The following is a 57,671-nucleotide window of genomic DNA, read 5'->3' as shown; positions in this document are numbered from 1 at the left end:
CAGGGGTTATTCCGCCCAATCCTGCAGATTTGCTTTTGAGTCCTAAAGTGGATGAAATGTTCGAGACTTTGAAGCAACAATATGATTACATAGTGGTTGATACCGCTCCGGTAAGTTTGGTTACCGATACCTTGTTGGTTGCGAAACACGCAGATGCTTTTGTCTACATTGTCAGAGCAAATTATCTTGACAAACGATTGTTAAAAATTGCTGATAGTTTTTATCAGGAAAAGAAATTGCCTAATATGGCTATTCTACTTAACGATACCATTTGGAGAAAAACTTACGGCTATGGTTATGGTTACGGTTATGGCTATGGAACTGAAGAAGAAAGAAAATCTTGGAAAGGTAAGTTATTTAAGAAAAAATAAATTATTATGGATTGCCTTCTCTAATTGGGGAAGGCTTTTTAATTTTACTTTGTTCTGAAAGGCATTTACGTGATTTTGATGGTGAATATCACTTCCGACAAAATCGAAGTAGTCATTGGTTAACAACTTTTCAGTCACCAATCTTACATTTTTGCCGTAATAATCAACAGTTGATAAGAGGTTTAGCTGAAATAAACAACCTGCTTTTTTTAGTTTGCTGTATTCCTTGAAATTTTCATGGTAAAATTGATAACGTTCCGGATGAGCCAAAATAGGTTTGTAACCTGCTAATTGAATTTCAAATATGATATCGTATAACTGGATTGGCGGACTCAAATAGGACATTTCTACTAAGATATAGTTGTCTTTTATTGTCAGTAATTTTTCTGTGCCTAGTCTTTTCACGAAACTATCGTCCATCATGTATTCCACAGCCACATTAAAAGAGGCTATTTCACATTCTTCTTGAACAGCATTTGAGATTTCTTGGTGTTTTTCTGTAATCGAACTTTCGCTGTTGTTCCATACACTTACAATGATATGAGGTGTCGTGATGATGTTTTTGAAGCCTATTTCATTCATTTGATTGATTAAAGAAATACTGTTTTCAAGACTAGTGGCTCCATCATCTATTCCCGGAAGTAAATGCGAATGAATATCAATGTGATTGTTTTGGATTAAATCACATAAAATAGGTTTTTGTTTGAAAAGGTGAATCAAAATGAAGTATTTAACTTCGTAAAATTAATCAAATTATAGTCGGTTTTGTCAATTTTAATGAATTAGAAAATAAAACAACCCAAATCTTTCCATGGGGTTTGCTAATTTATATATTTGCAATTACTAGTTAAAACAGAACATTGTTTAAAAAAAGAATAAATGAAAAACGATAATCAGTCTCAAGATTGGGATTTAGTAATTAAAGGGCATACTTCGCTTTTTGATATTAAATTCAGAGATCTTTGGCATTATAGAGATTTGTTATTGATGTTTGTTAAGCGAGACTTTGTTAGTTTTTACAAGCAAACTATATTAGGCCCGTTGTGGTTTTTTATTCAACCTATTTTTACAACCTTAGTTTTTACCTTTGTTTTTGGGAATCTTGCCGGAATCAGCTCAGACGGTTTGCCACAACAATTGTTTTATTTGGCCGGAATAACCTCATGGAATTATTTTTCTGATTGCTTAACCAAAACCAGTACTGTTTTTAGAGACAATGCCAATATTTTTGGTAAAGTATACTTTCCAAGATTAATCATGCCGTTGAGTATAGTAGTCAGTAACTTGGTGCGTTTTGGCGTTCAATTACTATTGTTGTTTGTGCTGATGGGTTATTTTTATCTCAATCCGGAAGAAGGAACTGATTTTCACATTAGTAATGGGATATTGTTGTTCCCCTTTTTAGTCATTTTAATGGCACTTTTGGGATTGGGCTTAGGGCTTATTATTACTGCGGTGACTACAAAGTATAAAGATTTAACGTTCTTAGTTACCTTTGGTGTGCAATTGTTAATGTATTCCACTACCGTGATTTATCCGTTGAGTTATGCCAAAGAAAAAGGATATGGTGATATCGTAGCCTTAAATCCAATGACAGGTATTATTGAAGCCTTTCGCTTTGCTTTTTTAGGAAAAGGAGAATTTACGATTTCCAGTATTGGGTATTCGACTATAGTTACATTGGTCATCCTTTTTCTGGGTATTATTATTTTTAATAAAACCGAAAAGAATTTCGTAGACACTATCTAGTATGAGCCAAACTGTTATACAAGTTAAAGATTTATCCAAAGCCTATCAAATAGGGCAAATTGGAACCGGAACCATTTCAAGGGATATCGAGCGGTTTTGGTTAACCAAAGTGATGGGTAAAGAAGATCCTTTTTTAAAAATTGGGGAAACCAATGACAGAAGTATTAAAGGGATTAGTGATATCGTTTGGTCATTAAGAGATATAAATTTCCAAATTAACCAAGGCGATGCCGTCGGTATAATAGGGAAAAATGGTGCCGGAAAAAGTACTTTACTAAAACTGTTGTCCCGAGTGACCAGTCCGACTACGGGCGAAATCAAAATCAAAGGAAGAATTGCCAGTCTGCTTGAAGTAGGAACCGGTTTTCATCCCGAGTTGTCAGGAAGAGAAAACATTTATTTGAACGGTGCTATTCTCGGAATGCGCAAAAAAGAAATCACTCGCAAACTTGATGAAATTATCGACTTTTCTGGGGTTGAAAGGTATATTGATACTCCGGTGAAAAGGTATTCTTCGGGGATGTATGTGCGTTTGGCATTTGCTGTAGCCGCACATCTTGAAAGTGAAATTCTGATTGTTGATGAAGTACTTGCAGTAGGTGATGCCGAGTTTCAGAAGAAATGTTTGGGTAAAATGGGCGACATCAGTAAAGGACAAGGAAGAACCGTGTTGTTTGTGAGTCATAATATGGCAGCAGTAAAGAGTTTATGTCAAAGAGGCATTGTTTTGGAAAACGGTTTGGTTATAAAAGATGATACGGTAGAAAATGCAGTAGCTACTTATCTTACCGGTAATTTCGGAATACAAAACCATAAAATATTCAGTAGTGAATATGATAGACAAGATTTTACACTGCACGAGTTAGGCGTAAATCCAGTAGGAAAAACACCAAATGCCATATTGGATGAATACCAAAGTATAGAGTTCAATATGTTGTTTACGTTAAAACACAGCGCTAAGAATTTGCATGTGACTTATGTTTTAAATAATGAATACGGAGAAACTTTATTTACTTTTTCACACAGTAACAGCGGATCAAAACTAAAACAAGGGTTAAATAAAATTAATTGTAAATTACCGGAAGGGTTTCTAAATATTGGGTCTTATTATTTGACTTTTTATGTTATAGAGAATTCCAAAACCACTTTATTTGTAGAAAAAGACATTCTAACCTTTACCATTCAAGAAGGAGAAAGACCTATTGGCTCATGGATGGGCAAAGAACCCGGATTTATAAAACCAAAATTTCAATGGACTATTGAATAAATAAAACAGTATGATCAAGAAAATAGTTAGAAAATTAATCTTAAAACGCGGATTTGAGGTCAAGAAAGTCAGTACCCATTCAAAGCTTTCTGATGTCAATAGTAAAGATTTTCTTTTGCATAATTTTTACAATATTTTAAAATCGTTCCATTTTTATCCCAAACATATTGTTGATGTTGGAGCTAATCACGGCGCGTGGACCAGAGAAACTTTGAATTATTTTCCCGATGCTGTCTATACTTTAGTGGAACCGCAATATTGGTTACAAAGTTCGCTTCAAGATATTTTAGACCGCAAAAGTAATGTTAGCTTTTATCCTTTTGGAGCCGGCGAACAATCTGGTTCGTTTGAATTTACTATTTTGGACAGAGATGACAGTTGTTCGTTTCAATATTCAAAAGAGCAAGCAGCAGAAATGGGTTTAAAGCAAATTACATTACCCATTATTACTTTAAACGAATTGCTTTCAGATAACAAGTTACCCATTCCGGATATCATTAAAATAGATGCAGAAGGATTGGATATTGAAGTTTTAAAAGGAGCGAGTAATTATCTTGGAAAAACCGAGATTATCATGGTTGAAGCCAGTGTTGTTAATAAATTATATGACAACAGTTTTCTTAAAATAGTTAACTTTATGGATGAGAAAGGCTACCGTCTTTTTGAAATAACAGATTTAAATCGACCTTTTAATCTTAAAGTTTTGTGGTTGGTTGAAATAGTTTTTGTTTTAAAGAACGGCGTCATCGACAATCAAGTTATACCTAAAGTTTAAAATGATCAACGTTACCAAAACTTTTTTTCCGCCTATTGAAGAATATACCGAACAACTTAAGCGTATATGGGAAAATCAATGGTTAACTAACAGAGGACAATTGGTTTTGGAGTTAGAGGATAAGCTAAAAACGCATCTGAATATTTCCAATATTATTTTGATGAATAATGGTACCATTCCATTACAAATCGCTTTGAAATTATTAGGAAATGGCGGTGAAATCATCACAACACCATTCAGTTACGTGGCTACGACTGCCGCCATCGTTTGGGAAAATTGCACTCCGGTTTTTGTAGACATACATCCGGAATATTTAACTATCGACGAAACCAAAATAGAAGCAGCGATTACCAGCAAAACAACAGCCATATTAGCGACACATGTTTTTGGAAATCCGTGTCATATTGAAGCTATAGAAGCTATTGCCCAAAAGCACCATCTTAAAGTTATTTATGATGCGGCTCATTCTTTTGGGGTAACCTATAAGGACAAGTCTGTTTTTGATTATGGCGATGTAAGTACCTGTAGTTTTCATGCCACCAAACTTTTCCATACCGGTGAAGGCGGTGCCGCATTTTGCAAAGACAAATCATTAGAACATCAGATTTTTTACAGCCATACTTTTGGGCATTTAGGACCAATCGATTATTACGGCGTTGGCATCAACGGTAAGATTTCCGAGTTGCAAGCGGCTATGGGATTGACGGTCTTGCCTTATGTTGCTGCCATAGTGAAAGCCCGAAAAGAAGTGGTTGACTTTTATAATACCCATTTGGATTTTTCAAAACTCCAACCACTAAAAATCAGAGAAAATACGCAGTGGAATTACAGCTATTATCCTGTGATTTTTGAAACTGAAGAGCAATTATTGGCGGTTCAAAAAGCGTTGAATGATAATGATATTTATCCAAGACGTTATTTTTATCCTTCCTTAAATACCATTGAATACACCCAAGGAAATTCAATGCCTATTTCAGAAAGTGTTGCCGAAAGGGTTTTGTGTTTGCCCTTGTATAAGGAATTATCAAGAACAGAAACGGAGAGAATAGTTTCATTAATAAATATCAATTTATAATGAAAGCAGCGATAATGCAGCCTTATTTTTTTCCTTATATTGGCTATTTCCAATTGCTCAATGCGGTGGATACTTTTGTAGTTTATGATGATGTTAATTTTATAAAGAAAGGTTGGGTCAACAGAAACAATATATTGGTTAATGACAAACAATACCTATTCACTATTGCCTTAAAATCCGCGAGTCAGAATAAATTGATTAACCAAATTGAGCTGGATGACAATTCGAATTGGAAAACAGCTTTATTGAAAACGATTCATTTGGCTTATGGAAAGGCTACGTTTTTTGAACAAGTTTTTCCGCTTATCCAAGATATAATTGAACAGCAAGAAACCAATCTTTCAAAATTGATTGTTTATTCTTTGCAGCAAATAAGTAGTTATCTTTCGATTCCAACGACTATTATAATTTCTTCTGATATAGAAAAAGACAATAGTTTAAAAGGACAAGATAAGATTATCGAAATTTGTAAAAAATTAGGTGCAACGAATTACATCAACGCGGTTGGCGGCATGACATTGTATGAGGAAAATGTATTTTTAGAGAACAATATCGTTTTGCAATTTATTAAATCGGATTCGATAGTTTATCCGCAATTTAAGAATGCCTTTATACCTCATTTGTCAATCATTGATGTAATGATGTTTAATGCACCCGAACAGATAAAGTGTTTTCTAGACCAATATGAATTGATATGAAAAAGATATACGGTAAAATCATTGAACACTACGAAAGTTGTCTTGAAAAACATGGCGACAATCACTTAGGTGTTGATTGGCCAAAACTTGAAGACGTAGACAAACGCTACAAAGTAATGTTAGACATTATAAGATTAAATGAAGCCAATGACCACGAAGTGTCTTTATTGGATTTTGGTTGCGGAACAGCCCATCTTTTAGCGTACATTCAGCAGCATAATTTTCAAAACATCGTTTATTCGGGCTTAGATATTTCCCAGAAGTTTGTTGATGTTGCCCAAGAGAAGTATCCGAACAATTCTTTTTATTGTATAGATATTTTAGAAGCGGAAGATAGTCTGGATCATTTTGATTATGTAATTATGAATGGTGTTTTTACTGAAAAAAGAGAATTGTCTTATGCCGAAATGTGGGATTATTTTACCAAGATGATAAGCATCATTCACAACAAATGCAATAAAGGTTTTTCTTTTAATGTGATGTCAAAAAATGTCGATTGGGAAAGAGAAGATTTGTTTCATGTTTCGCATGACGCTTTGAGTCAATTTTTATGTCAAAATCTTACCAGAGATTACGTGATAAGAAATGACTATGGTTTGTATGAGTACACGGTTTATGTTTTAAAAAAATAAGCAATATGGCAAAAGTTATAATTTTCGGAATCCAAGATTTTGCAGAATTGGCACATTATTATCTCGAAAATGATTCGAAACATGAGGTAGTTGCCTTTAGCGTTCACGAAAAATATTTACCCGAAAATCATTTGTTTCATGGCTTACCTATAGTAGCATTTGAAAATATTGAAAAAGAGTATGCTCCGACAGCGTTCAAGTTTTTTGCCCCAATGGCGCCTCAAGACATGAACAAACTCAGAGAAAGTGTTTATAATACTATCAAAGCTAAAGGCTATGAGTTGATTAGTTATGTAAGTAGCAAAGCCACTTTGTTCAATAATCCGATAGGTGATAATTGTTTTATTTTGGAAAACAATACCATTCAACCTTTTACCTCCATTGGGAACAATGTAATTTTATGGAGCGGTAATCATATTGGTCATCATTCTGTGATTAAAGACCATGTAATGTTTACTTCTCAAGTAGTTTTATCAGGGCATTGTGTAGTGGAAAGTTATGCTACTTTGGGCGTGAATGCTACCATTAGAGACGGAATAACTATTGCGGAAGGAACTTTTGTAGCCATGGCTGCCAGTATTATTAAAAATACAGAACCTTGGTCTATGTACAAAGGAAATCCGGCGGTGAAATCCGAAAAATCGACTAAAAGTTTATAACCATGTGGAACAAGAAAGGATTAATTTACAACGTAAAGGCTGAACATGATTGGAACAAAAGTCATGCTCAAGTTCCTGTTGCCGATGTCCTTTTCGACAGAATCAGAATTTATTATGCTACCAGAAATTCGTTGGGAAAAAGTACTATTTCTTTCATCGAAGTAGCTAAAAATAATCCGAGCCAAATTCTATTTGAAAACAACCAACCTTTATTGCCTTTTGGAAATCTCGGCGCCTTTGACGATTCGGGTATCATGCCTTCTTCTATAATTAATGTTGGGAATAAAAAGTATTTGTATTACATCGGTTGGACGACAAGACAAACCGTTCCGTTTCAAAATGCTGTCGGATTAGCGATAAGTGAAGATGGCGGGAAAACCTTCCATAAATTTTCCGAAGGACCAATTATTACCGTTAATCATATTGAACCTTATTTTTCGGGTACTTCGTATGTTATGATTGATAATGGAGTGTTTAAAATGTGGTATTTGTCTTGTGTCAAATGGGAGATTTTTGAAGACAAACCGGAACCTATTTATAATATAAAATATGCTGAATCTCCGGATGGTATTCATTGGAAGCAAACCGGAAAAGTAGCCATTGCCTTAAAGGAAGACGAAGGCGGTTTGGTCAGTGCATCAGTAATCAAGACCGATAATATTTATAAAATGTGGTTTGGCAAGAGAAAGAAAAGCGATTACAGAACCAACTCAAAGAATTCTTATCGTATCGGTTATGCCGAATCAACTGATGGAATGAATTGGGAACGAAAAGATAATTTATCAGGAATTGATGTTTCGGCTGAAGGTTGGGATTCTGAAATGATTTCTTATCCATGTGTTTTTAAAAACGAAAGCGAATTGGGTATGTTTTACAATGGCAATGGGTTTGGAAAAACCGGACTTGGCTATGCCCTTTGGCAAGAATAATTTATGAAGACCCTAAAAAATAGTATTTTGAAGTTTATAAGCCAATGGAAGACCTACAATTGGAAAGCCATTTTAATTTATGTAGCAATTGCAAGTGCCATGCTTCAATTACTCTATATAGTTTGTGATTTTCAGCATCCTGTATTCAGAAGATTTATCAATAAAATTTCTTTGTCTTTTTTCTTTATTTCTACTCTTTTACTCACAGTAATTTTAACCTATAAAAGAATTAGTAGTTGGTTGTCAGTCTCTGTAAACCCACAATTGATGGTCATTACCAGAAAAGGGTATGCTATCCTTTGCCTTTTTTCTGCTGTTCAACATTTCTCTTTAATTAAATACGGCTTAGAACCTTATAATTTACTGCTTTTAGGAAGAGAAGTACCAAGTACAGAATCTTATCTCTTGTCCTTCTTTTACATAATCTCTTTATTGATGTTATTGGTTGGCTACAGAATCAGACTGGCTTGGATATTAATTTTTGTGTTAGGCGGTTTGGTTATTCCTTTTTCCTTAGAGATATTTCTAAAAAACATTTTTAATTTTTATGCTATTTTTATTTCGGTAGACTTATGGAAAGGCAAGAAAACGAATGAAGGCTCATGGGCAATTGTTTTGATGTGTCTTTCCGCTTCGGTATTGATGACCGCTGCCGGATTACACAAACTTTTAGGGCCGGTATGGCAAGAAGGTTTAGGATTTTACTATTCTCTGAATATTTCATTTTTTCCGGACAGGTATCTTTGGGATCTATTGGATTATAAGGGCTTAATGTATTTTTTTAATTGGTCAACCATCATTATCGAGGTAATTGCGCTTCCTTTATTTTTATTTAAAAGAGCTTGGTCTTTGGTTATTTGGTGTTTTCTCGGATTGGCATTATTTCTAACCTTTGCCATGTCAGGAATTGGAATTATGGGCGGGCCAATTGTTTTCTGTATGATATTATTGTTCTTGTCTTTAACCAATATACCGGTTAAGTTAAGCCGATTTTTTTTTAAGAAAAATAATAAAGTTGAAGATTTCACAAAACCCAAAGCCAAATATTCAGTGTTGAGTTCTGTAGGTGTTGGAATGGTTATTTTTTGGTATACTATTTTGTCCTGTTCTCATGATTTGTACAGAGATTACAGATTAAAGAAATTAAACAATCCGGCGCAGTTTGGTAATTTTAAGAATACCCAATTGCCCAAAACCGTTCCTCAAAACGCAATAACCTACAGATTGAGTTACATCGATAGGGTTTTTATAGCACCGATACAACCTTATAAGTTTTGGAAATTTACATGGTCCATATCTTTGTTTAATTATCACCATCTGTTTGATAGACTTTATTTTAAAGTTATCTTTACTGATTATGATAACAAACAAGTAGAAATAATTAATTACTTTGATGAAGACGGTGCCATTAGCGAAAACCATCCGTTAATTGGGAATGAAAGATTTATATTGAGTTGTTTTAGAATGATGGATGCAGTAAGATCTGAACCTTTTTTATCGAGTTCTACATTAAATTTACCCATGGAAAAGGAATTGCAAGGGATTGTGATGTATTCGCTTGACAATCAAAATAGAAATCGATACAAGAGCGCAACGATATATGTAAAACAGATGCACCAGCCTTTTAAGTATGAAGGTAATTCAAAACCTTGGAAGCAAGAACCTTGGATTGAGTTTTACAATTTAAACTTGAAAGATAAAAAAGGTAAAATTGTGAATAAACTAAGCACTTATGAGTATGAAAAATTGGAAATTGAGGCTTTTAAGAAAAAAATTATTGTGCCCAATTTTTAAGTAAGACAAATGATTTTGGAGAAGATGTTTAGGAATAAGTTGAATCAAATTAAAATTGTTTTTTTTGAATTATGAAAGAGGAAATTGAATTTTTTAATAAAAACGGATACCTGATTTTGGAGAATTTTTTTCCTAAACAAGCGATTGAAGCAGTTTTAAAAGACGCGAAAAATGTTTTTTTAAGGCAGTTTATAGAAAAAAAATATGTTGCACAATGTGTTTTAGAAGAGATTAACGAAGCCCAATTCAACAGTTTTTTATATCGTTTGTTTGAAGACGATTTAGAGTGTCTTTCCAATTGCGGTAAACAAGCGCAGCATTTGATTAGCCTACACACTTTGTCTCTTGATACTAAAATTGTGGAACTGCTCAAAAAAATGGGACTGAAAACACCCATTGTCAGCACCAGACCTGTTTTGTATTTTAATCATCCTAAGTTAGCCAAACAAAAAGTATTTCATACCGTCGATGCCCATCAGGATTGGAGAAGTATGCAAGGGTCGTTGAATTCTGTTGTGATTTGGATACCCTTAGTTGATATCAATAAAGAATTGGGCGCCTTAGAAGTATTGCCTAAAAGTCATTTGGACGGATTAAGAACAGATCATATTGAAAATGGTTTCGGTATGGTGGTTTTAAGCGAAGCCGAAAAAGAAAAATTAATTTCTGTAGAACTTAATGCCGGTGACGCCTTACTTTTTTCTTCTTTTTTAATTCACCAAAGCGGCGATAACATCACCAATAATCCCAGATGGAGTTGCCATTTCAGGTACAATGATTTAGAGGATTCGTCTTTTATCCAAAGAAAATTTGCGCATCCTTATATTTATAAACCAATGGAAGAATTGATTACAAAAGACTTCCCGTCAATAGATGACCTATCAAAAATTTACTCATAAATGAACACTGAAGAAAAGAAATACAGCGAAGTAGAAGTTCGTGGAATAGACTTTAAATTAATGACTTATACCCGTTCACTTGAGCTATGCGCCAGAATGAATTATGAAACCGAGAACCTGGATTTTATTGATACCATAAAACCCAATCAAGTGCTGTATGATTTAGGTGCTTGCGAAGGCCGTTTTTCTTTATACGCCGCTTTAAAAGGCGTTAGAGTAGTGTCGTTTGAACCGGAAGCCAAAAATTTCTCTGTTTTTTCACAAAATATAGCAATCAACAATATTGGCGAAGATAGACTTAAAGCCATAAACGCAGGAGTTGGAGCCAATAATGGAAAAGCGATTATCAACATTGGACAACCTTGGGAAGGCGGACATCAGAAAGTGGTTGAGCATGGCGAAATTCGTAATGATTTGAACTTCAATTTTGTTGAAAATCAAGAGATTCAGTTGATTTCTATTGACAGCTTTGTGGAAGAAGGAATTTATCCGGCACCCAATTATCTAAAGATTGATATCGATGGTTCTGAAATGCCTTTTTTAATTGGTGCTGCTAAAACGCTGAAAAGTAAAGAACTAAAAGGAATTATTTTTGAATTGAATGAAATCGATCCTAATTTTAAAAGTATAATTTCGCTTTTGAATGAGAATGGATTTGTAGAAGATAAAAGATTCAATGTTCCCAACGAACCCAATCTTTTCAACATACTATTTGTAAAAAGATAATTTTTAGAGATCACTACAGTAATGAAAAGTCAGGATTTGGATTTGGAAGTTGAAAATAATAGAAACCCTTTTGTAGCAGTATGGATGGTGACTTATAATCATGAATCTTATATTGTACAGGCCATGGAGTCTATTGTAATGCAACAAACCAATTTTGATTTTAAACTGTATATTGGCGATGACTGTTCCACAGATACTACCAGAAAACTGCTTCAGGAATATAAAGCGAAATACCCTGATACAATCGAATTAATATTACACGAAAAAAACTTAGGCGCTAGTCCTAACGGGATTTTTATGTACCAACATTGTATTGAAACCGGAGCAAAATATATTGCCTTGTGTGAAGGAGATGATTATTGGACTGATCCATTAAAGCTACAAAAACAAGTTGATTTTTTGGAAGCCAACCAAGACTGCAATATTTGCTTTACCCGAGCTAATATGTTGAAAGATGCTGAATTGAAATTACATAAAGTGCCCAAGCCATTTAATACTGTTCCTTTTTCTTATGAAGAATTGTTGCGGTATTATAATTTTATTACAACCGCCAGTGTAATGTTCAGGAATCAAGAAAATTTGATTATTCCTGACTGGATTACTACTTTGCCTTTCGGAGATTTAGGAGTATATAAAGTGGTAAGTCAGCAAAAAAAGATTGCCTGTATAGATGAAGTTATGAGCGTGTATCGCATTCATGGTGACGGCATTTGGTCGAAAGTGAAACCCGTAGAAGCAGAAAATAAATACCTGCTTTTTTACAAAAAGATTTATTTTTATCTTACGGAAAAGGAGAAATTAATAGTCTCTCAAAAAATCAAAAAGTCTTTGTCTAATGTGTCGAATTATAAATATCCTTCCCAAAAAATAGCAAGGAAATTGCATTTGTTTTTTAATTTGATAAAATCTTATCGATACCTATGAATCCTGTGCTTAGTATCATTATTCCGTGCTATAATTCTGAAGCCACTTTAGAAGCTACTTTGGAATCCGTCGTTGCGCAAAATTTCCAAAAATGGGAAGCCATAATTGTCAATGATGGTTCAACCGATACCACAGAAGCTATCGCTTTAAGTTGGGTGAAAAAGGACGACAGATTTAAATATTTTACCAAATCCAATGAAGGTTTAGGCAAAACCCGCAATTTTGGAATTGAAAAAGCGCAAGGAACCTACATCTTACCTTTGGATTCAGATAATCTGTTGATGGCAGATTTTGCTAAAGAGGCCATCACTGTTTTTGAAGCAAATAACAATATTGGAGTGGTTTACGGACATGCCGCCTATTTCGGAGAAAAGCAAGGTCTTTGGGAAGTTGAACCTTACGATTTCAAAAAAATATTGGCCGCCAATTATATTGATGCTTGTGCCATTTACAAAAAGCAGTTGTGGGTTGAGGTTGGTGGTTATGATGAAAATATGCCCTATCAAGGCCATGAAGATTGGGATTTTTGGATAGCTTTAGGAGTTTTAAATGTTCAATTCCATCATTTAAACAAAATCACTTTCCGATATTATGTCTCCAAAAAGTCCATGATCAGATCGTTCACAGAAGCGATGCAACAAGCCAACAACGACTATATATTTAAAAAGTACAGTGAACAATGTCAACAATATTATTTGGATCTTTTTTTACTGTATAAAAAAACGGAAACCCATCACGCAGCCCAATTAAAAAGTGAGAAATTTGTAATCGATTTATTTTGTAAAACCTTTTTTGGTTTTTCTATATTTGGATTGTATAAAACTAAAAAACAGTAATGTTAGCCATCGTCATTCCGTATTTCAAACTCGCTTTTTTTGAGGAAACCCTAGCTTCGTTGGCCAGCCAAACGGACCAGCGTTTTACAGTTTATATAGGTGATGATGCGAGTCCGGAAACCCCCAAAGATATGTTGGCTAAATTCAAAGATAAGTTCCAATGGGTTTACCATCGTTTTGATGATAATTTGGGTGGGAAAGCTTTGGTCAAACAATGGGAACGATGCATTTCGCTTACTAAAAACGAGGAATGGCTCATGATTTTAGGCGATGATGATTACTTAACTGATACGGTTGTAGAGCAGTTTTATGCTCAACTTCCTCAATTTCTTTCTAAAACCAATTTGGTTCGATTTGCCTCACAAACTATAGTAGAGGAAACCAAGCACAAAGCCGCAGTATGTAACAATCCGATTTGGGAAAGCGCTACCGATTCTTATTTTAGAAAGCTGATGAAAATTTCCAGAAGTTCACTTTCAGAATATATATTTTTGAAAAGTGCCTTTGAAAAGCACCGATTTTACAATTATCCATTGGCTTGGAATAGTGATGATAGGGCATGGCTCGATTTTGCTGAAGATAAACCAATTTATTCCATCAACGAAAGTGTAGTTTGTGTCCGTTTATCGGGTTTGAATATTACCGGTAAAAAAGATAACTTACCGCTGAAAAGCAATTCTCTTGTTGCCTTTTATACTTTTTTGATTGAAAAAAAACTAAACTATTATACCAAATACCAACGGATCAAAATACTCAGAAAGTATCAAGAAGAACTAAAGAAAATCAGACCATTGCAATTTAAAGATTGGGGGTTTTTAGGGTGGCATTATTTAACCAACCTGAATAGGAGCACCATAAATGAATTTTTCAAGAAAAGAGTATCCAACAAATAAGCCAATGTTTTTAACCATAACAGCATGAACGGAGTAAAAGTAACCATAATCATGGCAACCTATAACAGGGCCAATTTTATCTTGGAGACTTTGCTGTCCATTCAAAATCAGACGTTTTCCGATTGGGAATGTCTCATTATTGATGATGGCGGAACGGATAACACAGCCGAAGTTATCGCACCTATTCTCAGTCAGGACAAGCGTTTTCAGTTTTTAAAACGTTCCGATAAGTACGTAAAAGGTTTGCCGGGTTGTAGAAATTATGGTTTAGATTTGGCGAAAGGTGAATGTATTATCTTTTTTGATGACGATGATCTTCCGCATCCGCAAAATTTAGAATTGTGTGTTTCTGAATTGGCTGATACCAATATTTATTTTTGTCGTTATATCCGAAATGTCTTTTTTGGTGTTTTTGATTATCAATTTGATTTTTCCAAAGATTACACCTCATTTTACATCGACCAGAATGATGTAGAAGCGATGATTAAGAATGAACTTCCTTTTAATTCTTGCGCTGTAATGTGGAAAAAAGAATGCTTTGAGCACAATAGGTTTGAAGAACATTTGATGTATGCGGAAGAATGGGAATTGTACTCCAGAATTGTTTCTTCAGGATACAAAGGGATTTCCATTGACAAATGCTTGTTCTATGGCCGTAAACATCCTGAATCAAACACAGGAGAGTTTTATAATCATAACCCGATTAGAAGAGAATCTTATGTTAATGCAATATTGTTGGTAATAAAAAATTTGAAAGAAAAGAAATTATTGTCTTATGCTATTGTCCGTTATTTTATGGCTATTTCAATAAATTTTAAAGAGTATGCTTTATTTGAAAAAATTTTAACTATCCTTGAACTGTCCAAGATAGATCAACTCAAATGGCGTTTTTTTTATGTTATTTTGCCGGTAAGGTTAAGTTTTTACAGGATTAGGAAAGCCTTAAAATAAAAAACAAATGAAAATTTTAATAATCGAGCAAGATTTAAGAGTGTCCGGAACCAGTCAGGGTATCATTTCTCGCTCCTTTTTATACCGATTAAGAAACGCTCATCCCAATGCGATTATTAATGTAGTTTATCTTAAAAGTCAGCCGAGTGATGATCAATTGCATTTATTACCTGTTGATTCCATAGAAAGCCACGTTTTAAACTTAAAAATTCCTTTTTTAACCAAATTAATTAATAAATTTTATTGGCGATTGTTTGGCGTTTCATTAGCCATAGAACACATTAATAAGGTTTATGGTTCTTACATTGGAAAGATTGATTATCAAGGGTATGACCATATTTTTATCAGAAGTGCCGGTTTGGCTCATGAAACAATTTTAGGGTGTAAAAATCTTCCGATATTAAAAAAGGCCATTGTTAATTTTCACGATCCATATCCGATTTTTTGGTATGTCGGAACAACAAAAGAGCTAACCAATTTAGAATTGTTTCAAATGAAATCGATGCAAAAAGTGGTTTCTCAAGCCAAAACCTGTATGAGTTCCGCCAATGCAATGGCAAAAGACATGCAGTTTTTGTATGGTTCGAGAAAGAAGTTTTACAGCTTGCCTCATCAATATTGTGAAAGTGTTTTTGATTTATCAGATACTGATAAGGCCTTAAAAAAAGGTAAAGCCATAACCATAGCCTATCATGGTGCGATTCAATTTGGCAGAAATATAGAAAACCTTTTAGATGCTTATGAAGCATTGGTTCATAGTAATTCAATCTACAGTGAAAAAACTGAGTTTATCTTGAGATTAAAAGGAATTGATCTCAAAAAACTTGCAGAACGATATGCTAAAACACCCAACATTGTTATTTTAGATACTTTGAATTTTTCCAATTCATGCTATGAACAAACCCATGTTGCCGATATCAATATCATCTTAGAAAACGGTCCGTTATATTGTAATATTCTAGTGGGTAAAGCACCGTTTTTAGCCTCTTTTAACAAACCGGTATTGTCTATTTCTCCTCAAGTGAGTGAATTGAGAACTATTATTAAAGACGAAAAGTATATTGCCACTATGGATGATAAAAAGGAAATACAAGATAAGTTGGAACAACTTATTCTCTCCAGGATAAAGTCTGATGAACCGGTTTATCCATTCGGAGATTATTTTAGCGATGCCAATTTTAAATTGAGACTGAATGAAATACTCCAAGATAAATAGCGTCTGAATCAAAAGTGTTATTTTTGACTCTAGCAAAATGTTGTATCCACCAAAGGAATTAACATAAACAGCATTTAATATTTACCCCAAATTAAAGCACGTAAAATTATAGCGTAAAGCATAAAAATACTTATTTTTACTTCCGTTACAACCTTTTTTTAATGAACAACAAACCTTATTTAATAGCCGAAATTGCGCAAGCTCACGATGGAAGTTTGGGAATTTTGCATTCCTATATTGAAGCCGTGGCACAGACCGGTGTTCAGGCAATTAAATTCCAAATGCACATAGCCGAAGCGGAAAGTAGTATTCATGAACCTTTTCGCGTGAAATTTTCCAAAGAAGATGCCACGCGTTATGACTATTGGAAACGAATGGAATTCACCTTAGAACAATGGAAAAACATCAAAAAACATTGTGACGATGTGGGTTTGGATTTTATTTGTTCGCCATTCAGTAATTTAGCCGTGGATTGGCTGGAGGAAGTTGGCGTTCATACTTATAAAGTAGGTTCAGGAGAAGTCAATAATTTTCTTTTACTCGAAAAAATTACCCAAACCGGAAAGCCAATCATCATTTCGTCAGGGATGAGCAGTTTTGCCGAATTAGATAAAACGGTTGACTTTCTGAAAAGTAAAAAGGCGGATTTCTCCATTTTGCAATGCACCACAGCTTATCCGACAAAACCGGAACAATTCGGACTGAATGTGATTTCGGAATTAAAAGAAAGGTATAAAGTGACCATTGGTTTTTCAGACCATTCAGCTAAAATTTCAACCGGAATTGCCGCTGTAGTGCTTGGTGCCGAGATACTTGAATTTCATGTGGTTTTTAACCGTTCGATGTTTGGCCCTGATGCGATTGCGTCATTGACCTTAGAAGAAACCAAACAACTGGTGGAAGCAGTAAATGAAATTCATGTAGCCCAAAATAACCCAATCAATAAAAACAGCAATGAAGATTTCAGAGAACTTAAAAGCATCTTTGAAAAATCATTGGCCATCAATAAAAATTTACCACAAGGTCATATCCTGACTTTTGCGGATTTAGAAAGTAAAAAGCCCAAAGGGTACGGCATTTCCGCAGCCGATTTTGAAAAAGTAATCGGAAGACAATTGAATACCAATATGTCCCAATGGGATTTTTTGAATGAAGAAGACTTAGCATGAGCAACACCAGAAAAATAGCTGTCGTTATTACAGCCAGACCATCTTATAGCCGAGTTAAAACCGTTTTAACCGCTATCAAAAAACACCCTGAATTAGAGTTGCAACTCATTGTCGCGGCTTCTGCTTTGCTCGACCGATACGGAAGTGCGGTGAATTATATAGAGAAAGACGGTTTCGAAATTGCCGCCAAAGTGTTTAATGTCTTAGAAGGTGAAAACCTAACTGCAGCAGCCAAAACCACCGGAATCGGAATTCTTGAATTGTCTACTGTTTTTGACAATCTTCGTCCCGATATTGTAGTAACCGTTGCCGATAGATTTGAAACGATGGCGACTGCGATTTCCGCTTCTTATATGAATATTCCTTTGGCACACATACAAGGTGGCGAAGTAACCGGAAATATTGATGAGAAAGTTAGACACGCTATTACCAAATTAGCCGATTATCATTTTGTAGCTTCCGAAAATGCCAAACAAAGGGTCATTCAATTGGGTGAAAATGAATCGCTCGTTTTCAATACGGGTTGTCCGTCCATCGACATTGCGCAAGAAGTTGCCAAAAATAATGCACTAACGTTCAATCCTTATGAAAAATATGGAGGTGTTGGTTCGCAACCTGATTTGAGTAACGGCTACATCGTCGTGATGCAACATCCGGTGACCAACGAATACCAAGATTCCAGAAAACACATAGAAGCGACTTTAAGAGCGATTCAAAAAATAAATAAGCCAACGCTTTGGTTTTGGCCCAATGTAGATGCCGGAGCCGATGGAACTTCGACCGGAATTCGTTCGTTTCGAGAGAAATATGAAATGAGTAATGTTCACTTTTTCAAAAACATGGAAGGTGATGATTTTTTAAATTTATTGCATTCTTCTCTTTGTTTGGTCGGGAATTCGAGCGTAGGAATTCGAGAGTGTGCTTATCTTGGCGTTCCGACAATCAATATCGGTTCGCGCCAAAACCGTCGTGACCGTGGTCAAAATGTAGTGGATGTAAGTTATGCAGAAGAAGAAATTGTAACAGCAATTGCAACCCTTTTAACCAAAAACGAAAGACCAAAATCTGATATTTATGGCGGAGGCGACGCCGGAATTAAAATAGCGCAACTACTCAAAGATTTGCCTTTGCAGTTTCATAAAACAATCACCTATTAATGAGAATATTAGGATTAATACCGGCTCGTGGTGGTTCGAAAGGCGTTCCTAAAAAAAACATCAAATTATTGGGTAGAAAACCCTTGATTGAATACACCATAGATTCTGCGAAAGAATCAACCATGTTAACACAAATAGTGGTTTCTACAGACAACGAAGAAATTGCAATAGCCGCTGAAGTTTACGGTTGTAAACCACCATTTATTCGTCCGGCGGAATTGGCTGAAGACACTTCAACTTCACTCGAGGTAGTGCAACACGCTATCGCTTTTTTTGAAGCTCAAAATATCTTTTTTGATGCCGTTTGTTTGTTGCAACCGACCAGTCCGTTTCGCGAAAAAGGCTGTATAGACAAAGCCATTTCGCAATTTATCAATACCAATGCTGATTGTTTGGTCAGTGTTTTACCGATACCGTTGGAATACAATCCACATTGGGCGTTTGAAGAAACCGAAAATGGTTTGTTGAAAATTGCCACCGGAGAAACAACTATTATTCCCCGAAGACAAGCATTGCCCAAAGCATTTCACCGTGATGGTTCTATCTATGTAAGTAAAACGGAAGTGATCAAAAACGGAAGTCTTTACGGAAATAAAATAGCCTTTCTTGAAAGTAATCCTGAATTTCACGTAAATATCGACACTATGGAAGATTGGGAAAAGGCAGAAAAATTACTAAACAAATTATAACCTAATGAGTAATAAAGATATTGCAGTAACCACGTTTAAATATTTTTCCGGTCTGGAAGGAAACCAACACATTGCCTCTGAATTTGCCTTGAAAACGATAGTGGATATTGTTGACAAATACAAAACCGAAAATGTATTAGAATTAGGACTAGGAATCGGTTCTATTGCTTATTGTATTCAGGATTTTTATCAAAAGCAGCATCGAAAATTGAATTACGTAGGCACTGAAGCCAACGAGTTTTGTTTAAATGCCTTGGCCAAATATTTAAAAGAGTATTATTCAAAAGTTCAAATTTTCAATACGTTAAAAGATATTGAAACGACTCAAAAATTTGATTTAATCATTATTGACGGTACCGATGAACATGTGTTGAAAATCAAAAATATGATTACCAATAATGGCATCATCATCATAGAAGGCGACAGAATTCCGCAATTAAATATCATCAGAGAGATTTTTCCTAAATCATTGTACACCAGAGTGATTTCAAATTATAAAAGTCCGGATTACGGACCTTTTCCTTCTGACACTTATTCCGGTGGATTGCAACTGATTTTTACCAATCCAACGTTGAAACAACAGATAGATTATGCGGTTTATAAAATCAAAACGGCTATTAATTATAGAATAAGATAATAACTTATGTGCGGAATTGCCGGAATCATTGGACCCAATGCCCATCAGCATACTTTGTTGAGCATGCTCGGTGTACAAAAACATCGCGGACCTGACTTTACCGGAAAATGGTTAATTGAAAACCGAGTGGCTTTAGGTCACAACCGTTTGAGTATTATTGATTTATCCGCTGCCGGAAACCAACCTTTTTTGAGCGATTGCGGTAATTATGTGCTGATTTTCAATGGAGAAATTTACAACTATTTGGAACTGCGAAAATTGCTCCAACCCAAATATACTTTCAAAACACAATCAGATACTGAAGTTTTACTCAATGCTTACCGCGAATGGGGTGAAAAGTGTTTGGACCAATGCAATGGTATGTTTGCGTTTGCCATTTGGAACCTCAAAGAACAAACGTTATTTGCCGCACGAGACCGCTTTGGTGTAAAGCCGTTTTATTATTTTTTCGACCAAAATGACTTTTATTTTGCTTCAGAAATCAACACGCTTTTTGCAGCTGATATTGCTAAAATTCCAAACGATAAGGTTTGGCTTAACTTCTTTTCCGAAGGCAGTTATGGTTTGCCCAATGAGACCTTTTGGGCGAACATACACCAACTCGAAGCCGGACATTTTTTGACTTTAAAAAACAACCATTTACAAATTAAAAAATGGTATCATTTTGAAGAACGAATTGTGAAATTGCAAAATCATTTTGAGCAAAACGAAGAAGAATACATCACCAATTTGCTTCTAAAAGCTATCAATTTCCGATTCAGAGCCGATGTTCCTATCGGATTTAATTTGAGTGGAGGTTTGGATTCGAGTACTTTATTGGCACTGATTGACCAACAAAATATAGACAAATCAACGATTGAGGCTTTTACTTTTGTAACCAATGACGAGCGCTATGATGAATTGCCTTGGGTAAAACTGATGCTCGAACAAAGACCTTATCATTTGAATGTTTGTTCTCTATCTGCAAATGAAATTCCGGATTTGGCTTCTAAAATGGCACAACATCAGGCTGAACCTTATGGTGGTGTTCCAACGATTGCTTATGCTAAAATCTTTAAAACAGCCAGCGAAAAAGGGGTAAAGGTTTTGCTTGACGGCCAGGGTTCAGACGAAGCTTGGGCAGGTTATGATTACTATGTTTCCAATTCGAATAGTATAGTGCAAGGTGTAACAAAGTCGCCTTTTAGAATCGGTGTTTTAGACAGTGATTTTGCTAAAGATTACGGTAAAACGAACTATCCAAAGCCTTTTGAAGACCATTTACTCAATTTGCAATACCGCGATTTGTTTTTTACCAAAATTCCTCGTGCTTTGCGTTTTAATGACCGAGTTTCTATGATGTATGGCACAGAATTGCGCGAACCGTTTTTGGATTATGAATTGGTAGAATATGTTTTCAGCCGACCAACCGATTTTAAAATAAAAGATGGTGCTCAAAAATGGATGCTTCGTAAAATAGCCGAGAAGTTTTTGCAAAAAGACTTAGTTTTGGCACCCAAAAGACCTTTGCAAACACCACAAAGAGAATGGCTTTCAGCCGATTTGAAAGATTGGGTAATGGCTGAAGTTGGACTATTGGAAAAGAATAATTGGTTTGATAAAAAACAGTTGCAAAACGAATTGGCTAATTTCTTTAAAGGAGATAATCAAAGTAGTTTTCACATTTGGCAATGGATTAATACGGCCCAAATTTTGAAAAAATGATAAATTCTGAAAATAAAAAAATATTTATTTTGCTTCCTGATGGTGTGGGTTTAAAGAACTTTGCTTTTACCAATTTTCACAGCATTGGTATAAATAAGGGAAATGACATTACTTTTTGGAATAATACGCCTTTTAATTTAAGCGAATTGGGATTCAAAGAAATATGCTTTCAAAATGCCAAAGTACATCCGTTAACCGATATTTTAAAAAAAGCGCAAACCCAAATTGAGCTAAATCTTAGTATCAAAAAATCAAAAGATAAAGTATACGATTCTTATAGATTTCCATTTTCTTACCGAGATATTAAATCATCACTAAAAAGCGTTAGTACTAATTGGTTGGTTTTTTGGAATAATTCCGAAAAAGGGTTGAAACGTATCAGAAAAAATATTGTCAAGCAGGAACGAAAGACCAAATTGTATTTCGATAGTCTGGAAACACTTGAAAAAGAGAAACCCGATTTTGTTTTTTGTACCAATCAGAGAATGATGCTGGCGATTGCACCTATATTGGCAGCGCAGGATTTAGGAATTCCGACTGCAACGTTTATTTTCTCATGGGATAATTTGCCCAAAGCCACCAAAATTATTGAAACTGATTACTACTTTGTTTGGAGTAATCACATGAAAAATGAGTTGTTGTATTATTATCCGCATCTCAAAGAAAATCAGGTGTTTGTTACCGGAACGCCACAGTTTGAAACCCATACCGAAAAGGATTTACTCCTTTCAAAAGAAGCTTTTTTCAAGGAATACCAATTAGATTTAACTAAAAAATATATATGTTTTTCGGGAGATGATGTGACCACTTCACCGAACGATCCAACTTATTTGTCAGATACTGCTGCAGCGGTGGCAAAACTCAATCAAAAAGGGCATAATTTAGGCATTGTTTTCAGAAGATGTCCGGTTGATTTTTCAAACCGTTATGACGCTGTTTTAGAGCAATATAAAGATATAATTGTCAGTGTCAATCCCAAATGGAAAAAAATGGGTGAAGCCTGGCACGACATTTTGCCAACCAAAGAAGATTTGATGCTTCAAATGAATACGATTGCTCACACGGAGATGGTGGTTAATTTGGGTTCGTCAATGGTTTTTGATTATGTATCTTTTCAAAAGCCTTGCGCTTATATCAATTATGATGTTCCGAATGTGCAATTTCCACATTGGACTGTAAAAAATATTTATAAATTTATACATTTCAGATCAATGCCGAATAAAGACGCGGTTTTGTGGATTAATAGTCCAGCTGAAATGGAAGATTGCCTTATAAAAGGAATGGGTAATAAAGCCAATGCTATCATTGTCAATGCCCAACAATGGTTTGAAAAAATCAATCAGCATCCGTCCGAATTGGCTTCGGAGAGAATTTGGACAGCCATAAGAAATATAATAAAAGACTAGTATGGTTAAAAGTCTACTTTTAGCAGATTATAAACGATATAACCTTTCTAAAATCAATTTTAGAACGCTGTTCTTTGTCTTTATTTCGCATCCGATTCCGGGTTTAAAATTCATGACTATTTTTCGTTTAGTACAGCATTATCGTACTAAGAATCGCTTATTATTTTACTTTTTTTTCCTTTGGTTAAGACGTCTTAAAGTCAAGTATGGTTTTGATATTTCTTATAGAACACAAATAGGAAAAGGATTTTACATTGGTCACTTTGGCAATGTCGTAATCCATGGCGATAGCGTCATAGGTGAAAACTGCAATATTTCTCAAGGCATTACGATTGGTGTCAGCAATTATGGTCAAAAGATAGGTGTGCCCACTATTGGTAATCGCGTTTTTATCGGTCCGAATGCCGGTGTTTTTGGCAATATTACTATTGGCAATAATGTAGTAATCGGTGCGAATGCTGTGGTAACCGACGATATTCCGGAAGGAAAAACGGTTTTGCCTTCCAAGATGACCATTATCGATAAAGATTTATCGGCGTATTACATTCACGAATTCCCGAACTAACATGAGAGTGGCTTTTCTAACACCCGAATTTCCGCATCCCAAAATGGGTTCGTCCGGTGGAATAGGGACGAGTATTTTGAATTTAGCCAAAGGTTTGATGACAGCCGGACATGAAGTTTATGTTTTAGTTTATGGCCAAAAAGAAGATGAGGTTTTTACAGAAAATGATATTCATTATTACCGAATCAAAAACGTCAAGCTAAAAGGTTTTTCCAGACTTTTGACCCAAAAGAAAATCCAAAAACTCATCAATACTTTAGTCAAAAACAAAGCCCTTGATATTGTAGAAGCACCGGATTGGACCGGAATCACTTCCGAAATTAAACCCAATTGTCCTGTGGTGATAAGGCTAAATGGTTCGGATACTTATTTTTGTCATTTGGACCAAAGACCGGTTAAAACCCTCAATAAATTTCGAGAGAAAAAAGCTTTGCAAAACGCCGAGGCATTACTTTCGGTTAGCCAATACACAGCCGATGTGACGAAGGAATTGTTTTCGTTAAAAACAGATTTTACGATTATTCCCAATAGTATAGATTTGGAGAATTTTTCAGAAAATGATTCAAATACTAAACAAGAAAACATTATTTTGTACTTTGGGACACTCATCCGAAAAAAAGGGTCACTCGAATTGCCTTTGATTTTTAATGAAGTTTACAAAGAAAATAATCAAGCCAAACTAATCATCATCGGACGAGATGCTTCGGATGTCGTTACCGGAAATTCCTCTGTTTGGTCAATGATGCAACCCTTATTTGATAAAGCTGCTTTTCAAAAGGTAACCTATTTGGGAAGTGTTCCTTATGAAACCATCAAGGAACATATTAATGCGGCAACCGTTTGCGTTTTCCCTACATTTGCGGAAGCTTTACCGGTTTCATGGATAGAAGCAATGGCGATGCAAAAAGCCATCGTGGCTTCCAATATTGGTTGGGCAACAGAGGTTATAGACAATGGCGTTAATGGCTTTTTGGTTCCTCCAAGAGAACACCAACAATTTGCCCAAAAAATAATCACATTACTCGAAAATGAAGCTTTGAGAAATCAATTTGGTGCCGCCGCGAGAAAAAAAGTCGAACAAAAATTCAGCATAGAAGTAGTAGCCAAGCAAAGTGCCGATTTTTATAAATCCATAATCCAATGAAAAAGGCATTAAAAAAAATACTCAGCCAATTGGTGCCGAAAGGAAATGTCAAAGAACGCCTTAAGTTATTTTACTATAGGTTGTTGAAGCCGAAAAATGTGGCTTTTGATTTGGTTGAAACCAACGGAAAAGCAACTTACAAAACTACTTTTCAGAATCTTTTTTTGATTACTAACGAAGCTTTGTATCCAATTGTCGATGATTTTAATTATTACCAGCATTTTTATAAAGTAAAAAATGAGGATATTGTAATTGACGTAGGTGCCAATTGTGGGCATTTGTCTGTTTTCTTCTCCAAATTGGTAGGTCAAAACGGAAAGGTATTTGCCTTCGAACCGGATAAATTCAATATCGAAAGAATTCATAAAAATATCAGTCTAAACGAAGATTTAACGAACAATATAATCATTCAGGATTTACTTCTTTGGAATAAAAATGAGCTGATTGATTTTTACGAAGCCGGAACAGTTGGTTCTTCCGCGGTTTGGATGCCCGATGCAGAACATTGCGTTAAGAAGCAAGCGGTGACTATTGACAATTGGGTGAAAAGTAGTGCCATTGCCAAATTGGATTTTATCAAAATGGATATCGAAGGTGCCGAAATTGAAGCACTTGATGGTTGTGTTGAAACGATTAAAACGCTGAAACCCAATTTTGCTATCGCTTCTTATCATATTGTCAATGGTGAAAAAACGTATGTCAAGGTAGAGGAGTTTTTCAAAAAAATGAATTATCCGCACAAAACGGTCAGATTCAGAGGTAATGAAATTATTACGTTCGCCGGACCTAATCTGAAATAAAGCAAAGAACAGTCATGATTATAATTTATCACAACAAATCAAAAGTAACCGAAGTCGTTTCCGATACGGCGTCCGATTTTTCGAAGGAAATCCATCGGAATGTAGTGGCGGTGTTACTTGATTTTGCGGATCAATTGGAGCATGAAATATTGGTTTGGTGTCACGAAAGTCAAAGAAATCATTTGAATGTTGCCGTTGTTGAAAGTTTATTCCATCACCAAAAGTTGCTTTTTTCGTTCAATCCTTCGGACAATAATTATTTCGGAAGAGAATTGGGTTATATCGAAGATTCGCCTTTTATTAAAATCAATAAAGAAGTTCGATATGCTACTTGGCAAACGAGTAGTCAAGTTGGCGCAATTCAAGCTTCAGTTTTAAAAGCTTGTAAACTTGATTTAAAAGTTGAAAACAATTTTGATTATTTTCTTCATTCCTTTGCCAAAAGAGCTATTGTTCACGGATTGTTATGCTATTCCGAACCGAAATTACTTAAGGGAAAAAGTATTGAAGAGTCTGTTCCAAAGGAAAGTCTTTCACAACTTTTTAAATTCACCAAACAACATTACCGAACGCGTTGGATTTTTCTTTTGTTTTTCAATTTATTACTGTTTGAAAAACGATTTCCTTTAATGCCATTGGTCACTTCTTTGTTTAATAAAAAGAGAAGTTTTAACCCCGAGCGATTAAACCAAATTTCGTTAATTTCTACCAAATCCATCATTGAGAAAGGAACGATAGATGTATTAATTCCCACTATCGGAAGAAAACAATATTTGCTTGATGTGCTTAACCATTTGGCATCACAAACTCATTTACCGACTAACGTAATCATCATTGAACAAAATCCATTAGAAGACAGTGTTTCCGAATTGGATTTTATCCAAAATAACACTTGGCCTTTTGCTATCAAACACCATTTCACCCATCAAAGTGGCGCTTGTAATGCAAGAAATATTGGATTGGATTTGATAGAAAGCGAGTTTTGTTTTTTGGCCGATGATGATATTGTTTTCGAAAATGATTTACTCGAAAGGGCAATGGAATCGTTTAGATCAACCGGTAACGAAGTATTTTTGGTGGCTTGTCATTTGAAAACACAAATTATTGAGCGACAAACGCCAAAGCAATTTACCGTTTTTGGCGCAGGTCATGCTTTTGTAAAATCTTCTTGCCTTAAAGGTCTTCGATTTAATATGGGTTACGAATTTGGTTTTGGAGAAGACAATGATTTCGGAATGCAATTGCGACAAAGAGGATTTGATATTTTGTATATTTCTACTTCCAATATTTTACATTTAAAAGCGCCGATGGGTGGATTCAGAACCAAACCTACCTTGCGTTGGCAAGAAGAAGTAATTCCGCCAAAACCATCGCCAACTGTTATGTTGTTTCGATTACTGTATGATACGAATGAGCAATTGCTAAGTTATAAAACCACACTTTTCTTTAAAAATTTGAATAAAAGTTTCTTCCTGAATCCTTTTGGCTATATCAAATTATTTAGAAAAAAATGGAATGTTAGTGTTTTTTGGGCAACAAAATTAAAGAAGGAATAAGATGAATTTTACGCTGGTAATCTGTACTTATATGCGACCGAATCCTTTATTGAAGTTATTGACTTCGGTAAAGGAACAAACACTTTATCCCAATGAAATTCTGATTGTTGATGGTTCTGTAAATGAGGAAACCAAAGCGATTATTGAACAACATTCTTTTCAAAATCTGTCTTATTTTCAAGTGACCAAAGAGTACAGAGGTTTGACCAAGCAGCGTAATTTTGGGGTTTCCAAAGTGTCGCCGGAAACTGAAGTAATTTGCTTTTTGGATGATGATACGGTTTTGGAACCAAAATATTTTGAGGAAATTATTAAAGCTTATCAAAGCGACGATGCCATTGTAGGCGTTGCCGGAATTGCTATTAATGAAAACCGATGGATCAAAAAAGAGTCAAATAAGGTTTATAATAAATACCAATATTTTGAATTTGAAGGTCATGTTTATCCCGAAGGTTCAAGAAATATTTTGAGAAATTATTTCGGATTACAATCTGATTTAGGTCCGGGGCGAATGCCCGAGTTCTCTCACGGCAGAACTTGTGGATTTCCTTTAACGGATAAAATTTATGAAGTTGATTTGTTGATAGGCATGTCATTCTCGTTCAGAAAGGAAGTTTTTGATTCGATTAAATTCTCGCATTATTTTGAAGGTTACGGATTGTATGAAGATGCCGATTTTAGCATCAGAGCACAGCGATTGGGTAAAAATGTCATTACAACCAAAGCCCAATTATCGCATTACCACGATCAATCGGGTAGGCCTAATAAATACCAATATGGCAAAATGGTAACCAGAAACGGTTGGTTTGTATGGCGTGTAAAATATCCAAAGCCATCATTGAAAGCCAAGTTAAAATGGACCGCCATTTCATTATTATTGATAATCATCAGATTTAGCAATATCTTTACCACTAACAAACGTCAGGAAGCGTTGACCGAATCTTTGGGAAGAACCATAGGTTTGGTAAGTTTGCTTTTTGACCAACCCAAAACAGAATCTTAAACCGGCATGACTTTTTGTATCATTACACATGTTGCTCACGGCTTTCAAAATGGAGCATACTTCGCGTATTCGCCCTATGTGAGAGAGATGAATATTTGGTCGAAATATGTCGATAAAGTCATCTTGGTTGCGCCTTTGAATTTAAAAGATAAAACTGCTATTGATATTGGATACAATCATCAAAATATCGAATTCAGAAAAGTGGCTTCGTATCATTTTTTATCTTTAAAATCAACTTTTCAAACGCTGTTCAAATTACCCCAAATCGTTTTTGAAATATACAAAGCCATGAAGCAATCCGATCATATTCACCTAAGATGTCCGGGAAATATGGGTTTGTTGGGTTGTTTGGTTCAAATTTTGTTTCCGGGGAAACCCAAAACCGCCAAATACGCAGGCAATTGGGATGTAAAAGCAAAACAACCGTTGAGTTATCGCTTGCAAAAATGGTTGTTGAGCAATACTTTTTTGACCAAGAACATGCAGGTTTTGGTATATGGTGAATGGGAAAACAGCACTAAAAATATCAAACCGTTTTTCACGGCAAGTTATTTTGAAAAAGACAAAGTTGAGGTTGGTCCAAGAACTTTAGAAGGAAAAATTGCTTTTGTTTTTGTTGGAACTTTATCAAACGGAAAGCAACCTTTGTATGCCATTGAATTGGTGGAACAACTTTATAAGAAAGGATATGACGTTCAGTTGACTATTTTTGGCGAAGGAATTGAACGTAAAGAAATCGAAAATTACATCGTTAGTCATTCGCTTGAAAATATAGTTTTTCTGAAAGGCAATCAAAGTCAGGAAACCATTAAGCAAGCTTACCTCGAAAATCATTTTGTGGTCTTACCTTCGTTGAGTGAAGGTTGGCCCAAAGTGGTGGCAGAAGGCATGTTTTGGGGTTGTTTGCCAATCGCTTCCAAAGTATCTTGTGTTCCAAATATGTTAGAAAATGGAAATCGCGGACTGCTTTTAGAGCTAAAATTAGAGCATGATGTCAATAAAATAGAATCAATTTTGAAAGACAATAAGTTGTACCAAGAAAAAGTGAATAATGCCATCCATTGGTCGAGACATTATACTTTAGATGTTTTTGAGACTGAAATCAAACAACTTTTACAGTCATGAGAGTAGTTCAAATTATAGATTCTTTAGAAGTGGGCGGCGCCGAAAAAATGGCGATTAATTATGCCAATGCGCTTTCAAAGAAAATAGAATTTTCCGGCTTAGTGGCAACCAGAGCTGAAGGTCATTTGAAAAGGCAGTTGAGTGATTCGGTATCTTATCTTTTTCTGAAAAAGACAAAAACCCTTGATTTTAAAGCGGCTTTTCATTTGAAAAAATACTGTAAAACCAATAAAGTTGAGTTTTTACAACCGCACAGTAGCTCTTATTTTACAGCCTTATTGGTAAAAATAATTTATCCGAAAATTAAAATCATTTGGCACGATCACAACGGTTTGAGTGAATTTATCAGTACGCAAAAATCATTGGTGCTCAAAATAGCTTCCTTTTTTTTCAAAGGCATTATAGTCGTGAATTACAAGCTTAAAGATTGGGCCGAAAAAGAGCTTAATTGCAAAAAAGTCGTTTATTTTCCTAACTTTACCAATGAAGATTCAACGGTAAAAGTCGAGACCTTATTAAAGGGAATTGAGGGCAAACGCATATTGTGTTTGGCCAATTTAAGAGATCAGAAAAATCATTTTTTACTGTTGAATGTAGCAGAAAAAGTAAAAGAGTCACATTCCGACTGGACATTCCATTTGGTTGGAAAAGATTTCGAAGATGATTATTCTAAACATATTTTTGAAACTATTGCCAATAAAGGATTAGAGAATACCGTTTTTATTTATGGCTCTAAAAATGATGTGGTTCCCATCATTAATCAGGTTGAAATAGCTATCTTGACCTCAAAATCAGAAGGGTTGCCGGTAGCCTTAATAGAATATGGCTTGTGCAAAAAGCCGGTTGTTTCTACTAATGTGGGTGAGATTCCCTTGATTATTAAAAATAGAATTAACGGGTTTATTGTTGGTGTAAATGAAGTAGATGCTTTTTATGAAAGTCTATTAGAGCTTATAAATAGTGAAGTTCTGAGAGAACAATATGGAGAAGCGCTGCATCAAACCATACTAAAAAATCATTCAGAAGAAGGCGTCATTACCCAATATTTAAATTGGATAAAAGGGTTTTAACCAATGAAAGACAAAAATTATATACTATTAGTTGTAGCACATGCCCTTTTAGGTTTGCTAATCTATTCGTTTCCTGCCTTTTCTAAAATTTATGCCATATTAATATTTTTTGTTGGATTATATTTTATTATTAAAAATAGAAATGTAAACAATGAAGTTCTTTTTGTTTCGGCCTATATCGTTGGTAGTGAGGTTTTTCTCAGGATGACAGGAGGCAATATACTCTATGAGTTTTCTAAATACAGTATAATGATTTTCATGTTGTTAGGAATGTATTATAGTGGTTTTTCAAAGAATGCCATTCCTTTTTGGATATACTTAGTATTGTTATTTCCGGGTGTGATTGTCGCCACTGAGACTTTAAATTTAAAATCAGATCTTCGTAACTCATTGTCATTTAATATATCAGGACCGGCTTGTCTTGGTATAGCAGCCATTTATACTTATAATAGAAAAATTAAGTTTTCTCAATTGAACAATATCCTATTGTCAATGGGTCTGCCTATTATAGCAACAACTGTATATCTTATTTTTTACACACCGGAATTAAAAACCATCTTAGTAAGTACAGGTTCTAACCTTGAAACATCAGGAGGATTTGGTCCTAATCAGGTGGCTACTGTATTAGGACTTGGAATGTTTGTGTTTTTTTCGAGGTTGGTTTTAGAGTCAAAATCCAAACTAATTTTTGTAGTTAATTTAATTGTTCTTTTCAATATCAGTTATAGAGGATTGGTTACCTTTTCAAGAGGAGGAATGATTACAGGTTTATTTATGATTCTTATTTTAATTTTCTTTTTGTATGTAAATACTCGAAGTGAAGGTAGGTATAGGTTGAATATGTTCTTGCTCTTTTTTGTGTTAGGATTTGCCTTTACTTGGATTTATACTTCAAATCAAACCGGTGGCTTAATTGATAAGCGTTATGCCAATCAAGATGCAACCGGAAGAGTAAAAGAAAGCCAGTTTACCGGAAGAGAAGAAATTTGGAATAATGAAATTGACTCTTTTAAAGATAACCCGGTATTTGGAATAGGTGTTGGAAAAGGGCTTGAAGTCAGAGAACAAGAAACAGGAGGTTTGATTGTTGCCTCACATAACGAGCTAACAAGAACAATTGCTGAACATGGTACTTTGGGAATTATTGCCCTGATGATTGTTTTTACTACCCCAATGTTTTTATACCTTGACAACAAGCAAAATATTTATATTTTTTGTTTTTTAGTATTTTGGATACTTACAATTAATCACGCTGCTATGAGAATAGCTGCACCGGCTTTCGTATATTCGTTTTCACTATTAAAGGTATATATGGATGAGTAGCCTACTTTACATAGGGAATAAGTTGTCCAATCATGGTTTCACTTCAACCTCAATTGAAACGCTTGGTTCGTTTTTAGAAGCTGAAGGATATACGGTTTACTATGCTTCTTCTAAAAGGAATAAGTTTTTTAGGATGTTGGAAATGATAGGAATGACTTTTAAGTATGCTAAAAAAGTGGACTATGTTTTAATTGACACTTACAGTACTATAAACTTTTGGTATGCTTTTTTTATTTCCCAATTGTGTAGAGTTTTAGGCGTAAAATACATTCCAAAATTGCATGGTGGTGATTTGCCAAGCAGAATTGTGAGGACAAGATTTTTTTCCAATCTAATTTTTAAAAATGCTTTTGTCAATATCGCTCCTTCCTATTATTTATATGAAGCTTTTAAAAAGAATGGGTATACCAATTTAAAGTACATTCCCAATACTATTGAACTCCAAATTTATCCTCAAAGCCTAAAAGAATTTAAGGTGCCAAAATTGCTATGGGTTAGGTCGTTTGCCAAAATATACAACCCGCTAATGGCCGTCAAGGTATTTATCAATATAAAGAAAATATATCCCGATGCCCAATTGTGTATGATTGGTCCGAAGAAAGATGACAGCTATGAAAAAACGGTTCGCTTTGCCCAGAAAAACAATGTAGAAGTAACGTTTACCGGTAAATTATCCAAAGAAGCTTGGATTGAGGTTTCTAAAGAATACAATATTTTTATAAATACTACACATTTTGACAATACGCCTATTAGTGTTATCGAGGCAATGGCTCTAGGGTTGCCGGTAGTTTCTACCGATGTTGGAGGTATTCCTTTTTTGCTGGAGCACGATGTCAATGCGTTACTGGTTTCCGATAATGATACTAAAGGAATGACATTGCAGATTGATCGATTGATAACAGATTCTAATTTGGCTGTCAATATTTCCAAAAAGGCAAAAGACACGGTGACCGAATTTGATTGGGAAGTGGTAAAAAAGCAATGGATAGATTTACTTAAATAAAAAGGATATTTTACTAACTTGCGACTTCAAAAATATTTGGTTACCCATAACATGAACAAATACAAGGACATACATTTTGAAGTTTCAGAAAGAAAAATTCTTTTGAGACTTTTCGACGTTATCTCTGTACTCGTTTCATTGTACTTGGTAGGAATAGTTTTTCAATTTAATTATTTTAATATTTCCACTAGTAACTTTTATTGGACCATTGTTTTAGGTATTTACTTGAATTTTATTGGTTCTGTGTTTGAAATGTACAATTTGCAAGTAGCGAGTAACCAATATCAGGTAATAAAAAGTATCATACTGACTTCTTCTACTACGGTTTTATTGTACTTGTTAACCCCAATTTATACGCCGGTTTTACCATCTAATCGTATCCAAATCTTTTTCTTTTTTATCGCGATTTTTTTGGCTTTGTTTACCTGGCGCATGGTATATGTGCGTTTTTTTGCCTCTAATCGATTTCAAAAAAAAGTAATCCTAATTTGTGATCAAGAACAATTGAAAGAATTAGTTGACGGTCTGGAAAACGCTGATCCGCACTACCGCGTGTTAGGTTTTGTAAATTCAGATAGTGCCAATATCAATAATGATATTTTTCCAAACATTAAAAATATTGAGATTAATGATTTAAAGTCATTTGCAAAGAAGAATTCTATTTCGGAAGTGGTGATAGCTTCACAAAAAACAGACGGAATCACGGTGAAACTGTATAATCAACTCATTCATTTGCTCGAAAACGGTTATATCATTAGAGAGTATACTCAAGTTTATGAGGCAATAACGCAAAGGATTCCGGTTCAATATGTATCGCGCGACTTTTACAGGTATTTCCCTTTCAGCCGAAGCAATCAAAATCATTTGTACCTCATTGTGGTTAGATTTTTAGAAATTGTAATTTCCATTACTGGTTTAGCCATCGGAGCCTTTTTAATTCCTTTGGTGATTGTTGGTAATCTTTTTGGGAACAAAGGAAAACTATTTTATACACAAGAAAGAGTTGGGAAAAACGGAGAGGTTTTTAATATTGTAAAATTTCGCACAATGATTAAAAATGCCGAAAGTGACGGCGCCGTTTTTGCTACTTCCAATGATTCAAGGATTACACCTTTTGGGAAAATCATGCGCAAGTCAAGGATTGATGAATTTCCTCAATTTTTAAATATCCTAAAAGGAGATATGGCAGTCATTGGACCAAGACCTGAACGACCTGTTTTTGTTAGTGAAATCGCCGAAGTAATGCCTTTTTATGAAACGCGGCACGTGATTAAACCTGGATTAACCGGTTGGGCTCAAGTTAATTATTCCTATGGCGCCACGATTGATGATAGTTTGATCAAATTGCAATATGACTTGTATTATATCAAACACCGAAGTTTGTTCCTTGACTTTAACATTATGTTTAAAACCTTTAGTACGGTTTTATTTTACCGAGGTCAATAGTTTCAAAGGGTTTCTTCCTTTGATTTTCAAAAGCATATAGAAAGCAGCCAATATAAATGGCAACATTATAGACAAATGAGGTTTGTTGATCATAAAAATCGTGTAAACGAATAAAAGCGCTATAGAAAGATTACAAATTCTTTTAAGCTTTTCTTCTTTCAAGAAAGGTAAGGCCAAAAATAGCGGACTAAATAAGAGCGCGTTGTAATTCCATAACAATTCTTGGTGTTGGGAATACAATCCAATCAAGCAAAGAATAACACCCAGCATTCCGCAAATGAAAAGATAGCTTACAAACAACCAACGTTTGTTGATAACAATAACCAAAACCAAGAAAGCAATAATGACATAAATACTGTTGAAAAAGGAAAATTGAGGTTCGATTGTACTTCCTGTTACCAAAGTTTTCTTTGCCGTTACCAAGGGTTTTCCGTTTATTGTAGCTTTGTCTAAACCATACATCAATTCTATCGGAAGAAATAATTTTTCGGCTTTAGCATCCGTCTTAGCGCCAAAAACGATATTGATGCCGAGTTTGTACCAAAAGTAATTCTCAAAATAAGGATAAAGCAATGTTCTGTAACTGATGGTCTTGTCATCCACTTTCTGAATTTGGGCTTGACCCAATAAACCATTGATTTTTTCATTGACCATAGTGGTGCAATTTCGATCGATGAATTTATAAGTATAATATCTTTCGGAAGTGGAAAGAGCCGCACTTAGTTCGTCAAGAAGCTTTTGTTTTTGAGGTAATGATAAGTTGATGGTTTGTTCAATGACTTCTCTTTCATCGATTTGGTATTCCAAAATAAAATCCTCCACCGAAGTCACATTCATAAAATACTGCAAATCGCCTTTGACAAATTTTAAGTAGAAATTCTCAGTCCTGAAATCGAAAGCACCATAGTTGAAAACGACATCGAGTTGGTTAACTTCATCCTTAATTCTCAAGGCTGTGTGTCCGAAAGTAGAATACAATTGTTCACCACGACCACAAGTAAAAATGCTCACTTGGGTATTCTCAGAAAGCTTTGGTGTTTGTGAAAAAGTGTTTAGACTGAAAGTAAGTAGTAGAAGGAAAAGCGCTTTTTTCAACATAAATTTTTATCTAAAAATACTCAAATCTACTTTAACCGAAAAGATATTGGAATACAAAGCCGCACTTTGGTCACCCAAATCGGTCAAAGCGTAATCAACTTGTATGCCTTTGTATTTAAAGCCTAAGCCAATATTCGGTTGGAAGTTTATTTTTTTAGAACCGTCGATTTGTTCTACATTTTGGAAATTCCCAACACCGGCACGAAGAAAAACCAAGTCGGTGTAACCAAATTCAAATCCAATCGCAGGATCAACACTTACAGCATCAGTCGAAATAACATCGTTGGTTCGGGCAAATTGCATGTTCAAATTAACAGCCGCCAATAAAGTATAATCGTAGTGGAATTCAAATTTTTTGGCGATTCCCAATTGGGCTTTTGGCAATGTAATTTCGGTACTTTCCGGCAATTCCTGATTTTGACCTTCGACTGCATCTCTGATTTCTTCATATTTGTCTTCGTCGATGGCCCAAACGTTATAGGTTGTTGTAATGTCTCGCAACATTAAGCCAAAATGCCAATCGTTTCTGTCGAATTGCAAACCGGCATCAAAACCAAATCCCCAAGAATTGGCAAAATCCCCTATGATTCTACGGATAACTTTTGCGTTAACCCCATATTGAAACCCTTCGAGTTTCATTTTTCGGGCGTAAGAAAAGGTCAATCCGTAATCGGCTGTAGAAAATAAACTGATTCGGTTGTAATCGATATTGCCTTCGCTGTCTATTAATTGGGTAGTATTTAGAATGTCATCGACCCCAAAACGAATCAAGGAAACACCCCAAGCGCTTTGGTCGTCTATTTTTTTGGCGTAAGCCGCATAATCATATTGGGCAATATTGGCAAAATAACTGGCGTGCATTAAAGAGGCTTCGCTGTCTTCAATTTTCAAAATTCCGGCCGGATTCCAGTAACCCGAATTGACATCACCTGTAAAAGCAGTTACAGCATTGGACATACCCAAAGCTGCTGCATCTACGCCTATGTTCATAAACTCATTGGAATATTTTCTAACGGCTTGAGCATGAGTAATTAGGCTAATGAAAAGTAGCAGAATAGCAATCGTTTTTTTCAAGGCAATTTTTCTTTTTACAAATATCACATAAAAATCTTGAATATAAAACGCAGAAGTCTGCAACTTATTGTATTAAATTTGTATTTCTTTAAAAATAACAATCATCACTAATGAATATCAAAGCCCAGATTCCCAACTTGTTTACGATGCTTAATTTGTTTAGTGGTTGCGTGGCGTTGGTTTTTGTTTCAGATTTCAGATTTGACTTGGCTTTTTATTTTGTAGCTCTAGGGATTTTCTTCGATTTTTTTGATGGTTTTTTTGCCCGAAAGTTTGGCGTGGCCGGACCGCTTGGCGTGCAATTAGATTCGTTGGCTGATATGGTGACGAGTGGTGTTGTTCCGGGTTTAGTGATGGTATATTTGTTGGCTGGGAACTATGTTCATGCTCCGATTCAAGGTTATATGCCTTATCTGGGTTTTATAATTGCATTGGGTGCTTGTTATCGTTTGGCCAAGTTTAATATTGATACCAGACAATCGGATTCTTTTATAGGTTTGCCAACACCGGCTAACTCTTTGTTTATCACAAGTCTACCTTTGGTAATTGCGGCTTATCCAAATCATCTATTAGCAGAAATTTTATTAAATCAATGGTTCTTATTGGGGATAACATTTTTAAGCGCTTACGTTATGAATGCCGAAATCCCATTATTTTCGTTGAAGGTTAAGAATTTTAGCTTTGCCAAATATAAGTTGCAGATTTTCTTTTTGGTAATCTCAGTTTTGATGCTGATTTTCCTCAAGATACTGGCAGTTCCGTTGATTATTCTTCTGTATGTTCTACTGTCGGTTTTCAATAATATAGTAAACAAAAAAGCTTCCGTTTAGGAAGCTTTTTTATTGGTTTCGAGTTATCATATACACTATAAATCCGAAAAACGAAAATATTATTAATAGGAACCAGTATGATTTTTTGTGAGCAAAATTAAGAGTAGCTCCGTAATTTGGATTGCGTTTATCTACTAAAAGTCTTTTATCTTCTTTGTTATAGTAAAAAAGACCGAGCTTCCAATACTTTGGATTTTTGTGCCAATTCTTTAGTGTTTCTTCAGAAATCTTTTCCATAATCAAAAGATCTATTGATTATTCTTTTATTTTAGAAATGTAATTTCTTTTTACGAAGTTCAAAGTTTTGTCCAAGATAGACTTTTCGTACCATTTCGTCAGCAGCCAATTCTTCAGGGTTTCCGGCTTTTAGGATGCCACCTTCGAACATTAGATAGGTTTTATCAGTAATTGCCAAAGTTTCCTGAACATTGTGGTCAGTGATTAAAATTCCGATGTTTTTATTTTTTAATTGGGCTACAATTCTTTGAATGTCTTCTACCGCTACAGGATCAACTCCGGCAAAGGGTTCATCTAACAAAATGAATTTTGGATCGGTTGCCAAAGCGCGTGCAATTTCGGTTCTTCTTCGTTCACCACCGGAAAGTAAGTCTCCACGGTTGGTTCGGATGTGTTCCAAACTGAATTCGGCAATCAGACTTTCCATTTTGGCCACTTGTTCTTCTTTGCTTAGTTTGGTCAGTTGTAAAACACTTAAAATATTATCTTCAATACTCAACTTTCGAAATACCGATGCTTCTTGTGCTAAATAACCAATGCCGTTTTGAGCGCGTTTGTACATCGGGAAATCGGTGATGTTCATGTCGTCCAAATAAATATTTCCCGAATTGGGTTTTACCAAGCCTACAATCATGTAGAAAGAAGTTGTTTTTCCGGCACCATTTGGTCCCAAAAGCCCAACAATTTCTCCTTGATTCACTTCTACCGAGATGCCTTTTACAACACTTCTGCCTTTGTAGGTTTTGACTAAATTTTCTGCGCGTAACTTCATTCTTAACTGGTTATTTGTTTGGCTGCCGACTCGAACTTTGCAAAGGTAAGGAACAAAATCGAGTGATGTTATCTTATTTTTATCCAATTTATAATTTCAGACAAAGCGTTTTCATCGATTTCATATAAATTGTTTAGGGTCAATTTTGTTGAGGTTAAATAATGGTTAAGTCCATCCATTTTTTTAATCGTAATATTATTGTTTTCAAAACTTTCCAGCAATTTTGTTTCAGAATTGGAATCTACATAAGTATCTTTTGTTCCAATGATGTATAAAACCGGGATTTTGATATTTTTATAAACGGGTTCAAAGTTTTTCCGCACGATATCCTTTTCGCACGCAAACGTAAGATAAGGGAATCTTGTGTAATGGTCTTTTGTATACCCAATTTTTTTGGCAGTTTTATCCAGTTTTTTGCTTAAAGTCCAATTGTCGTCCTCTTTATTGGCTTCAACTACTTGATGCAATGCTTCCACAATTTCGAGCTTTTTATCAATTTCATCGAATTTTATGTCTTCTTTGAAAGTATTCTGACCTGTTTTTATTTGGAATTTGATAAATTCTCCATGCTTTTGAACAGGAGTTGCCCATTGAACCATGAAGTCTATCGGTAGCCCATTTTCATAGGTTTGTATGGTAACCATTCCGCCTTGACTGTGTCCTAAAAGGCCAATTTTTTTTTCGGAGAGTGTTTTGTTTTGTCTTAAAGTTTGGATGCAAGCCGCTAATTCTTCCGACATCATTGAGATGGTGTAATTGGCTTTATTGAATTTTCCGGTAGATTTTCCAATGCCTCTTTCATCGTATCGGTAAACGGCAATATTGTTCTTTAGTAGTGCTTCGGTGAGATGAAAATGGCTGTTTCTTGTATCTGCTCCTGAACCCGGGACAATAATTAAGGCTATATCCCAATTGGTTTTCGGACAGATAAGTGTTCCGGAAAGCTGAATATCGTCCTTTTGATCCCGTACTTTAAAATTTATTTCTTCCCAAATGTAATGGTCCTTATTGGGGATTTCTTTTTCGTGTTCAAATAAGGTTTGGCTATGGCATAAAGGAGAAATCAATAGTAATAGAAAAAAAGGTAGTTTCATGGATGATAATTTGTTGGCAAATAAAACAAATTAACAAATCAGCAGGCTACTCTTTAACAATTATTTAGACTAGTTTATGCTCTTCGGCTTACAGCTTCGATTCTTCCAACGCTTCCCAAAACTCGTAAGCTCTTCTTAAATGAGGTACAACAATGGTTCCGCCAACTAGTGTGGCAATGCCCATGGCTTCCATCATTTCTTCTTTGGTTACGCCTTCTTTATAACTGGTTTCTAAATGGTATTTCACACAATCATCACAGCGTAAAACTGTCGAAGCTACTAAACCCAAAAGTTCTTTGGTTTTAACATCCAAAGCACCTTCGGCATAGGCGTTGGTGTCCAAGTTGAAAATTCTTTTTACAATTTTGTTATTGTCAGCCAATAACTTTTCGTTCATCTTAGAACGATAGTCGTTAAATTCTTTTACTAAATCAGACATTTTCTTTTTCTTTTTTTACCACTACTGCGGAAATTAAAATACTCACTTCATATAAAATCAATATCGGAATCGAAACCACAACCTGACTAGGGATGTCCGGAGGAGTTACTATCGCGGCTACAATCAAAATAATCACGATGGCCGCTCTCCTGTATTTTCTCAAAAAAGCCGGTGTTACCAGTCCTAATTTGGTTAAGAAATAAATGATAATCGGTAATTCAAAAACCAATCCACTCGCTACTACTGATGTCTTTATCATGCTGATATAGGAATCAATAGTAAACTGATTGACGATGGCATTGCTCACATTAAAGGTGGCAAAAAAGTTAATCGATAAAGGCACAATTACAAAGTAACCGAATAGCACACCAATGAAAAATAACAAAGAAGAGATGATGATGAAAAGCGCGGCGTTTTTGCGTTCTTTTTCATAGAGTGCCGGACTGATAAATCGCCAAAATTCATACAGGATATAAGGAAAACCAAGTATAAAACCAGCTGTGATTAATATCCACAAGTAAATGGAAAACTGTCCGCCAACTTCGGTGTTTTGTATGATAAACGAATATTCTGTAGCACAGGCATAAGTATCATCTACACCAAAAAAACGCGTTAATTGACAAAAAAATCGGTACGTGATAAAGTTGGGGTCTTTTGGTCCAAAAATGATTTGGTCGAAAATGTAGTCATCAATAAAATAACAAGCGCAGGCAATAATTACTATCGCCAAAGTACTTCTTACCAATAACCACCTTAATTCTTCGAGATGGTCTAAGAATGACATCTCGCCCATAGGTTTTCTAGCCATTATACAATCCCTTCTTTTAAAATGTCATGTAAATGTAAAACGCCTTTGTATTCGCCATTGTCTACCACCACTAATTGCGTTATCGAGAAATCTTCTAAAATATTTAAAGCATCGCTAACCATATCGGTTGATTTAATCATTTTCGGATTCACGGTCATAATATCTTGTGCAACCAAACCTGAAATGTTTTCGGTTTTATTCAGCATTCTTCGGATGTCACCATCAGTGATGATTCCGATAACTTTATGATTGTCAACTACAGCGGTAACGCCTAAACGTTTTTCAGAGATTTCTATAATTACGGTTTTGATATTAGAATCGGGAGCCACAATCGGTTTATGAGTAGTGTCAAGCATATCGCCGACACGTAATAATAATTTTTTACCCAAAGCACCACCGGGATGGTATTTGGCAAAATCTTCAGCGGTGAAGTTTCTCATTTCCATTAGGCAAACCGCAATCGCATCGCCAATGACTAATTGTGCGGTTGTGCTGTTGGTTGGTGCCAAGTTAATCGGACAAGCTTCGCTTTCAACATAGGTGTTCAAAACATAATCAGCTTCTTTGCCCAAAAACGAAGTCGTGTTTCCGGTAATGGCAATCAATTTGTTACCAAAACGCTTCAATAACGGAACCAAAACTTTAATTTCAGGACTGTTACCGCTTTTAGAAATACAAATCACCACATCTCCTGGTTGGACCATGCCTAAATCACCATGAATCGCTTCGGAAGCGTGGAGGAATAAGGATGGCGTTCCGGTCGAATTTAGTGTGGCGACAATTTTCTGTGCGATGATGGCACTTTTGCCAATTCCTGTCACTACTAATCTTCCGGAAGCATTGTATATGATTTCAACAGTTTTGACAAAATCGTCATTTACAAAATCTACCAGCTTTGCAATGGCTTCACTTTCTGATAATATGGTCTTCTTGGCAGAGGCTAAAATGGTTTCTTTAGGTATCAAAATTGAAATAATATAAAATTTGTATGTATGAAAGAAAGTCGTATCTTTATGTTTGCAAATTTATGTAAAAATACCATTAACACAGAATGAATTTAGACGAAATTGACATCCACAAAGAATTAAAAAAGTATTTTGGTTTTAGCCAATTTAAAGGTTTACAGGAACAAGTCATCAAAAGTATTATTACTAAACATAATACATTCGTTATAATGCCAACCGGCGGTGGAAAATCACTTTGTTATCAATTACCGGCCTTAATACAAAACGGAACAGCGATTGTGGTTTCACCACTAATTGCCTTAATGAAAAATCAAGTCGATGCCATTAGAAGTTTGTCTTCTGAAAATGGGATTGCGCATGTGTTAAATTCGTCACTGACGAAAACCGAAATCAATCAGGTAAAAAAAGATATTACTTCAGGAATTACCAAGTTGCTTTATGTGGCACCGGAATCTTTGACCAAAGAAGAATATGTAGAATTTCTGCAAAGTGTGACCATATCTTTCGTTGCGATAGATGAAGCGCACTGTATTTCAGAATGGGGACATGATTTCAGACCTGAATACCGAAATCTTAGACACATTATCAAGCAATTAGGCGACGTGCCTGTAATCGGTTTAACAGCTACGGCTACGCCAAAAGTACAGGAAGATATTCTGAAGAATTTGGATATGTCTGACGCAACGACTTTTAAAGCGTCTTTTAACCGTCCGAATTTATTTTACGAAGTACGAACCAAAACCAAAAATATAGAAGCGGATATCATTCGTTTTATTAAGCAACACAAAGGCAAATCGGGCATCATTTATTGCTTGAGCCGTAAAAAGGTAGAAGAAATTGCCGAAGTACTTCAAGTAAACGGAATTTCAGCCGTTCCATATCATGCCGGTTTGGATGCTAAAACTCGTGCCAAACACCAAGATATGTTTCTGATGGAAGATGTTGATGTGGTGGTGGCGACTATTGCTTTCGGAATGGGAATTGACAAACCGGATGTTCGTTTTGTAATTCACCATGACATTCCAAAATCCTTAGAAAGTTATTACCAAGAAACCGGTCGTGCCGGTCGCGATGGAGGCGAAGGTCATTGTTTGGCTTATTACTCTTATAAAGACGTTGAAAAACTAGAAAAATTCATGTCGGGCAAACCGGTTGCTGAGCAAGAGATTGGTTTTGCATTACTTCAGGAAGTTGTGGCTTATGCTGAAACTTCGATGTCGAGACGTAAGTTTTTGTTGCATTATTTCGGAGAAGAATTTGACAGCGAAACGGGTGATGGTGCCGATATGGATGACAATGTTCGCAACCCAAAATCGAAAGTCGAAGCCAAAGACCAAGTCAAAATGGTATTGGAAGTCGTTCGCGATACCAAATATTTATACAAATCAAAAGAAATTGTATTTACGCTTATTGGAAGAGTAAATGCTACCATAAAGGCCCATAGAACTGATGCCCAAACCTTTTTTGGTTGTGGTTCAGCCTTTGATGAACGCTATTGGATGGCATTGATTCGTCAGGTTTTAGTAGATGGATTGTTAACCAAAGACATTGAAACTTACGGAATTTTAAAAGTCTCTGACAAAGGACATGCCTTTATTAAAAATCCGGTTTCTTTCCTGATGTCGGAAGACCATGAATACAGCGAAAGCGAAGATGAAGCCATCGTAACCGCAGCCAAATCAAGCGGTACAGCTGACGAAGTTTTGATGAGTATGTTGCGCGAATTGCGTAAAAAGGTTGCTAAGAAATTAGGTGTTCCACCATTTGTAGTGTTTCAAGATCCATCTTTGGAAGATATGGCTTTGAAATATCCAATTACGATTGATGAATTGAGTAATGTTCACGGAGTAGGTGAGGGCAAAGCCAAGAAATATGGAAAGGAATTCGTAGAACTTATTGAAAGATATGTAGAAGACAATGATATCATTCGTCCGGATGATTTGGTGGTAAAATCTACCGGAGCCAATTCGGCCAATAAATTGTATATCATTCAAAATATCGACCGAAAATTATCTCTTGAAGATATTGCCAAAGCGAAAGGCTTTACGATGGATAATTTGCTTAAAGAAATGGAGCAAATTGTCTATTCAGGAACCAAATTGAATATCAGCTATTGGATAAACGAAATTTTGGACGAAGAGCAGCAAGAAGAAATTCATGAGTATTTTATGGATTCTGAATCTGATAAGATTGAAGACGCGTTAAAAGAATTTGATGGCGATTATGATATTGAAGAGTTGCGCTTGATGCGAATTAAATTTATTAGTGAAGTGGCGAATTAGAAGTTAAAAAGCAGATTTCAGAAGGCAGATTTTATTTAAATATTATAAACAAAAACGGCTACTTGTGAAAGTAGCTTTTTTTAATTTTACTTGTTTTATAAAGTGTTAAACGATTGAAAAATGTTTCGTTACTAATTTTGAAACATTACTCTTCTTTGTTTATTGTCTGATAAGAAGGGCTACTAATGGCACAGAAGCAAAACCTAAGATAATGTATAACCAAGATAGAATTTCGGTTATTTTATTATTAGCTGATGATCTTTTATAATGCTCGTAAATACTTAGATATCGCTTTTTATTAGTAAACCATAAATAGTTTATTAAAGTAAAAGTAAATCCTAATACAATTATTGGATGTTTATATAGAAAAGAAACATTGTTGCTTACAAAAAATAGTAACCTAAAATCAATCCGCATATAATATAAAAATACGATGATACGCCAACAATAACCGAAGCTGTTAACGAAGGAATGTCATTTTTATATTTACCATCTTTATAGTATCTTTTAAAAATATGATAGAAAACTAAATTATACCAATTCATATTATTTTTTTAGGTTTAGTTGCTGTATGATTGTCAATATATACAATGCACGAATTTGCAATATGTGCTAAAACAAATCTAATAAATTACCTCTGAATCATACTGTAATAAAGCATAATTGAGCGCAGAACTAAAATAATAATTTACAGGTGTAATCTATAACTAGAATAAAAAAAACCGCCTCGGTAGGAGACGGTTTTTTATTGCAATAAATTTAGTTTTATCTTTTAATCACTTGAAGGGTTTTTGCTTTTCCTTCTTGGGTAACTGATACATTGTAAATTCCGGATGGATAACCATTGCCGATTTCTACATTAGATAATTCATTATGACCAACAGTTCTGTACTCAATTAATCTTCCCACCATATCGTATACCTTGATTGCAACATCTGCAGCATTATTGGTTTGAATGTCTAATTTGAAGGTTGAGGTATATGGATTTGGATACGCCACCACTCTGGATAATAATTGGGAAGTTGGATTTCCTAGATCACACTCTTCTGCAGTTTGTACAGTGGCTGTAACCGCAACTCTCGCTGAAGAACATATTTCGGTCACATTCCAATCAAAGAAGAAGTAATAGCTATAAGTATCAATATCACCATAAGCAAATCCTCCTACAATAGATACAGCACCATTGTTAACCGGGTAAGGATTTGGGAACGGACTAGTATAAGCCAAAGCATTATCATAAGAAGCGCCATCGGTAATTAGAAGCGTATAATTATCTCCTGCTGGTAACGAATAATTTAGGGTAACGGTTTGAGCCGTATTAGTTGGAGACCATCCGGAAGCAGTATCCGGTGTAAAAATAACATCGGCAGTTCCCGGTACTTGAATACCATTTTGGAACACTTTTATTGTTATTGGTGCCGCTCCCGTTCCACCTGGGTTTTGTTGCGGATAAACTTTAACCGAATTTAAAATAATGGAATTCGATAAATTAAAGGCCAAACCTCTGTCAAGAGTTCCTGAACCGTAACCATCATTGGTATAAGCTAAACCGGCTGTACCTGCAGTGGTTGATTCTGTTCCTGCAAAGTAAGTTGTAGTTGTTGTGATTACAGGAGTTGTAAACGAGTTTCCTGTTGCTAATGCAGCGCCACCGGTTTGTGCAGCGTACCATTTAACATCACCTGCCGAAGAGGTTGCCGATAAAGTAGCTGTATCTATTGGTTGACAAATTGTTGCCGGTGTAGTAGCGGTAATAGTATTGTTTAATGTAATTTGAATTGGTGTAGAAGCTACGGTTGTTGTACTAAACGAACAAGTAACATTACAACGATAATAAGTATTTTCTACCGGAGCAACTGAAACAGTTGTAGCTGTAGCTCCATCAATGTCTGTATAGTTTGAATCTGTAGTAGAGCTTTGCCATTGGTAAGTTATACCTTCACCAACAATAACATTTTCTAAACGTAAAGTTATCGCTTTACCACCACAAATAGTAGTTTCTGTAGATAAGGTATTGCCCGGAGTCACTGTAGAACATTCTGCTTGTCTTGCGGTAGAAAAGAATCCGTCAAAATCAGCAAAAGGCAATGGATTAGTATTAGACGTTAACATATTTAGTGTTCCTGATTCAAAAGTTGCCGTAATTCCAAAATCATTGTCATAAATTCCGGCAGCTGAAGGTGCTTGAACAATAATGCTGCTTTCAATTGCGTTGGCATCGGCGACTTTAATGTTGAAATCGATAACTGTACCAGCAGTTTTTGAAACTTCCCATCTGTTTTGGCTCAAGTGTGCAATGTTTGCAGAAGCTGTACCGGTGTTTGTGTCAAAAGCTTCCACTTTTAAATTAGTTCCTGGACTTCCAAATCCTCCCGAAGGAGTAGTAACAGCAACCCAGATAGGAGCATAAGATGATTTTCCAACAGGGAAAAAGAATTTATCTATAAAACCTGAACCATTGGTTAAATCATTGGCATTTTGACCACCACCAATATCTTTAGCAAATGGACCATCTACATAACAAGTTTCACCAAAGTTACCTGTTAAAGAAGCTGTATATGACATTGCCGGAGCTCCAACGGTTAAAACACTGGTTGATGACGTATGGATAATTCCTTCAGTCATTGTCAAAGAAGAAACTACATTAAAAGGTACCATGAAAGTGACACCTTCTGTACTGGTATTATTAACTCTAAGTTGAGAAACAGAACCAGTATTATCTGGTGTATTCAACATTGTTTCCGTTTGTGCATTAAATGTACCTGTACCGGAAATGGTTTGAGCTTTAGTGGTAGCTACAGAAGTTCCCTCAATGTAGTTCCCAAAATAAGTATTGTTGTATAAATTTAACGCTCCGTTGTTGGTAATGTTTCCACCAAAATAAGTATCAACGCCTTGCCCTTTTACTTTTCCTTGTGTGATGGTAAAATCATTTTGAACATTCATTATTGAAATGTTATTAGGATTGCTGGAATCTAAATTAACAAAACGATTAGTAGCGTCTGGAGCATTCACAATTAAGTTGTTTAATGAAAGCGTTCCTTCTCCGGCTCTGAAATTACAGTTAAATCCACTAGTAGTTATAAGACTTTTCTCTATCGAAATACCATCTCCGATTTTCAAAGTGTGATTGGCACCAATCGCATAATTGCTGCTTGATTCGTAAACAAAAGTTGAAGGAGAATAGGATACGTCATAGAAAGTTAAAGTCAAAGGTAAAGTCAACCCTGTTAACGGTAAACTTGGATTGGTATTGATTGAACCATCAAAATTGATATTAGCAATGGTAGTTCCTGCTGGAATACCAGCACCAACTATAATTTGCCCCACAGACAATCCATCAACAGAATCTAAAGTCACACTTGAAGGATACCAACACAACCATCCAGTACAAGGAACAATCTCCGTGGCAGTATGAGTCGTTGCTAAAGTCGTACTCGAAACCGCAGGATCAACAATAGTTATTGAACCTCCCGTTAAGTTTAAAGTCGAATTTCCAATTTTGAAAAGTGTTTGGACAGTACTGGTAGCTGCGTCACCATTGTGATTACCATCAACAATAATATCACCGGCAATTTGGTTGAATGTACTGCCATTAGCATGTAGAACATTACCGTTTACGATAAGAGAACCGCCGTTCATGGTATAAGTTCCTGCATTGAAAAAGGTAGCGTTATTATTAGTACAGCCAACAGTCAAAGTATTTAAATCACTCACCAAAGAAGCACCGACAGATATATTTACACCCGCTGCAGAACCAGCTGCGTTAACGGTTATGGTATGTCCTGAAAGTATAGTTACAGTATCTGAGCAAGATGGTATACTGTTATTACTCCATGTTGAAGCAGTATTCCAATCACCGGTTTGTACTGATGTTACCGGAGTATCTAAAGCGGCATTATAACCCACTTGAAAAGTGTTGTTTAAATCGGAATCAGAAAGATTTAGTCTTGAAGCAAATGGTGTAACGGTTCCCGTTTGATGGTTGCCAATTGTTGTACCGTCTACTTTAATAATTCTTGAATTACCATTTTTGATTAAATAAGCGTCCTGAGCTACAAAAGCTATAGCATGATTCCCGATAGGAAAAGCATAAGTGCCATCTTTAGCGATAGTCCATGCACCTTCATAAATATCAGTTACCGTATAAGAACCATCAGCAACAGAAAATCCAGAAGCTACTCCCGGTTCATCATAATATGTCACCGAAAGCTCTCCTGATGTTCCTGAAGCATTTGGGTCACTTGGTCTTGAAATAAATGCGGATCTGCTTTTACCGTTTGCACTGATAAAAGGAAATAATGTATTGCTGCTATAATAGTCAGTACCTGGTGTTATGGCAGCAGGGTTGTCATAAATACTATACCATCTTCCAATTGTACCGCTTAAAAAACCACTGCCAACAGCAATAGTTGTAGTAGCTGTAGCGTAATTTCCAATGGTCATTTTATTTGTGCCCAAGTTAACTCGGGTATTGGTAAGTGATAGTACACTTCTAATTTTGATATTGTTAAATCCCCAAATTATATTTGGAGTAGCTGTGCTTGTATTATTAACAATCAACTGATTAATAACGGCTCCGGTATTTGTATTGTTTGTTAAATATAAAGTGCCACCAAAAGTCCCTAAACCACTAACGGTTTGCACTGTTGAGCCATTCAAATTCAAAGCACCTTCAGGGGTATAATTTGAGCCAATGGACAAATCAATCCTACCATTGTTTGTGATATTTCCTGCTACAGTAAGTTGTGTTGCTTTGTCATAACCCCAACCACCTGCATCATAATAGAAAACGCCATCAAACAAACCACCTGAGTTAACAGTCAAATTGCCCGTTATGATAAAATCAGCAGAGTTAGAGCCGCTTTCTAATATTCCACCAATGGTGGCGTTGTTAATCGTTATCAAATCATCAAGGAGCACTGTTGTTCCTGAAGCGATAATAATATTGTCTGTTGAAGTTGGTGCAGTAGCAGTGCCCCAAGTAGTAGGGTCGGTAAAATTACCCGACTGTACTGAAGTAAAAGTCGTCTGAGAATGCCCGCTTGATAGGACAAGCAATAACATCACAACTGAAAAAAAACTTTTTTTAGCCCGATTGTTATCTCGGCTCAAAAGATTTTTAAAAATGTAGTTTAAAAACATAGGATTAGATGATTTAGTTAATTACCCAAATCTAATTACTTATATCCTATATAATATACGTTACACTTTCAAAATGGCAGAATTTTTAAAGCTTTTTTAAAGCTTTTTTCCTTTGTTTTACTAGGGTTTACAATAATAGAACTATTAAATCTTCTTTATGTTTTCTGCAATCTGATTACTGATATATTTCGCCACGATGAGGCTTCAAAGTATCCCGAACAGTTATCATATTTTCATCCGTCACGACCATAAAAGCAATAGCATACATTTCGTTTTTAATTTCAAATCCGGTAATATTGATAGGAAGTTTTTCAATAGCAATATATTCCTTTAAATGAATTTCATGATGTTCGGCTGTTTTTGCAGAAGCCGGACCACGGAAATCCCAAATGAGTTTAATTTGTCTTGACATTTTAGTTTAAATGTAGTTTTGGCAAAATTACGATAACAATTTTCAAATTCTTACTTTTGCCAAAAATTATCCGATGCCACAAGAATTACTCATACAAGTTTCTCCCGAGACTGCCAATAACGAAACATTACTCTATGAGAATGTAGCTCAATTAGTTAGAGTTTCTACTAAATTGGTTCATAAAGTGGTAATTCTAAAGCGTTCAATTGACGCGCGTCAAAAAGCAATAAAAATCAATCTTAAAGTTTTGGTCTATCTGATTGATGAAAAATATACCGAACAAAAAATCGAACTTCCCGAATACAAAAACGTTTCCAATGCTCAAGAAGTAATTATCGTTGGCGCTGGTCCGGCCGGACTTTTTGCAGCCTTACAGTTGATTGAATTGGGTTTGAAACCAATAGTAATTGAGCGAGGCAAAGACGTTCGAGGTCGTCGCCGTGATTTAAAAGCGATTAATGTCGACCATATTGTCAACGAAGATTCCAATTATTGTTTTGGCGAAGGCGGCGCAGGAACATATTCAGATGGTAAATTATATACGCGTTCCAAAAAGCGTGGTGATGTCGACAGAATTCTACAATTATTAGTAGGTTTTGGGGCTACATCTGATATTCTTGTCGAAGCGCATCCGCATATCGGTACCAATAAGTTACCGCAAATCATTCAAGACATTCGTGAGAAAATAATAGAGTGCGGCGGACAAGTTTTATTCGAAACCCGTGTCACCGATTTTGTAGTCAAGAGTAATGAAATGCAAGGGATCATAACCCAAAAGGGTGATACGATTTTGGCTAACAAAGTCATTTTGGCCACAGGACATTCGGCTCGTGATATTTTTGAATTGCTCGATAGAAAAAAGATTTTTATTGAGGCCAAACCTTTTGCCTTGGGCGTTCGTGCCGAACATCCGCAAGAATTAATCGATAAAATCCAATACAGTTGCGATTTCCGAGGTGAACATTTGCCACCGGCGCCTTATTCTATTGTGAAGCAAGTCAACGGTCGCGGCATGTATTCGTTTTGTATGTGTCCGGGTGGCGTAATTGCTCCTTGTGCTACCAGTCCGGGGGAAGTGGTAACCAATGGTTGGTCGCCATCCAAACGCGATCAAGCTACCGCAAATTCAGGCATTGTAGTCGAATTAAAACTAGAAGATTTCAAACCTTTCGCTCAATTCGGAGCACTCGCCGGAATGGAGTTCCAAAAAAGTATCGAGCAACGCGCCTGGCATTTGGCAGGGGAAACTCAAAAAGTGCCTGCGCAAAGAATGGTCGATTTTACCCAAAATAAAGTTTCCGCATCCATTCCGAAAACTTCTTATGTTCCCGGAACGACTTCAGTAGAAATGGGACAAGTTTTCCCCGGATTTTTAACCCAAATCATGCGCGAAGGTTTTATCCAGTTCGGAAAATCGATGCGTGGTTATATGACCAATGAAGCGATTCTTCACGCACCGGAAAGCAGAACTTCATCTCCGGTAAGAATTCCGCGTGACAATGAAACGCTCGAACACTTGCAAATCAAAGGGTTATATCCTTGTGGCGAAGGTGCCGGTTTTGCCGGAGGAATCATTTCTGCCGCTATCGACGGTGAAAAATGTGCACTGAAAATTGCACTAAGTCTCTCAAAATAAATTATATTTCATTTTTATTTAGAAAAAAGTAGGGTGACGGCATTTTGTGTTGTCTAACCTTTAAACACTAAATTATAAATAAGATGAAAAAGATTAAAATTTTACTATTGCTTTTGACCGTTTCGGTCGCAGGTTTCTATTCGTGTACCGATAATGATCCGGTAGAAAACGAAGTGGTTACTTCTAAAAGTATTTCGTTAAGAACCACTTTAAACGAAATTAAAAAAGCGAACAACATCAACGGAAAAAATGAATTGTCTACTCAAGACCAAGCGTTTTGTTTCAATTTTGTTTTTCCGCTCAATCTTTCCTATAACAATGGAACGGTGGTAACAGTTTCTTCTTATGAGGGTTTAATTGCGGTTTTGGCCAGTGAAACCAGTACTTTTTATTTTGAAGGCATTCAGTTTCCTTTCCAAGTACAACAAGAAGGTGTGATTACTACGATTGATGACGAAGCTGAATTTTTCGCTTTGATTTTAGATTGTAATTTTCCAACTGTAAATAATTTTGTTTTTGATTTTACGTGTTATGATATTGTTTATCCGATATCGATTATCAATGCCAATAACGAAACAGTAGTAATTGAAACCCAAGTCGAATTGATGCAATATGTTTCAACACCTACAGGAGTAAGTACTTACCAGTTAAATATTGTATTCCCTATTTCAATTGAACAAAATGGGTTAACAATAGTAGTCAATGATTTATATGAATTTTTCGAAATAAACAACGATTGTCCAAGCAGTTCATGTATCTGTACCGCCGATTATACTCCGGTATGTGTACAAACCACGACAGGTATCGTTGTATATTCTAATGCATGTTTTGCACTATGTGACGGTTTTACGCAAGCTGATTTTGTAAGTTGTGATCCGATACTGACTACTAATTTTGGGAATGGTTTGGGATCATGTTTTACCATGAATTATCCTGTTCAAGTTCAACACCAAGGTGCTTTGGTTACCGCCAATAATAACGGAGAATTGCTACAGTATTATTTTCCATCATGGTCAAGTATTCCGGCTTTGGTTTATCCTTTAACAGTAAATTTTAGTACGCCAACAGGTTTTATTGCAGTTACTGTTGCTGACCAAGCCGCATTTGAAGCGGCAATTATCAATAATTGTAATTAAATTGACTATAAAAATTGGGAAAGATTAAAGTTAATTGCGACACAGCCTTAGCGATAGGGTTGTGTCGGCAATTTAAGTTATGAAAGAAGAAAACCAAAATGTAAAGCTTTGCTCCGAAGCGGTTTTTCGCTCGGTTTTTGACACTAATTTTAAAGTGTTGCGGAACTTTTTGGTGTATAAATTCAGAGGCGATATAGAAAGCGCCGAAGATGTAGCCCAAAACGCTTTTGTCAAACTTTGGGAAAATTGTGGTATCCTCCAACCCGAACAAGCCAAAAGCTTTTTATACACCACAGCGATTAGGCTTTCGCTGAATAAAATAAAGCACCATCAAGTAGTGAATAATTTTGAGATACAATTTAAACCCAAATCATCACACAAAGAATCACCGGAGTTTTTGATGGAGGAAACCGAATTAAAAACCCAATTAGAAAAAGCCATAAACGATTTGCCCGAAAAGCAAAGAACCGTATTTCTAATGAACCGTTTCGACAATCAGTCCTATACTGAAATCGCAGTATCTTTAGATTTATCGGTAAAAGCAGTAGAAAAACGAATGCATCAAGCCTTATTGTCCCTTAGGAAAGTTGTCAAAAACGTTTGAAAAATAATAAGATGGAAGAGAGAAACGAAACGTATTTATCCGATTGGTTAGCCAACAAAATCACCGATGAACAATTAAAACAATTGGTTTCTGCGGATGATTTTGCAGCGTTCCAACAAATCAAAAATACACTAAACGATTTTGAAATCAGCAACCCCGATTTGGAACAAAACTTTAGCGCTATCCAACAAAAGTTAGTCGATAAAAAGCAAGCTAAAACTAAAGTAATTCCGCTTTGGCGATATGCTTCGATTGCCGCTAGTTTTTTGATTTTGTTTGGGATTTATCACTTTTTTATTGCCCAAAATAAAATTGCAACCGATTTTGGAAATACCGAGATAATAACTTTAGCCGACAATTCTAAAGTGTCATTGAATGCCAAATCAATACTGACCTATTGTAATACATTCGAATACAACCGAACTTTGCAATTAGAAGGGGAAGCTTTTTTTGAAGTCGAAAAAGGAAGTGCTTTTACAGTAGAAACTTCGCTTGGCGATATTAAAGTTTTGGGAACTAAATTTAATGTGATTGCTTTCCAAGATTTCTTCGAAGTAAAGTGCTATGAAGGCAAAGTGCAAGTTACCCAAAAAGGAAAATCAACCATTTTAACACATGGCGAAAGTGTTCGTTTTTATAACGGTATTTCTGAAAATTGGGCAGAATTGAATTCGGAAAAACCATCATGGATTTCCGGCGAATCGTCCTTTAAAAATGTGCCGATGCGTTATGTAATTGAGCAATTTAAAAACCAATACAATGTTGCTGTCGAATACCCGAATACCATTGAAAATATAAAATTCACCGGAACATTTACCCATAATGAACCAACCGTGGCGTTGCAAACCATTTGTTTGCCGTTGCATTTAAAATTTAGCAAAGACAGTACAGGAAAAATTATCATTTCTGAATGAAAAAAATAGTTTTGTTGGGCTTCTTTTTGTGTTGGATGTCATTTTCTTGGTCACAAAAAAAAGAGTCTTTTATTTATACCAATGCAAAACTCACCAAAGTGCTTTCCGATCTCGAGAAAGCTTTTGAGGTTAAATATTCTTATGTCGATTCGTTAGTGGTTTCTCATCGATTTTCTGTTCCAAAAAAGCTTTACACTTTAGCCGAAATTAATACAGAAATTGAAAAGCAATCGACTTTAAAAGTCATCCAAATCAACGACCGATTTTATTCGATTAACCAAGCTGAAACTGCTGTGAATTCAGAGAAAGTGATTCCGCTACAAGAAGTCATAGTCGAAGAGTTTTTGGCGAAAGGCATACAGAAAACCAACCAACATTACATCATTTCTCCTCAAAAAGTCCAAACGCTTCCCGGAATTACCGATGCCGATATTTTACAGTCATTGCAACAATTACCCGGTGTGAAAAGTCCAAACGAAACCGCCACAGGTTTGTACATTCGCGGTGGTACTTCCGACCAAAATTTGATACTGATGGATGGCATTCGGTTGTATCATCCCGGACATTTATTCGGCATGATTTCGAGTATCAATCCGAATGTAGAGCAAACGGTGAATTATTATAATAAAGCCGTAAATCCAAAGTTTGGTGAAAGAGTTTCCGGCATCATCGACATCAAATCCACCGATAAAATTTCGAGTAAAACCAAAATAAATGCAGGAATTAATGCCCTAAATGCGGATGTTTATGTCCAAATGCCTTTGGTTAAAGAAAAATTAGGTTTGCAACTTTCGGGTAGAAAATCTTATACGGAATGGCTTCAATCACCGACTTTCAATCAATTAGAAAACAAGGTTTTTCAGAATATTAACTTGGAGGATTTTGACAATAACAACCAATTCAAATTTCATGATTATTCCGCCAAATTAAATTTTAAGCCAAATAACAAAACCGAGATTTCACTTTCAGGCTTGGTCATCAAAAATGATTTGGATTATAGAAATATCATCAAAACCGATAGCATCAACAACCAAAAAATGAACATCGAGAACTATGGTTTTAGTCTGAATTGGACCCAAAAATACAGTCAGAGATTCATTCAGAGAACTTTAATTTTTTATTCGCTTTATAGCTTTGATTACCTCAAAAAACAAGATTATGACACCAATAAATTCGAAGCGTTTAAAAAATTAAATAGAGTAGTTGATTCGGGTGCGGAAATAAATTTTAGTTACCAAATCAAAGGCCAATCCAATTTCGATTTTGGATACCAAGTGTTCGGAAATGATATTTCGCATTTGTTCAACAGTTACAATCAGGACATTGGCGTGGTTTTGAGTTTGAAACATTTGTACAATGTCACTCACGCCGGATATGCCCATTTTAAAAAAGATGTTGGCAGTTGGCTTATCCAACCCGGTTTGCGTTATAATTTTTACAGCCAAATGAAAGCTTCGAGTTTCGAACCTCGATTTTTGCTTCAAAAAACAATTTCTGAATCACTGATTTGGCAAGCGTCGTATGAGCAAAGAAGTCAGATTTTGAGCCAAGTACGCGAAAGTGCTGCCAACGATTTGAGTTTAGAAAATTACGTTTGGGTGCTTTCCGATGATAACGAATACCCAATTCAGAAAGTGAATCAGTTTACTTCGGGTATCATTTTCAAAAAGAATAATTGGCTTTTAGATGTTGACGCCTATTATAAAACGATTACCGGAATTACTTCATTTACCTTGGGCTTTTTAGGCCAAAATGGTAATGAAATTAACCACGGAAAAGGCTTCACCAAAGGCGTTGATATTTTGCTTCAAAAAAGCACAGCGTCTTGGCGCGCCTGGATAACTTATACGTATCAGGATTCTCAAAATCAATTTGATGCTTTGAATGAAGGGAATTATTTTCCTTCCAATGCCGATATTAAACACAGTTTTAATTTGGCTTTCAATAAAAAATGGGACAACTTTTTGTTTACCGCAGGTTGGTTTTGGCACAGCGGAAAACCATTCAGCACGATTAATGATTCGGGAGAAATTTCTTCTTATAACTCCAAAAGATTGCCCAATTACCATCGCTTAGACCTTTCCGGCAGTTATCAGTTCCAAAATAAAAAAGGCAATACCTTTAAGATTGGCGCATCGATTTACAATCTCTACAACCGGAATGCTTTAATCAGTAAGGAATTGGGACGAAATTATGCCAATGTATCCGACTTTATTACACCGCGTTATTCAATGCAGGAATTTTATTCTTTAGGGATTATGCCGAATGTGTTTTTTAGAGTCAATTTCTAAAAGTTGTCAGTTACATCGATTTAGTTAATTTCTTTCCGCCAATTGATGTCGAGCGTTTTAACCAAAATAGTAACTTTATAAAAAACATTTTTTATGAGTACTATTCCAAGTGAATTTCAAATCACGACTTTATTAAACCAAGATACTTATTTAGTCAACGGCGAACTAAAAAAATGGACAGGTGAAACTACTCCGGTTTTCTCTACGATATCTTCCACGGATCATTATGCGCCAACGATTTTAGGTTCGATTCCGGCTATGGGCGAGATCGAAGGCAATGAAGTTGTCGATGCCGCGGTTGCCGCTTACAACAACGGACAAGGTTTGTGGCCAACGATGAAAGTTAGCGATCGTATCAAATGCATGGAGAATTTTGTGACCCAAATGAAAGCTACGCGTTCAGAAGTCGTAAAATACTTAATGTGGGAAATAGGGAAATCTCTACCCGATTCAGAGAAAGAATTTGACAGAACGGTCGAATACATTTACGACACCATAGAAGATTACAAAGAATTAGATCGAGACAATGCACGTTTTACCAAAACCCAAGGCGTTAATGCGATGGTTCGTCGCGGACCATTAGGCGTTGTACTTTGTCTTGGTCCGTATAATTATCCGTTGAATGAAACTTTTTCGTTGTTGATTCCGGCTATTATTATGGGAAACACCGTGATTTTCAAACCGGCAAAACACGGCGTATTGTTGATTTCTCCTTTATTGACAGCATTTCAAACCAGTTTCCCGAAAGGCGTTATCAATATCGTTTACGGTCGAGGCAGAGATGTTGCTTCACCAATCATGAAATCAGGAAAAGTAGATGTTTTGGGCTTAATTGGGAATAGTAAATCGGCGATTGCTTTACAGGATTTGCATCCGAATAAAAACCGTTTGCGTTTGATTCTTAGTTTGGAAGCCAAAAATCCGGCGATTATTTTACCTGATGCCGATTTGGATTTGGCCATTCAGGAATGCATTATTGGAACATTGTCTTTTAACGGACAACGTTGTACAGCTTTGAAAGTTTTATACGTTCACGAATCCATCGCTGCCGAATTCAATAGACGATTTTCCGAAAAAGTGGATGCTTTATCCTTTGGGAATCCATGGGAGAAAGGCGTCGCCTTGACACCGCTTCCGGAAAAGGACAAACCCAATTACATTCAAGAGTTAATTGATGATGCGCAGGACAAAGGCGCAAAAGTGATCAATCAAAAAGGCGGTCAACGAACCGAGAATTATATATTTCCGGCGGTTTTATTTCCGGTGAATAAAGAAATGCGAGTGTATCACGAAGAGCAATTTGGACCTGTAATTCCGATTTTGACTTTTAAAGATATTCAGGAACCGTTGAATGATATGGCGGAATCGAATTATGGACAACAAGTGAGTTTGTTTGGACAAGACATCAAGACCATTGCACCCTTGATTGATACATTAGTGAATTTGGTTTGCCGTGTGAATTTAAACAGTTCGTGCCAACGCGGTCCGGACGTGTATCCGTTTACCGGAAGAAAAGATTCAGCATTAGGAACATTAAGTATACATGATGCTTTGCGTTCGTTTTCTATTCGAACTTTCGTAGCTTCGAAAGACAATGCTTATAACAATGCGATTCTGCAGGAATTACTCAACAGCAAAGAATCTAATTTCATAAACACAGATTATATTTTATAAAACATAAAAATGAACACAGATTTCACAGATTACCACAAATTTATCTGTGGTAATCTGTGAAATCTGTGT

General features: G+C 35.7%; 52 protein-coding genes (1 of these 52 running past the window's edge). 41 read left to right on the top strand and 11 right to left on the bottom strand.

Annotated elements, in window-relative coordinates:
* On the top strand, nucleotides 1–371 hold the 3' portion of the coding sequence (locus B3C16_RS03695) for a GumC family protein (RefSeq protein WP_291128915.1). Its footprint begins 2,017 nt before the window's first position; the window shows 371 of its 2,388 coding nt (coding positions 2,018–2,388); its start codon lies beyond the left edge, outside the window; the stop codon is at nucleotides 369–371.
* Here B3C16_RS03695 and B3C16_RS03690 read toward each other — a convergent pair.
* Nucleotides 354–1,091, bottom strand: a complete 738-nt coding sequence (locus B3C16_RS03690) for a tyrosine-protein phosphatase (RefSeq protein WP_291128913.1) — start codon at nucleotides 1,089–1,091, stop codon at nucleotides 354–356. The two genes, B3C16_RS03695 and B3C16_RS03690, sit on opposite strands and share 18 nt — an antisense overlap.
* A gap of 159 nt (nucleotides 1,092–1,250) precedes the next feature.
* Here B3C16_RS03690 and B3C16_RS03685 point away from each other — a divergent pair, with 159 nt between their 5' ends.
* The 32 genes from B3C16_RS03685 to B3C16_RS03530 all read left to right on the top strand — a co-directional run bounded on the left by B3C16_RS03685 (nucleotide 1,251) and on the right by B3C16_RS03530 (nucleotide 34,191).
* Nucleotides 1,251–2,120 carry an ABC transporter permease gene (locus B3C16_RS03685; protein WP_121312955.1) on the top strand — a complete coding sequence of 290 codons (870 nt, stop codon included), beginning with the start codon at nucleotides 1,251–1,253 and terminating at the stop codon, nucleotides 2,118–2,120.
* Nucleotide 2,121: 1 nt separating this feature from the next.
* On the top strand, nucleotides 2,122–3,387 hold the full coding sequence (locus tag B3C16_RS03680) for a polysaccharide ABC transporter ATP-binding protein (RefSeq protein WP_291128909.1): 1,266 nt from the start codon (nucleotides 2,122–2,124) through the stop codon (nucleotides 3,385–3,387).
* A 10-nt stretch (nucleotides 3,388–3,397) separates the two neighbouring features.
* Nucleotides 3,398–4,162, top strand: coding sequence for an FkbM family methyltransferase (locus B3C16_RS03675; RefSeq protein ID WP_121312957.1), 765 nt, complete (start codon nucleotides 3,398–3,400; stop codon nucleotides 4,160–4,162).
* A gap of 1 nt (nucleotide 4,163) precedes the next feature.
* Complete coding sequence (locus B3C16_RS03670) at nucleotides 4,164–5,237, top strand: DegT/DnrJ/EryC1/StrS family aminotransferase (RefSeq protein ID WP_291128906.1); 1,074 nt, start codon at nucleotides 4,164–4,166, stop codon at nucleotides 5,235–5,237.
* Nucleotides 5,237–5,935: a WbqC family protein gene (locus tag B3C16_RS03665; RefSeq protein ID WP_291128904.1), complete on the top strand. Its 699-nt coding sequence runs from the start codon at nucleotides 5,237–5,239 to the stop codon at nucleotides 5,933–5,935. The genes B3C16_RS03670 and B3C16_RS03665 overlap by 1 nt, the downstream gene beginning before the upstream one ends.
* Complete coding sequence (locus B3C16_RS03660; RefSeq protein ID WP_291128901.1) at nucleotides 5,932–6,567, top strand: class I SAM-dependent methyltransferase; 636 nt, start codon at nucleotides 5,932–5,934, stop codon at nucleotides 6,565–6,567. Before B3C16_RS03665 ends, B3C16_RS03660 begins: the two co-directional genes overlap by 4 nt.
* A gap of 5 nt (nucleotides 6,568–6,572) precedes the next feature.
* The gene (locus tag B3C16_RS03655; protein ID WP_291128898.1) at nucleotides 6,573–7,226 is read left to right on the top strand and encodes an acetyltransferase; all 654 of its coding nucleotides are present in this window, start codon (nucleotides 6,573–6,575) and stop codon (nucleotides 7,224–7,226) included.
* A 2-nt stretch (nucleotides 7,227–7,228) separates the two neighbouring features.
* Complete coding sequence (locus B3C16_RS03650) at nucleotides 7,229–8,155, top strand: hypothetical protein (protein ID WP_291128895.1); 927 nt, start codon at nucleotides 7,229–7,231, stop codon at nucleotides 8,153–8,155.
* A gap of 3 nt (nucleotides 8,156–8,158) precedes the next feature.
* Nucleotides 8,159–9,949, top strand: coding sequence for a hypothetical protein (locus B3C16_RS03645; RefSeq protein ID WP_291128893.1), 1,791 nt, complete (start codon nucleotides 8,159–8,161; stop codon nucleotides 9,947–9,949).
* A 71-nt stretch (nucleotides 9,950–10,020) separates the two neighbouring features.
* The gene (locus B3C16_RS03640) at nucleotides 10,021–10,848 is read left to right on the top strand and encodes a phytanoyl-CoA dioxygenase family protein (protein ID WP_121312964.1); all 828 of its coding nucleotides are present in this window, start codon (nucleotides 10,021–10,023) and stop codon (nucleotides 10,846–10,848) included.
* Nucleotides 10,849–11,574: an FkbM family methyltransferase gene (locus B3C16_RS03635; protein ID WP_291128890.1), complete on the top strand. Its 726-nt coding sequence runs from the start codon at nucleotides 10,849–10,851 to the stop codon at nucleotides 11,572–11,574.
* Between the two features lie 21 nt (nucleotides 11,575–11,595).
* Nucleotides 11,596–12,498 (top strand): glycosyltransferase, encoded by a 903-nt coding sequence (locus tag B3C16_RS03630; protein WP_291128888.1) that lies wholly within the window; start codon nucleotides 11,596–11,598, stop codon nucleotides 12,496–12,498.
* Complete coding sequence (locus tag B3C16_RS03625; protein ID WP_291128885.1) at nucleotides 12,495–13,334, top strand: glycosyltransferase family 2 protein; 840 nt, start codon at nucleotides 12,495–12,497, stop codon at nucleotides 13,332–13,334. Before B3C16_RS03630 ends, B3C16_RS03625 begins: the two co-directional genes overlap by 4 nt.
* Nucleotides 13,334–14,227: a glycosyltransferase family 2 protein gene (locus tag B3C16_RS03620; protein ID WP_291128882.1), complete on the top strand. Its 894-nt coding sequence runs from the start codon at nucleotides 13,334–13,336 to the stop codon at nucleotides 14,225–14,227. Before B3C16_RS03625 ends, B3C16_RS03620 begins: the two co-directional genes overlap by 1 nt.
* 24 nt (nucleotides 14,228–14,251) lie before the next feature.
* Complete coding sequence (locus B3C16_RS03615) at nucleotides 14,252–15,178, top strand: glycosyltransferase family 2 protein (RefSeq protein ID WP_291128879.1); 927 nt, start codon at nucleotides 14,252–14,254, stop codon at nucleotides 15,176–15,178.
* Between the two features lie 7 nt (nucleotides 15,179–15,185).
* Entirely contained in the window at nucleotides 15,186–16,394 is a 1,209-nt protein-coding gene (locus tag B3C16_RS03610) for a hypothetical protein (protein ID WP_291128876.1), read from the top strand.
* Nucleotides 16,395–16,555: 161 nt separating this feature from the next.
* Nucleotides 16,556–17,563, top strand: a complete 1,008-nt coding sequence (locus tag B3C16_RS03605) for an N-acetylneuraminate synthase family protein (RefSeq protein ID WP_291128873.1) — start codon at nucleotides 16,556–16,558, stop codon at nucleotides 17,561–17,563.
* A complete protein-coding gene (neuC, locus tag B3C16_RS03600; protein ID WP_291128870.1) occupies nucleotides 17,560–18,720 on the top strand; it encodes a UDP-N-acetylglucosamine 2-epimerase in 1,161 nt (386 codons plus the stop codon). Before B3C16_RS03605 ends, neuC begins: the two co-directional genes overlap by 4 nt.
* Nucleotides 18,720–19,409: a cytidylyltransferase domain-containing protein gene (locus B3C16_RS03595; protein WP_291128867.1), complete on the top strand. Its 690-nt coding sequence runs from the start codon at nucleotides 18,720–18,722 to the stop codon at nucleotides 19,407–19,409. The genes neuC and B3C16_RS03595 overlap by 1 nt, the downstream gene beginning before the upstream one ends.
* A 4-nt stretch (nucleotides 19,410–19,413) precedes the next feature.
* Nucleotides 19,414–20,046: a hypothetical protein gene (locus tag B3C16_RS03590; RefSeq protein ID WP_291128864.1), complete on the top strand. Its 633-nt coding sequence runs from the start codon at nucleotides 19,414–19,416 to the stop codon at nucleotides 20,044–20,046.
* A 6-nt stretch (nucleotides 20,047–20,052) separates the two neighbouring features.
* Entirely contained in the window at nucleotides 20,053–21,750 is a 1,698-nt protein-coding gene (asnB, locus tag B3C16_RS03585) for an asparagine synthase (glutamine-hydrolyzing) (protein WP_291128861.1), read from the top strand.
* Nucleotides 21,747–23,156: a UDP-glycosyltransferase gene (locus tag B3C16_RS03580; RefSeq protein ID WP_291128858.1), complete on the top strand. Its 1,410-nt coding sequence runs from the start codon at nucleotides 21,747–21,749 to the stop codon at nucleotides 23,154–23,156. Before asnB ends, B3C16_RS03580 begins: the two co-directional genes overlap by 4 nt.
* A gap of 1 nt (nucleotide 23,157) precedes the next feature.
* Nucleotides 23,158–23,721: a serine acetyltransferase gene (locus tag B3C16_RS03575; protein ID WP_291128855.1), complete on the top strand. Its 564-nt coding sequence runs from the start codon at nucleotides 23,158–23,160 to the stop codon at nucleotides 23,719–23,721.
* 1 nt (nucleotide 23,722) lies between these two features.
* Nucleotides 23,723–24,865 carry a glycosyltransferase family 4 protein gene (locus tag B3C16_RS03570; RefSeq protein ID WP_291128852.1) on the top strand — a complete coding sequence of 381 codons (1,143 nt, stop codon included), beginning with the start codon at nucleotides 23,723–23,725 and terminating at the stop codon, nucleotides 24,863–24,865.
* Entirely contained in the window at nucleotides 24,862–25,665 is an 804-nt protein-coding gene (locus tag B3C16_RS03565) for an FkbM family methyltransferase (protein ID WP_291128849.1), read from the top strand. The genes B3C16_RS03570 and B3C16_RS03565 overlap by 4 nt, the downstream gene beginning before the upstream one ends.
* 14 nt (nucleotides 25,666–25,679) lie before the next feature.
* Complete coding sequence (locus B3C16_RS03560; protein ID WP_291128846.1) at nucleotides 25,680–27,221, top strand: glycosyltransferase family 2 protein; 1,542 nt, start codon at nucleotides 25,680–25,682, stop codon at nucleotides 27,219–27,221.
* A 1-nt stretch (nucleotide 27,222) separates the two neighbouring features.
* Nucleotides 27,223–28,224, top strand: a complete 1,002-nt coding sequence (locus B3C16_RS03555; protein WP_291128844.1) for a glycosyltransferase family 2 protein — start codon at nucleotides 27,223–27,225, stop codon at nucleotides 28,222–28,224.
* A 6-nt stretch (nucleotides 28,225–28,230) separates the two neighbouring features.
* A complete protein-coding gene (locus B3C16_RS03550; RefSeq protein WP_291128843.1) occupies nucleotides 28,231–29,349 on the top strand; it encodes a glycosyltransferase family 4 protein in 1,119 nt (372 codons plus the stop codon).
* Complete coding sequence (locus B3C16_RS03545; RefSeq protein WP_121312982.1) at nucleotides 29,346–30,419, top strand: glycosyltransferase; 1,074 nt, start codon at nucleotides 29,346–29,348, stop codon at nucleotides 30,417–30,419. The genes B3C16_RS03550 and B3C16_RS03545 overlap by 4 nt, the downstream gene beginning before the upstream one ends.
* Nucleotides 30,420–30,422: 3 nt before the next feature.
* Complete coding sequence (locus tag B3C16_RS03540) at nucleotides 30,423–31,742, top strand: O-antigen ligase family protein (protein WP_121312983.1); 1,320 nt, start codon at nucleotides 30,423–30,425, stop codon at nucleotides 31,740–31,742.
* On the top strand, nucleotides 31,735–32,745 hold the full coding sequence (locus B3C16_RS03535; RefSeq protein ID WP_121312984.1) for a glycosyltransferase family 4 protein: 1,011 nt from the start codon (nucleotides 31,735–31,737) through the stop codon (nucleotides 32,743–32,745). The genes B3C16_RS03540 and B3C16_RS03535 overlap by 8 nt, the downstream gene beginning before the upstream one ends.
* 51 nt (nucleotides 32,746–32,796) lie before the next feature.
* A complete protein-coding gene (locus B3C16_RS03530; RefSeq protein ID WP_291128836.1) occupies nucleotides 32,797–34,191 on the top strand; it encodes an exopolysaccharide biosynthesis polyprenyl glycosylphosphotransferase in 1,395 nt (464 codons plus the stop codon).
* Here B3C16_RS03530 and B3C16_RS03525 read toward each other — a convergent pair.
* Together B3C16_RS03525 and B3C16_RS03520 are read right to left on the bottom strand one after the other, a co-directional pair.
* Nucleotides 34,171–35,289, bottom strand: a complete 1,119-nt coding sequence (locus B3C16_RS03525) for a DUF4105 domain-containing protein (RefSeq protein WP_291128833.1) — start codon at nucleotides 35,287–35,289, stop codon at nucleotides 34,171–34,173. The two genes, B3C16_RS03530 and B3C16_RS03525, sit on opposite strands and share 21 nt — an antisense overlap.
* Before the next feature lie 6 nt (nucleotides 35,290–35,295).
* The gene (locus B3C16_RS03520) at nucleotides 35,296–36,279 is read right to left on the bottom strand and encodes a PorV/PorQ family protein (protein WP_291128931.1); all 984 of its coding nucleotides are present in this window, start codon (nucleotides 36,277–36,279) and stop codon (nucleotides 35,296–35,298) included.
* 194 nt (nucleotides 36,280–36,473) lie between these two features.
* Between B3C16_RS03520 and B3C16_RS03515 the strand changes: the two genes are divergently transcribed.
* Nucleotides 36,474–37,193 carry a CDP-alcohol phosphatidyltransferase family protein gene (locus tag B3C16_RS03515; protein ID WP_291128830.1) on the top strand — a complete coding sequence of 240 codons (720 nt, stop codon included), beginning with the start codon at nucleotides 36,474–36,476 and terminating at the stop codon, nucleotides 37,191–37,193.
* A gap of 9 nt (nucleotides 37,194–37,202) precedes the next feature.
* On the opposite strand, the gene B3C16_RS03510 is transcribed toward B3C16_RS03515, so the two are convergent.
* From B3C16_RS03510 to B3C16_RS03485, 6 genes are all read right to left on the bottom strand, one after another.
* Nucleotides 37,203–37,430, bottom strand: coding sequence for a DUF5808 domain-containing protein (locus tag B3C16_RS03510; protein WP_121312988.1), 228 nt, complete (start codon nucleotides 37,428–37,430; stop codon nucleotides 37,203–37,205).
* A 31-nt stretch (nucleotides 37,431–37,461) separates the two neighbouring features.
* Nucleotides 37,462–38,202: an LPS export ABC transporter ATP-binding protein gene (gene lptB, locus B3C16_RS03505; protein ID WP_121315008.1), complete on the bottom strand. Its 741-nt coding sequence runs from the start codon at nucleotides 38,200–38,202 to the stop codon at nucleotides 37,462–37,464.
* Between the two features lie 68 nt (nucleotides 38,203–38,270).
* On the bottom strand, nucleotides 38,271–39,296 hold the full coding sequence (locus B3C16_RS03500; RefSeq protein ID WP_291128824.1) for an alpha/beta fold hydrolase: 1,026 nt from the start codon (nucleotides 39,294–39,296) through the stop codon (nucleotides 38,271–38,273).
* Between the two features lie 88 nt (nucleotides 39,297–39,384).
* Nucleotides 39,385–39,735 carry a carboxymuconolactone decarboxylase family protein gene (locus B3C16_RS03495; protein WP_121312990.1) on the bottom strand — a complete coding sequence of 117 codons (351 nt, stop codon included), beginning with the start codon at nucleotides 39,733–39,735 and terminating at the stop codon, nucleotides 39,385–39,387.
* Nucleotides 39,728–40,543 carry a twin-arginine translocase subunit TatC gene (gene tatC / locus B3C16_RS03490; protein ID WP_121312991.1) on the bottom strand — a complete coding sequence of 272 codons (816 nt, stop codon included), beginning with the start codon at nucleotides 40,541–40,543 and terminating at the stop codon, nucleotides 39,728–39,730. Before tatC ends, B3C16_RS03495 begins: the two co-directional genes overlap by 8 nt.
* A complete protein-coding gene (locus B3C16_RS03485; protein ID WP_199717113.1) occupies nucleotides 40,543–41,508 on the bottom strand; it encodes a KpsF/GutQ family sugar-phosphate isomerase in 966 nt (321 codons plus the stop codon). The genes tatC and B3C16_RS03485 overlap by 1 nt, the downstream gene beginning before the upstream one ends.
* Nucleotides 41,509–41,594: 86 nt before the next feature.
* Here B3C16_RS03485 and recQ point away from each other — a divergent pair, with 86 nt between their 5' ends.
* Complete coding sequence (recQ, locus tag B3C16_RS03480) at nucleotides 41,595–43,790, top strand: DNA helicase RecQ (protein ID WP_291128816.1); 2,196 nt, start codon at nucleotides 41,595–41,597, stop codon at nucleotides 43,788–43,790.
* Between the two features lie 765 nt (nucleotides 43,791–44,555).
* Here the strand turns inward: recQ and B3C16_RS03475 are convergent.
* The gene (locus B3C16_RS03475; protein ID WP_291128929.1) at nucleotides 44,556–48,857 is read right to left on the bottom strand and encodes a T9SS type A sorting domain-containing protein; all 4,302 of its coding nucleotides are present in this window, start codon (nucleotides 48,855–48,857) and stop codon (nucleotides 44,556–44,558) included.
* 253 nt (nucleotides 48,858–49,110) lie between these two features.
* Complete coding sequence (locus B3C16_RS03470; protein WP_291128813.1) at nucleotides 49,111–49,347, bottom strand: hypothetical protein; 237 nt, start codon at nucleotides 49,345–49,347, stop codon at nucleotides 49,111–49,113.
* A 73-nt stretch (nucleotides 49,348–49,420) separates the two neighbouring features.
* Between B3C16_RS03470 and B3C16_RS03465 the strand changes: the two genes are divergently transcribed.
* From B3C16_RS03465 to B3C16_RS03440, 6 genes are all read left to right on the top strand, one after another.
* A complete protein-coding gene (locus tag B3C16_RS03465; RefSeq protein ID WP_291128810.1) occupies nucleotides 49,421–50,983 on the top strand; it encodes an NAD(P)/FAD-dependent oxidoreductase in 1,563 nt (520 codons plus the stop codon).
* Between the two features lie 83 nt (nucleotides 50,984–51,066).
* A complete protein-coding gene (locus B3C16_RS03460; RefSeq protein WP_291128807.1) occupies nucleotides 51,067–52,119 on the top strand; it encodes a hypothetical protein in 1,053 nt (350 codons plus the stop codon).
* Between the two features lie 79 nt (nucleotides 52,120–52,198).
* A complete protein-coding gene (locus tag B3C16_RS03455; RefSeq protein ID WP_291128804.1) occupies nucleotides 52,199–52,723 on the top strand; it encodes a sigma-70 family RNA polymerase sigma factor in 525 nt (174 codons plus the stop codon).
* A gap of 11 nt (nucleotides 52,724–52,734) precedes the next feature.
* Nucleotides 52,735–53,637 (top strand): FecR family protein, encoded by a 903-nt coding sequence (locus B3C16_RS03450; protein WP_291128802.1) that lies wholly within the window; start codon nucleotides 52,735–52,737, stop codon nucleotides 53,635–53,637.
* A complete protein-coding gene (locus tag B3C16_RS03445; RefSeq protein WP_291128799.1) occupies nucleotides 53,634–55,928 on the top strand; it encodes a TonB-dependent receptor plug domain-containing protein in 2,295 nt (764 codons plus the stop codon). Before B3C16_RS03450 ends, B3C16_RS03445 begins: the two co-directional genes overlap by 4 nt.
* Nucleotides 55,929–56,021: 93 nt before the next feature.
* Complete coding sequence (locus B3C16_RS03440) at nucleotides 56,022–57,602, top strand: NADP-dependent glyceraldehyde-3-phosphate dehydrogenase (RefSeq protein ID WP_291128796.1); 1,581 nt, start codon at nucleotides 56,022–56,024, stop codon at nucleotides 57,600–57,602.
* Nucleotides 57,603–57,671 lie beyond the last annotated feature (69 nt).

It is taken from the genome of Flavobacterium sp. UBA7682 (assembly GCF_002482945.1).
Classification (GTDB): domain Bacteria; phylum Bacteroidota; class Bacteroidia; order Flavobacteriales; family Flavobacteriaceae; genus Flavobacterium.
The sequence above is the reverse complement of the archived record's forward strand: the minus strand, read 5'-3'. Positions and strand labels throughout refer to the sequence as shown.

Coding starts and splice junctions, on each gene's coding strand:
- recQ (WP_291128816.1), top strand. CDS start 41,595: ATGAATTTAGACGAAATTGACATCCACAAAGAATTAAAAAAGTATTTT.
- B3C16_RS03495 (WP_121312990.1), bottom strand. CDS start 39,735: ATGTCTGATTTAGTAAAAGAATTTAACGACTATCGTTCTAAGATGAAC.
- B3C16_RS03685 (WP_121312955.1), top strand. CDS start 1,251: ATGAAAAACGATAATCAGTCTCAAGATTGGGATTTAGTAATTAAAGGG.
- tatC (WP_121312991.1), bottom strand. CDS start 40,543: ATGGCTAGAAAACCTATGGGCGAGATGTCATTCTTAGACCATCTCGAA.
- B3C16_RS03535 (WP_121312984.1), top strand. CDS start 31,735: ATGAGTAGCCTACTTTACATAGGGAATAAGTTGTCCAATCATGGTTTC.
- B3C16_RS03475 (WP_291128929.1), bottom strand. CDS start 48,857: ATGTTATTGCTTGTCCTATCAAGCGGGCATTCTCAGACGACTTTTACT.
- lptB (WP_121315008.1), bottom strand. CDS start 38,202: ATGAAGTTACGCGCAGAAAATTTAGTCAAAACCTACAAAGGCAGAAGT.
- B3C16_RS03510 (WP_121312988.1), bottom strand. CDS start 37,430: ATGGAAAAGATTTCTGAAGAAACACTAAAGAATTGGCACAAAAATCCA.
- B3C16_RS03650 (WP_291128895.1), top strand. CDS start 7,229: ATGTGGAACAAGAAAGGATTAATTTACAACGTAAAGGCTGAACATGAT.
- B3C16_RS03670 (WP_291128906.1), top strand. CDS start 4,164: ATGATCAACGTTACCAAAACTTTTTTTCCGCCTATTGAAGAATATACC.
- B3C16_RS03575 (WP_291128855.1), top strand. CDS start 23,158: ATGGTTAAAAGTCTACTTTTAGCAGATTATAAACGATATAACCTTTCT.
- B3C16_RS03565 (WP_291128849.1), top strand. CDS start 24,862: ATGAAAAAGGCATTAAAAAAAATACTCAGCCAATTGGTGCCGAAAGGA.
- B3C16_RS03445 (WP_291128799.1), top strand. CDS start 53,634: ATGAAAAAAATAGTTTTGTTGGGCTTCTTTTTGTGTTGGATGTCATTT.
- B3C16_RS03675 (WP_121312957.1), top strand. CDS start 3,398: ATGATCAAGAAAATAGTTAGAAAATTAATCTTAAAACGCGGATTTGAG.
- B3C16_RS03625 (WP_291128885.1), top strand. CDS start 12,495: ATGAATCCTGTGCTTAGTATCATTATTCCGTGCTATAATTCTGAAGCC.
- B3C16_RS03610 (WP_291128876.1), top strand. CDS start 15,186: ATGAAAATTTTAATAATCGAGCAAGATTTAAGAGTGTCCGGAACCAGT.
- B3C16_RS03555 (WP_291128844.1), top strand. CDS start 27,223: ATGAATTTTACGCTGGTAATCTGTACTTATATGCGACCGAATCCTTTA.
- B3C16_RS03635 (WP_291128890.1), top strand. CDS start 10,849: ATGAACACTGAAGAAAAGAAATACAGCGAAGTAGAAGTTCGTGGAATA.
- B3C16_RS03440 (WP_291128796.1), top strand. CDS start 56,022: ATGAGTACTATTCCAAGTGAATTTCAAATCACGACTTTATTAAACCAA.
- B3C16_RS03540 (WP_121312983.1), top strand. CDS start 30,423: ATGAAAGACAAAAATTATATACTATTAGTTGTAGCACATGCCCTTTTA.
- B3C16_RS03525 (WP_291128833.1), bottom strand. CDS start 35,289: ATGTTGAAAAAAGCGCTTTTCCTTCTACTACTTACTTTCAGTCTAAAC.
- B3C16_RS03660 (WP_291128901.1), top strand. CDS start 5,932: ATGAAAAAGATATACGGTAAAATCATTGAACACTACGAAAGTTGTCTT.
- B3C16_RS03655 (WP_291128898.1), top strand. CDS start 6,573: ATGGCAAAAGTTATAATTTTCGGAATCCAAGATTTTGCAGAATTGGCA.
- B3C16_RS03665 (WP_291128904.1), top strand. CDS start 5,237: ATGAAAGCAGCGATAATGCAGCCTTATTTTTTTCCTTATATTGGCTAT.
- B3C16_RS03560 (WP_291128846.1), top strand. CDS start 25,680: ATGATTATAATTTATCACAACAAATCAAAAGTAACCGAAGTCGTTTCC.
- B3C16_RS03595 (WP_291128867.1), top strand. CDS start 18,720: ATGAGAATATTAGGATTAATACCGGCTCGTGGTGGTTCGAAAGGCGTT.
- B3C16_RS03460 (WP_291128807.1), top strand. CDS start 51,067: ATGAAAAAGATTAAAATTTTACTATTGCTTTTGACCGTTTCGGTCGCA.
- B3C16_RS03640 (WP_121312964.1), top strand. CDS start 10,021: ATGAAAGAGGAAATTGAATTTTTTAATAAAAACGGATACCTGATTTTG.
- B3C16_RS03605 (WP_291128873.1), top strand. CDS start 16,556: ATGAACAACAAACCTTATTTAATAGCCGAAATTGCGCAAGCTCACGAT.
- B3C16_RS03580 (WP_291128858.1), top strand. CDS start 21,747: ATGATAAATTCTGAAAATAAAAAAATATTTATTTTGCTTCCTGATGGT.
- B3C16_RS03530 (WP_291128836.1), top strand. CDS start 32,797: ATGAACAAATACAAGGACATACATTTTGAAGTTTCAGAAAGAAAAATT.
- B3C16_RS03620 (WP_291128882.1), top strand. CDS start 13,334: ATGTTAGCCATCGTCATTCCGTATTTCAAACTCGCTTTTTTTGAGGAA.
- B3C16_RS03500 (WP_291128824.1), bottom strand. CDS start 39,296: ATGAAACTACCTTTTTTTCTATTACTATTGATTTCTCCTTTATGCCAT.
- B3C16_RS03615 (WP_291128879.1), top strand. CDS start 14,252: ATGAACGGAGTAAAAGTAACCATAATCATGGCAACCTATAACAGGGCC.
- B3C16_RS03630 (WP_291128888.1), top strand. CDS start 11,596: ATGAAAAGTCAGGATTTGGATTTGGAAGTTGAAAATAATAGAAACCCT.
- B3C16_RS03515 (WP_291128830.1), top strand. CDS start 36,474: ATGAATATCAAAGCCCAGATTCCCAACTTGTTTACGATGCTTAATTTG.
- B3C16_RS03520 (WP_291128931.1), bottom strand. CDS start 36,279: ATGAACATAGGCGTAGATGCAGCAGCTTTGGGTATGTCCAATGCTGTA.
- neuC (WP_291128870.1), top strand. CDS start 17,560: ATGAGCAACACCAGAAAAATAGCTGTCGTTATTACAGCCAGACCATCT.
- B3C16_RS03450 (WP_291128802.1), top strand. CDS start 52,735: ATGGAAGAGAGAAACGAAACGTATTTATCCGATTGGTTAGCCAACAAA.
- B3C16_RS03570 (WP_291128852.1), top strand. CDS start 23,723: ATGAGAGTGGCTTTTCTAACACCCGAATTTCCGCATCCCAAAATGGGT.
- B3C16_RS03455 (WP_291128804.1), top strand. CDS start 52,199: ATGAAAGAAGAAAACCAAAATGTAAAGCTTTGCTCCGAAGCGGTTTTT.
- B3C16_RS03590 (WP_291128864.1), top strand. CDS start 19,414: ATGAGTAATAAAGATATTGCAGTAACCACGTTTAAATATTTTTCCGGT.
- B3C16_RS03465 (WP_291128810.1), top strand. CDS start 49,421: ATGCCACAAGAATTACTCATACAAGTTTCTCCCGAGACTGCCAATAAC.
- asnB (WP_291128861.1), top strand. CDS start 20,053: ATGTGCGGAATTGCCGGAATCATTGGACCCAATGCCCATCAGCATACT.
- B3C16_RS03680 (WP_291128909.1), top strand. CDS start 2,122: ATGAGCCAAACTGTTATACAAGTTAAAGATTTATCCAAAGCCTATCAA.
- B3C16_RS03645 (WP_291128893.1), top strand. CDS start 8,159: ATGAAGACCCTAAAAAATAGTATTTTGAAGTTTATAAGCCAATGGAAG.
- B3C16_RS03545 (WP_121312982.1), top strand. CDS start 29,346: ATGAGAGTAGTTCAAATTATAGATTCTTTAGAAGTGGGCGGCGCCGAA.
- B3C16_RS03470 (WP_291128813.1), bottom strand. CDS start 49,347: ATGTCAAGACAAATTAAACTCATTTGGGATTTCCGTGGTCCGGCTTCT.
- B3C16_RS03550 (WP_291128843.1), top strand. CDS start 28,231: ATGACTTTTTGTATCATTACACATGTTGCTCACGGCTTTCAAAATGGA.